The organism is Shouchella miscanthi (assembly GCF_007725405.1).
GTDB classification, from domain to species: Bacteria; Bacillota; Bacilli; order Bacillales; family Bacillaceae_D; genus Shouchella; species Shouchella hunanensis.
In genome coordinates, this window is record NZ_CP042163.1 from 1,835,177 (window position 1) to 1,892,447 (window position 57,271).

The window sequence follows — 57,271 nt, forward strand, 5'->3', positions numbered from 1 at the left end:
AAATTGATACATTGGTGTTCCTTCAATGTAACCGTCTGCGATTAATTGATTGGCTAGACGAATATGACCTGTATCAAACACTTCTAACTCTGGCTTTACACCACTCGCTTTAATCAGTAAGGCATGTTCACGTAGCCAAGATTCAGGGCCAAGATAGACTTGATCACCAAAGTTTAAACTACCACAGTCTAAGGTACATAATTCTGGAAGTAATTCGCCAACCGGTTCATGTCGTTCGAGAGGGGTTTGAATGTCTGTGCCTGGCCCTCCGCGAGTTGGATCCTCTAAATTAGGGACAAAATCACCGCCACCACCGGCAGTAATATTAATAATGACATCGGTATCAGCCTCTCTTATTCGTTGCACGGTTTCGCGGAAAAGAGCAACATCGTGGCTAAGCTTTCCTGTTTTAGGGTCACGAACATGAATATGAGCAATGGCAGCACCTGCTTTTGCAGATTCAATCGCAGATGCCGCGATTTCTTTCGGTGTAATCGGAACATGAGTGCTTTTTTTCGTTGTATCGCCAGCGCCTGTTAATGCTGCAGTAATAATACGTTTAGTTGTCATCGTTTTTCGCCTCCTTGGAGTGTGGGTGAATCGGTACATATTGGAAAATTTCACCAGTTTCAAAACAGTCAACAAGACGGTCAATCCAATTATAATAATTCGTCCAGTCATCTAGTTCTTTTTCCATCATTTGATGCTTTTTAAGGATATCGGCTGAAGCGTGCTGTTCTATGTCTTCTTCGATCGTACTTAATTTGTCCCGCAAGCGCCGTTCAAGCGCCATATTTCGTGTAATAACTTCTTTCCAACTAGTGGTGAAAAGAGAGATAAATGTTTGTACATAATCACTTTCCACATTGTAATACTCTTTACGGCTTCCTTTTACAAATTCCTTTTCAGCAATGTTTAATGAGATCATTTGACGCATCACTTGACTCATTCTGGTTTTGCTCATCCCTGTTTTTGCAGCTAATTCATCAAGCGTCATTGCCTGCCGATTCATGTAAATAATGCCGAGTAATCGACCAACGGTAGATGAAACGCCAAAGGTTTCCATGTTATTGGCAACACGATCAGAAATTAAATCTTCACACGCTTGCAGTTCATTAAGAAGCTCTTGATCTTTAGACTCTGACACAGCCTAACCTCCCTCTATCAAATCAGATACAACTGTACCATAGACAAACAAAAAGTTAAAAAGACAAGCAATGGAGCATTCGGGAGAAAAAACGAGTTATTGTAAGATAGACCACAGCGTAAACTTTGTACAATTTAAATTGCACAAAGTTTACGCTGTTTTTCTCTATTATGGGATTTTATTTTTCAATTGTACCTTGCCTATAATTTAGAAGCGCGCAAGTAGAGCGGAAATAGATGGAGGTATGGAACGTGTTAGAATTCAAAAACGTTGTTAAGAAATATAGCGATAATGGGAAACCTGCTGTAAAAAACATGAATTTAAAAGTAGAAAAAGGCGAGTTTGTTGTATTTATTGGGCCGAGTGGGTGCGGTAAAACCACGACAATGAAAATGATTAATCGGCTACAAGAGCCATCTGAAGGCAAGATCTTTTTAAATGGAAAGAATGTGCTAGATCAAGATCCGGTAAATCTGCGTCGTTCAATTGGATATGTCATTCAACAGATTGGTCTCATTCCTCATATGACAGTAGGCGAGAATATTTCCCTAGTTGGTTCTCTATTAAAATGGGATAAAAAACGTCAACAAGAGCGGGCAGAAGAGCTAATTAAAATCGTTGACTTGCCAGAAAGCTTTTTGCAGCGCTATCCCCATGAGCTTAGTGGAGGACAGCAGCAGCGAATTGGTGTTTTACGAGCGTTAGCTGTGGATCCTCCGCTCATTTTGATGGACGAGCCATTTGGCGCACTTGATCCTATTACAAGAGATGCACTACAAGATGAATTTAAAAAGCTACAGAAAGAAATGGATAAAACGATCGTTTTTGTTACCCACGATATGGACGAAGCGATTAAGCTCGCTGACAAAATTGTGATAATGAATCAAGGAGAAATTGTTCAAGTTGGAACACCGGACGACATTTTAAGAAATCCAGTGAATCAATTTGTTGAAGACTTTATTGGTAAAGATCGTTTACTACAGAGTCGACCCGATGTAACTAGAGTAGAACAAATTATTAATGAACATCCAGTTACGGTAACAGAAGATACAACACTGAAGGATGCCATTCAAAAAATGCGTGAGTCACGAGTTGATTCGGTATTAGTTGTTGACGGTTCCTACCGTTTAAAAGGCTATGTGGATATTGAGATGATTGACGCGAGCTTTAGAAAGAAAACATACGTATCAGAGGCAATGGAAAGTGACATCTATTCGGTGATGAAAGGTAGCTTACTGCGTGACACGATGCGGAGAATGCTACGCCGCGGGAGCAAATATGTACCGGTAGTAGCAGAAGACCAGACTTTAGTTGGCATTGTTACACGCGCTACACTAGCAGATATGGTCTATGACACGATTTGGGGTGAAGGTTCGAATTTAGACACATCACCAGATCACACTGAAACCGTACTTTAAGGGAGGCAGAAAAGAACATGATTGACGCAATCACATCCACCCTGTCTTCTTACGGTTGGGAATTACTTGAGAAAACAGGTGAACATCTTTATATTTCATTTTTCGCGATTCTATTAGGCGTTATGGCTGCAGTGCCAGCTGGAGTTTTGTTAACGCGAGTTCCTAAGGTAGCAGATCGAATCATTTCGTTTGTCGGGATTTTACAGACGATTCCTAGTTTGGCTATTTTAGCTTTCCTCATGCCTTTTCTTGGCGTCGGAACAGCACCTGCTATTGTCGCTTTATTTATATACTCTGTTTTGCCAATCTTACGGAATACGTATACTGGCGTGAAAGAGGTTGATTCAAAGCTAGTAGAGGCTGGAAGAGGGATGGGAATGAACAACTTGGAGCTAATACGGAAAATTGAACTTCCAATTGCTCTACCTGTCATTATGTCTGGAATCCGTTTTGCAACAGTTTATTTAATTGGTTGGGCAACGTTAGCGGCCTTTATTGGTGGTGGCGGATTAGGTGATTTAATTTTTGACGGCTTAAACCTTTACAAACCTGAACTTATTATTTTAGGAACGGTTCCTGCAACGATTTTAGCATTGCTTGCCAGCTGGGGACTGTCAGCTTTAGAAAAGAAATTAACACCAAAAGCATATCGAGAAAAAGAAACTGCTTGAAAGGAGAACGCAAGATGAAGAAGCATAGAATCTCTTTGTTCCTTGCCTCATTGCTTGTCTTTTCAGGTTGTTCCTTACCAGGATTAAGTGGACCTTCTGAAAATACGATACGCATTGGAACAATAAACACAGTGGAATCAGAAATATGGGGGCATGTTGTCTCACAGATGATTGAGCACTACACCGATTTAGAAACAGAATTGATTACAAACTTAGGATCATCCATTGTGCAACACCAAGCAATGCTACAAGAGGAAGTGGATATTACGGCAACACGCTATACAGGGACAGATATAGCTGGTGCGCTTAACATGCCAGATATTACAGATCCGGATGAAGCAATGGAAATTGTCCAAAGAGAATTCCAGGAACAATTTAACCAAACGTGGGGCGACTCCTATGGTTTTGAAAATAGCTATACTATTTCCATAACTGGTGATTTTGCAGAAGAGCATGGCATTGAGCATGTAGAAGATTTACGACCATTTGCAGCGGAAATGAATTTCGGTGTTGACAACTCATGGGTGAATCGTCAAGGAGATGGCTACCAAGCTTTTACCGAAACTCATTTTGAATTTGGGAATGTGTATCCAATGTCAGTAGGGCTCGTTTATGATGCAGCTGCATCAGGGAACATGGATGCCGTCCTTGCGTATTCTTCTGATGGACGAATTGCGGCTTACGATTTGGTGGTATTAGAAGATGATTTTTTCCCACCGTATGATGCATCCCCTGTTATTCGTAATGAAGTCATAGAGGAACATCCTGAATTAATGGCGATCTTGGACAAGTTAGCAAACATTGTGACAACGGAAGATATGCAGGAAATGAACTATTTAGCTGATGTTGAACTAATAGGCCCTGCAACGATTGCGAAGGATTTATTAGAGGAAAACAATTATTACGAAGACAAAGTGGTTGAAGAGGAGGGGGCGTAATGGCGTTTATTGATCAATTGGTTACGTATATTTCTCAAAATGGCTTTTATATTTGGGAGGAATTTTATCGTCACTTCTTAATGGCTGCTTATGGCGTTTTGTTTGCTGCGATAGTAGCAATACCAATCGGCATTCTGATTGCGAAGTATGGAAGGATTAGCGGCTGGGTGCTTTCGTTTGGTAGTATTATTCAAACGATACCAGTACTAGGCTTTATGGCTATTACAATGGTGGTCATGGGTCTTGGAACAACGACAGTGATTACAACCGTATTCTTTTATTCGTTGTTACCTATTATCCAAAATACGTATGTCGGGATTAGAGGGGTAGACAAAAGTGTTATTGAAGCCGCTTATGCATCTGGAATGACCAAATTTCAATTACTAGGAAAAGTGGAATTTCCTCTTGCTATCAGTGTCATTATGGCTGGAATTCGAACCGCACTTGTAATTGGCATTGGCATTGTAGCAGTCGGAACATTCGTAGGTGCAGGGGGGCTTGGAGCTATTATTGTTCGTGGAACAAATGCTACTGATGGAACAGCTATTATTCTTGCAGGCGCCATCCCGACAGCTGTAATGGCGATATTGGCCGACATTGTTTTAGGTTCAATTGAGCGACGCTTAAATCCTGCAAATCGATCATCCACATAAAAAAAAGAGAACGACCCAATTAGCGGGTGGTTCTCTTTTTCTCGTTAGATAGAAATAGGAATTTGGAAGGATATTCAAAAATATATTGATAATGAGAATCATTTTCATTATAATAGAGCTATATAGATCGCGCGAACAACCATGTGCGATCGCTATTTTTGAGATTAATTGAGAATGGATTTCAATTAATTATGAGAGGAAGGAAAGATTCATGCAGCATTCTGCAAAACGTATCGCTGAAAACGCCTCTTTACAAGCCTTTTTAAACAGTTACATAAAGGAAACGTTAAGTGGTGAGCTTTTGCCGGTTTCAATAAATGGTCAATCGCGGCACAAGACGAAACTACAAACGGAACAGATGCTAGAAATTAATCTTCCGCACCAGCACACTAGTTTACGGATTGAAATGTTGTATCGCTCTTTTGTAGGGCGCCACTCGTTTGGAATAATATTGAAGGGAAATCGCGAAACAGGGTGGCATCAAGAAGAACCACTATCTGTTTTAATCCTTCTTATACAAGAGCTTCATTTACAAGCACTTCATAATGGGGACGCTAAACGGTCTTGTTTTGATGAATGCCTTGTTCGCATGCTTGAAAGTTATCACTCCATGTGTACATATCTAGAAGAACGGCTAGCAACAGATGAAGCTATTCATGATCCAAGGCAAACGTTTATCGATGCGGAGCAGTCACTTTTATTTGGCCACTGGCTCCATCCAACGCCAAAAAGTCGACAAGGGATGGCTTACTGGCAACATGCTGCCTATGCACCTGAATTAAAAGGGCAGTTTCAGCTATATTACTTTTATGTGCATCATACGATTTTGCAACATGAGTCCATGTTAGACAAAAGTGTATGGGACATCGTATATGAAGAAACAGACTTGCAAATGATTGATGAAAAATGGTTTCCTTTTCCGATGCATCCGTTACAAGCGCAATTTTTATTAGAACAGCCTCATATTCGAAAAGCGATGGAAACAGGGCTTATTCAAGACAAAGGCCCTTGTGGTAAATGGTATACAGCTACTTCTTCATTGCGAACGGTATTTAATGAAGAAAGTAATTGGATGTTTAAGTTTTCTATACCAGTAAAGGTAACCAACTCCCTTAGAGTGAACAAGCGGCATGAACTACGGGCTGGTCTTATTGTTGGAAAAGTACTACAAAGAGCAAGATGGAAAAGTAAGACATGTCAATTCATTGATGATCCGGCTTACCTTACCGTTCGTCTGCCAGGAGTGAAAGAATCAGGATTTGAAACAATTGTTCGCTCTAATCCTTTTCAAAATGGTGGTAGGGGTGTTACGACGATTGCGGCGCTTGTTCAAGATCCTTTACCGGGAAGTGATTCAAAAGTAGCAACAATTATTAAAGAACTTGCCCAACAGGAGCGATCTTCTCTCCGCATGATAAGTGAGAAATGGTTTCGAACTTATGTGGAAAGTGCTATTGTTCCACTCATTTCGCTTTACGATGAACTTGGAATTGCCCTTGAAGCCCATCAGCAAAATAGTTTACTTGATGTACAAAATGGCTACCCAACAATGTATTATTACCGCGACAATCAAGGCTACTACTTAGCAGAATCATACAGACAAAAGTTAACTGCGCTAGTACCAGAATTGCAAAAAACAGAAGGGTTATTTTATGACGATGATGTTATTCAAAATCGATTTACGTATTACTTAATGATGAATCAAGCCTTTGCTGTTATCCACCGATTTGGCGCAGATGGCTTAATGTGTGAAAAGCAACTTTTAAAGGTGTTAAAAGAGGCATTGAAGCATTGTAGTCGGAAATGTTCTGGTGCTGGACGTTTATTTATTAACGATTTACTTGTAAAAACAGAGCTTGCTTTCAAAGCAAATTTACTTACTCGTTTTCATGATGTGGATGAATTGGCAGAAGAACTAGAACAAGCCGTCTATGTTAAAGTGCAGAATCCGTTTCAAGCAATGACGAGTCTGGAGGTGCAACATGCAAAAACCATCTAATCTACCAAGTAGGGCGGAACAACGTGTCATTCGGCAATGTTTTGAAGCCATTTTGTACGAGCATTTGTTACCTTATAACGAAATACCGTCACAAAACGGCTGGACGTTCTTTTTGATTAGAGGGGAAAAGCATGTTTACCGATGTCTTGGAAAACGTTCCGCCTTTGATCGAATAAGATTACACGGTATGCCGCTTATGTCTGTCCAAGCTGGCACTCAAACGTTTCCTAGAATAGAAGATATTGTAGAAGATGCAGCATTATCAGTTGAACAAAGCCAAGCCCTTTATGCAGAATTATCGCAAACAGTCTTATTATCAGAGTGGAATGAGCAAAACATAAGAATGGCTAAATCAAGACGATTGTTTACATATGAACAGTTGGAAGGGGCTATAGGAGAAGGTCATCCTTATCATCCTTGTTTTAAAGCAAGAACAGGATTTTCGCTTAAAGACCACCGAGCGTACGGAAATGAAGCAGGAGCGGATTTTTCACTTGTATGGTTAGGAGTCAAAAAGGAAGACGTGAACACGTATTATCCAGAAGAAGAGCATAGTTTTCTTCAGAAAGAATTCGGCTATGGCACATGGAAGAAAGTTGTAGTGGCCTTGTGTCAGTCAGGGGGGCAGTTATATGACTATCGTGTACTCCCAGTACATCCATGGCAATGGAATGCCATACAAAGCAACGAGTTGAAAGAAGCGATTGAAACAAAAGATGTTCTTTATCTTGGTACTTTTGGTGATCGTTATAATGCATCACAATCAATTCGGACGGTGATGAACAAAGACAACCCGCTTCAAGCACAGTTAAAATTGCCTTTGCGAATGATCAATACTTCTTCATTGCGAACGGTTCAGCCAGAAAGTGTTGCAGCTGCTCCAGATTTATCCCGATGGCTTCATGAAGTGGTGGAACAAGATCCTTATCTACATAAAAAACATGATGTTCGTTTGTTAAAAGAGTATGCTGGGGCTTCTTATGAGCCGAGTCGCTATCCATGGATAGCGGGGAATATCAATGTGATTTTTCGAGAATCGGTTCAAAGTCAGTTACAGAGAGGTGAGCGCGCTATCCCATTAAATGCACTTTCTCTGAAAGAAAAAGACGGTTCTTTATTTGTAGCTCTTTTCCTTAAGGATTTTGGGATAGAAGCTTGGGTAAAGCAATTTATTGAAGTAGCCGTTGTTCCTGTTGTTCACCTCTGTTTGGCACACGGCATTGCGGTAGAAGCTCATGGGCAAAACATGATTCTGATTCTCTCGGATACGAACTGGCCGATTGGCGTGCTCTTAAGAGACTTTCATGATAGTTTGGAATATTACGAACCTTATGTAAAAAAGAAAGAAGCGATACCTAATTTCCACGAAATCCATTCAATCTTTAAAGAAGGCGCAACTGACGACTATTATTGGATGTCTTCTCCAGAAGCGCTACGGGAACTTGTGGTCGATACATTATTTGTCTATCATCTAGCCGAATTGTCATGGCAGTTGGAGTGTGAGCTTGATTTTGAAGAGGAGACATTTTGGAACCTTGTTAATCAATCATTATCGCGCTATGTGCAGAGAGAAGATAAAGAGAATGAGCGAATCCACGCTCTACATCTTCATAAAGAAGTCATGACAACAGAATCACTTTTTAGAAAGAAGTGGACTGGGGAGAAAGAGAGCAGGCATTTAATTAAAAATGCGATTCAATTGGAGGGTATTTATGCTTATCATTAACGATCAATTTTACACTGCGAAAGACTTTGACCGTTTTACACAGCAGCTCAATGACCACCCCATTTGGCGAAAAGCGGATAGGTGGCGAATCGCCGTATGTCCAGAGGACTTAGGGAAGTGGGTAATGCTTCTCTATTATATAAAAGAAAAACAAGCGAGTATTGTACCGATCCATCCATCCACACCAGTTGAGGCAGCAAAAAGAATTGCTAATGAAGCGGGTTGTTTTTACTTGTTTTATCAGTCTTTTGAATCACCACTCACATTAAATCAAGCCGAATCAATTAGCGAACCGGGCATGATTCAATTCAGTTCAGGAACGACAGGCCAACCAAAACGAATTGTACGTAGCTGGGCTTCTATAGATGATGAATTACGTGCTTACCGTGACATGTGGCATTCAATTGACGTAAATACAGTCATTGTTGCCTGCCCTATAACGCATTCCTACGGTTTAATTAGTGGTGTAATGGCGGGGATTGATCAAGGAAAAACGGTTGTAGTGGTGACGGCACAGAATCCAAATTATGTCTTAAGCAAGACGAAAGATTACCCAAAACATGTGCTGTATGCCTCTCCGCCATTACTTCATTATTTAGCGAAGCGAACTGATGAAAAATTGCATGGAGTAATGACGTCAGGGACGCGGCTTCCTGATCAATGGTTTCAAGAAATAAAAAAAGCGAGCACGTTTGTAATGCAGCAATACGGCTGTTCAGAAGTAGGCTGTATTAGTATTGCGACATCCATAAGTGAACCGAACGATTTAGGGAAGCCTTTAACACATCATCATGTTAAAGCGGGTGTAATAACGAACCCAGCGGCTATATACGTTGAAAAAGCAGTAGAAGACTGTAATACAGGTGATCTTGGTTATTTCGGAAAAGACGGTCATTTGTACTTTGTTGAACGAGTAGACGATGTTATTAACGTAGCCGGAATCAACGTGTTACCGCACGAGGTTGAACAGGTATTACGCCAACATCAAGGCGTAGAAGACGTTGTTGTCTATAAAAGAAGAGATTCCTTATCAGGCGAACGGGTTTGTGCCCAAGTTGTAGGGACAGGTTTAGCCATAGGTGCTCTTCGAGAATGGTGTGCATCTTATCTTGCGGTCTATCAAATACCAAAAGAATTCGATTTTGTCGAAAAGATTCAAAAAGGAGCAAATGGAAAAGTGAATAGAAAACAGATTGGAGATGTTTACGTATGACGTATGAGCACGCTGTAACCATTCTTTACACGATTATTAAAGAAGATTTAGCTTTACAGACAATAGATGCATTTCATCACCACGCGAGGCTGAATGAAGATTTAGCCATTGATTCAGTCATGATCCTACACATTTTATTACAGCTCGAAACAGAATATGCTATCGCTATCCCCGATGAGTATATTGATCCGGCCATATTTGAGACGGTTGATCGCTTAGCTCAGTTTATTCAACGTCAGGAAGAGACAACAGCTATCCATGATTAAAGTGCATTGCTTTGTTAGTTGCGTGTGTGAAGTGTTAAAGAAAAATGGAATTGACCACCGTCCTTATTATTTTGGTGTATGGGATGCGGATTTTTTCCTAGATGAAAATGATCGCCTGACGTACCATGAAAAAAACGTTGATCACTCTTTCTTTAAAAACTGGTATGAAACCCTTTATGGCATTAGATTAAATGAATGGTATAAAAACACAGCTAGTAAAGAAGAAAATGTAGAGCACCTTGTTCATTTAATTGAGGAAAAAGATGACGATACACATGTCATTGTTATGCTTGATCTTGCGTTACTTCCTGAACGAGAAAACAAATTTCATCATGCGCCTTTTCCTCATTATGTCATGCTTGAAAAAACAAAGGATAAAGACGTATGGATGATGTATGATCCTGATTTTCGTTGGGAAGGGGAAATGGAAAAGGTTCAGATTCTCAATGCAGTGCGTTCCCCTGATGTGGGGGGAGGCTATCGGTTTAATGGCAACACAATTCAGCCCCCTTCAGATGACACGATAAAAGCGTATTTCCGAACCTGTATGAAAGAACGTGAAAACCCTTTAACAGAAACACTTCAATCACTCGTAGAAACGTTCTGGTCAGGAAGTCAGCGCCATCGACTTAATGAGCTTGGACTTGTAATGAAACAATTACCCGTTTTAGCTATTCGGAAATATGCTTATGAACATGCTTTTGCGTTCTTTTGGAAGGCACTCCAGTTTAGCGAAGATACGTTTGAGCAGTGGTGTGATGACATCGAGACGTTAGAGAAGGGCTTTAAAATCGTTCAGTATCAGGCGATGAAAGTGGCGAAAACGAAAAAAGAGGTGGACTATGAGCAATTGTGCGACCAACTTGAACGTCAAAATGAACGAGAACGGAAATTGAAAGAACAATTGGTTTTTTATTTTGACGAATGGCTTTTACAAAGAGAGCCACTTATTCTGCACGAAGGTTAAGGAGGAGTGAATGTGAACGTTTCTGTTTGTACCATTTCGTTTCGACATGGTTTGCAGTCCATTGAACACATTGCACAATGGGCTACAGGACAGGGCTTTGATGGGATTGAGCTTTGGGGTAACCATGCACGTCATTTGAAACCACATGCACATGTAAATGGGGAATGGCTAGAATCATATGGTTTAACAGTATCGATGTTAAGCGACTACTTACCGTTACATGACGAACGGGCAAAAAACCATATTGCCGCCAAAAATGTGCTTCAACTTGCCGATCGTTGGAACGCATCAAAAGTTCGAGTATTCGCTGGGGAATTAGGAAGTGAAATGATTCGAAAGGAGGAACGACTACACCTCATTAACCAACTTAGAGATGTGTGTAGGATGGCAGCAGAAAAAAATAAGTTAATACTTGTTGAAATTCATCCGCGAACCCTTTGTGATACGGTTTCTTCTACATTGCAGCTGCTGTCTGAAGTGGATCATCCTTCGCTAAGAGTGAATTTTGATGTGCTTCACGCTTGGGAAAGTGGCGCTAATCTTGACGAAGCATTTGTACAGCTCCAACCATTTGTTGAGCATCTTCATCTGAAAAACGTAGTCGATCGTGGGCATTTACACGTGTTCCATCCTGAAAACGTATTTAATGCTTCTGCATCAAGACAAGGAATGACAAGTTTGTTTACAGGACAAATTGATTATCACCAGTTCCTTTCAAACCATGATTTTAGCTCATTTCATGCTTCTCTTGAATGGTTTGGTCACCATCCGTTTGCCGTATTAAAAGAAGATAAGCAAAAACTAGTTGCCTACCAAAAACAAACGCTCTATCATTAATCAACCTATTCTTTCACTAATCATAGGAGCAAATTGAAACCATCTGTTTTTATCAATACGAACGGGTGGTTTTTATCTTTTCCAAATGCCAATGGCAGCTAGTGACAGAAAAACAAGGATAATCGCTCTTTCATGTATAGACTTGCATGAACTTGGCATAGTGTAGAAGATAGAGTGAATAAAGAGAGCGAGGGAATAGAATGAAAATTCTCTTTCATACAATGAAAGCGGTAATTTTGTTTGTTGCATGCACAGCGATCTTCTACTATGGTATTCTATGGGTGACGGATGAATTAAGTGATCTCCATCGTTATGACGTGCCAGAAGGAAATGCATTAAAAGCGTCATCCGTTGCCAGTGACGAAGATAGGAGTTTGCTGCAGCGGTTAACGTTGTTTTTACTAGATGGCGAATAAGAAGTAAGGAGTACAACATGGGTTTGCAAAATGATGTTAATCAATTTGTCCATTTTATTAAAGTTGAAAAAGGTTTATCGCCTAATACACTAGAATCGTATGGAAGAGATTTAAAGCAGTATGTCCACTATTTGCAAAAAGAGAATGTGGAGGCGTTTACAGATGTCACGCACCACACGATTCAATCGTTTTTGTACGAGCTAAAGCTACAAGATAAATCAGCTGCAACATTGGCACGAATTCTCACATCGGTTCGCTCACTGCATGGTTTCTTATATAGGGAACAATTTACTTCGAGTGACCCTTCTTCTTTAATTGAATCACCGAAAAAAGAAAAACGCTTACCTGACTTTTTAAGTGCAGATGAAGTCGAGCTCTTATTGCAACATCAAACGGTAGGGAGCGTCCCCTTAGAGCTTCGAAATACAGCGATGCTTGAATTGCTCTATGCTTCAGGTTTGCGTGTAACCGAATTAACGTCATTAGAATTGGATCACGTCCACTTAGCAATGGGCTTTTTACGGGTCATTGGGAAAGGGAATAAAGAACGAATTGTTCCCTTAGGGTCAAAAGCGTCAAAAGCGTTAACGGCGTACTTAGAAAGTGGAAGGCAACAATTGCTTAAAAAGCAGCGCCATGCCTACCTTTTTGTGAATCACTATGGGAAGCCTTTAACAAGACAAGGGTTTTGGAAAATCTTAAAACAGCGTGCGACACACGTAAATATAAAAAAAAGCTTTAGTCCACATACGTTGCGCCATTCTTTTGCTACGCATTTACTGGAAAATGGGGCTGATTTGCGTTCTGTTCAGGAAATGCTTGGGCACGCTGATATTTCTACAACACAGATTTACACCCACGTGACGAAGACGCGTATGAAAGATGTATACTTAAAACACCATCCGCGCGCATAAGCAGCATGTTCTTACAAAGATTGAGGAGGAAACAAACGTGACACAAGCATTTAAACGAGTCGTTGTTATTGTAATGGACTCTGTAGGAATTGGTGAAGCACCAGATGCAGAGGCATTTGGAGATAAAGGAACAAATACCCTTGGCTCCATTGCTAAACAGTATGACGCATTGCATATTCCAGAGCTAGAAAAACTAGGTATTGGGAAAATCGCACCACTTAAAGGAATTGAGGCCGTTGCGAATCCAAGTGCGAGCTACGGCATCATGCAAGAAGCGTCAGTAGGAAAAGATACGATGACGGGACATTGGGAAATTATGGGTCTTCGGATTGATGAGCCATTTCGCGTTTTTCCAGACGGATTCCCTGAGGACTTACTACAAGCTTTAGAGGAAAAAACAGGTCGTGGCATCATTGGTAATAAAGTAGCATCAGGTACAGAAATTCTTGATGAACTAGGAAGCGAGCACGTTAAAACAGGGAAATTAATTGTTTACACTTCTGCTGATTCGGTTCTACAAATCGCAGCCCATGAGGACATTGTTCCAGTGGACGAGCTTTATCGTATTTGTGAAATAGCACGTGAGCTGACCCTTGATCCAAAATATATGGTCGGACGCATTATTGCGCGTCCGTTTGTAGGCGATGCCTCTGGTTGGAAGCGAACGTCGAATCGTCATGACTATGCGTTAAAACCTTTTGGCAAGACGGTTATGAATGCGCTTGAAGATGCAGGTCTTGATTCGATTGCATTAGGGAAAATCTCTGACATTTATGATGGAGAAGGGGTAACGGCTTCCATTCGAACGGTTTCAAATGAAGATGGAATGAATAAATTGATTAAACAAATGGATGAAGCATTCACGGGTCTTTGCTTCTTGAATTTAGTTGATTTTGATGCACTGTTTGGTCATCGTCGTGATGTAGTAGGGTACGGTCAATCGTTAAATGAATTTGATGCACAACTTAAAGAGCTTTTGCCAAAGTTAAACGATGACGATTTATTAATAATCACGGCCGATCATGGAAACGACCCGACTCATACAGGCACAGATCATACAAGAGAGCTTGTCCCTCTACTTGCTTACGGTAAAACATTGGAACCGGTTCATTTAGGTCATCGTGAGACATTTGCGGATATTGGCGCAACCATTGCTGAGAATTTTAATGTAACGGCTCCAGAATACGGTAAAAGCTTTTTAAACGAGCTTACATCAAAGAATTTGTAATCACAGAGGAGGAAAAACAATGAGAATGGTTGACATTATTGAGAAAAAAAGAGACGGCTTAAGCTTAACAAAAGAAGAAATTCGCTGGTTTATTGGTGAATATACTGCAAATCGCATTCCGGATTATCAAGTATCGGCTTTGGCTATGGCCATTTATTTTCAAGATATGGACCAACATGAGCGTGCCGAACTTACGTTGGCTATGGCTGAATCAGGTGACCAAATAGATTTAACAGCAATTGATGGGATTAAAGTGGACAAGCATTCAACAGGTGGTGTTGGAGATAAGACAACGATAGCGCTCGTTCCATTAGTGGCAGCTGCTGGCGTACCTGTTGCAAAAATGTCAGGTCGAGGGCTAGGCCATACAGGAGGAACCATTGATAAATTAGAGGCAATTCCAGGATTCTCATGTGACATTGAGACGAAAGACTTTTTACATCAAGTTCAAACAAAAGGCTTAGCTGTTGCTGGACAAACAGGTAATTTAACACCAGCGGATAAACAACTATATGGCTTACGAGATGTGACTGGAACCGTTAACTCAATGGCGCTCATCGCAAGTTCCATTATGAGTAAAAAAATCGCTTCTGGTTCAGATGCCATTGTGCTCGATGTGAAAACAGGTTCTGGAGCATTTATGAAGTCTCTTGATGATTCAACAGGGCTTGCTAAAGCAATGGTTAATATCGGTGCAAACGTTGGACGGAAAACGATGGCGGTTATTTCAGACATGAATCAACCTTTAGGTGAAGGCGTTGGAAATGCTATTGAAATTCAAGAAGCGATCGACGTTTTAAAAGGAAAGGGACCCGAGGACGTTCTTGAGCTGTGTCTCGTCCTAGGTAGCCACATGGTTTTCTTGGCGGAAAAGGCTAGCAGTGTGGAAGAGGCACGCAAACAGCTAGAAGAAGTGATTGAAAATGGAAAAGCAATCGAAATGATGAAAGTCTTTATTGAAAGTCAGGGTGGAAACCCAGCTGTAATTGACGATGAAACGTTATTCCCACAAGCTCGCTATCAAATTGATGTTCCCGCAGTAGAAGCAGGCTATGTACACGAAATTGCCACAGACAAAATTGGCGTTGCTGCTATGCAATTAGGCGCAGGTCGAGCTACAAAAGAGGATCAAATCGACCTTGCTGTTGGGTTGAAGCTGAAGAAAAAAATTGGGGATCGCGTTGAAGTCGATGATACCCTCGTTACGCTCTATGCGAACCGAGAAGAAGTAGAAGACATCATAGCACTCGTCCAAAAGAGTTACCATATGCAAGAAGAAAAACCAGCATCAACAACGCTTATCTATAAGGAAATTTATCCGGAGAAAGCATAATAAAAAAAAGCCAGTTACTAATTCGGTAACTGGTCTTTTTTCTATCTTAATGAATAAACTCAATCAAACGAAATCTCGTAAGGTGTGTGGTCACCTTTATTCATAAGGCGAATGGTTTTTGGTTTTAATTCTAGCAAAATATATGAAGGGTCTGTGGCACTGTCAAAATAATGGGTAAGGGTGTCATGCCAAAATTCGTTTTTCGTTTCTTGATCGTCCCGAATAGTAGCTGTTCCTTGAAATTCGATAAATGCGTCATCATAGCCCTCACCTGTATAACCAAGGAGAACGTGTACATGCGGGTTTTCTTCGACTTCTTTAGCCTTATACGTGTCGATATCCGTTGGTGTATACAGCGTGAAGTCTTTGTGATAAAACGTCATGTAACGAGAATGGGGGCGATTTTCTTTCACGGTTGATAAAGAACCAATCTTATGATCTTCCATTACAGCTAACATTTGTTGTTTCACTTTCGATTTATCCATAAGTAACACTTCCTTTTTATGAGCTACACGTAGTATTCCTCACTGTAAAAAAATAAAACCACTTTTCATGTTTACTTCATAGATAAAACGTCTATACAGTCAGTGTACGAAGTTTTTATAGAGGAGTGTGTTTTCATTATGGCAGATATCGTTTATACATCACATGCAACTGCACAAGGTGGAAGAGAAGGTCAAGTGACTTCAGATGACCAATTTCTTGACTTGAACTTGGTTAAACCAGGTTCAAAGAAGGAAGGCACAAATCCAGAGCAGTTATTTGCGGCAGGTTATGCTTCCTGTTTTGATGGGGCATTGAATTTAATGGCAGCTAACGCAAAAAAAGAGATTGAGTCAAAAACAACGGCGCATGTGTCTCTTGTGAAAGACCCATCAGACAATGGATTCCAAATTGGAGCGGAATTAGTCGTCGAAATTAATGGTGTTTCACAAGAAGAAGCTGAAGAATTAGTAGAACAGGCACATCAATTTTGCCCGTATTCTAAAGCCACTAGAGGAAATATTCAAGTGAAGTTAACAGCGAAAGCACAATAATAAGGAGGGTGTACATTGTCACTAGCAAAACATTTGGAACGCTTTAAGCAAATTCAATGTGAGAACGGCTGTTTAACAATCTATTTGCAGACTGGTAAAACAAGCACGGATCAACAAAAAGGAGAATGGAAAATTCGCCTCAAGAATGGGCTAAAGAAGCTTGAAGAATATTTAGAGGTTAGTGATAATCAAACCGAGTTTCAGGCATTTAAAAAACTGAAAAAAGAGGCTGAGCAACAGATTTTGGCGTTATCAACCAATATGCCAAAAAGCCTTGTTTTCATTGGTTCGTCTAATGGTGATGTACACTTGCAGAAGTTACAAGTCCCAGTGGAGAATGAATTTCGGTGGGAAAAGCACCCTGTTATTGATCAACTTGAAACATTAGAAGAGAAGTATCCTTTATCAGGAATCGTCATGATTAAAAAAACCGATGTACATACGGTTGAAACGAGTCTTGGTGAAGTAATCGAAGAAAAGCAATATAGTTGGGATGTTGAGTCTGAGGATTGGAAAGAGTATGTTGGGGCAAGGCCGCAAGGTGAGACAGGAGCTGCACTACACCGTGAGCAGTATGCTGATCGATTTGATGCGAATCAACAGCGATGGTTTAAAAAAATTGCTCAAAAAATTGAAAAAGAATCAAAGCAAAAGCAATGGTCAACACTGCATTTAGTTGGTTCTCCTGATCAAACAAGTGAATTTGCTAAACAATTGTCAACCCACGATCCTAAAATATCAAAGCGTAACTTGGCTAAATTAAAATCACATGAGATTATAAAAGAGCTAAACGAAGAAGTCGTTTAAACTCGTTTAAGAAAGCGTCTCGAAACCCATTCGAGGCGCTTTTCATCGATTAAACTAGGCATCGATTTTGACAGGTGAAAAAGCACATCGCTATAATATGGAACATACATAGATGGCGAAAAGAAGGTTATGCAATGAGTGAGGAAAAAGAGGAACTGCCTCCATTTAATAAGAAACCATTAGTTGCTGTATTGTTAATTGGAGCGTTTGTGGCAATATTAAATCAAACTTTGTTAACAACAGCATTACCACATTTAATGTCTGATTTAGACATTAATGAAAATGCAGCACAGTGGGTAACTACGATTTTTATGCTAGTTAATGGGATTATGATCCCTATAACGGCTTTTTTAATTGAAAAATTTAAAGCTCGATCACTTTTTTTGACAGCGATGACGCTATTTGGTTTAGGAACACTGCTTTGTGCGATCTCGCCCAATTTCAGTATGTTACTTGTAGGTCGAATCATTCAAGCTTCAGGTGCAGGGATTATGATGCCCCTTATGCAAACTGTTTTTCTTCTCATTTTCCCGAAAGAGCGGCGTGGACAGGCGATGGGCATGGTTGGGCTTGTTATTTCATTTGCGCCTGCGATTGGACCTACCTTATCTGGTTGGCTAGTAGAATCGTATCACTGGAGTATTTTATTTTGGATTCTTATGCCAATTGTTGTCATTGATATTGTTGCGGCGATCTTTGTCATGCGAAACGTCACAACGTTGCGTCACCCTAAGCTAGATCTTCAGTCCATCATCCTTTCAACATTTGGTTTCGGTGGTTTATTATTTGCATTTTCAAATGCAGGGCAAGCAAGCTGGGGGAGCCCTCTTGTTTATGTGCCTTTACTGATAGGGATCGTCACACTTTATCTCTTTGTGACCCGTCAATTAAAGCTTAGTCACCCAATTTTAGAGTTTCGTGTGTTTACGTATCCAGTTTTTACATTAACAACGGTGATGGGGATGCTTGTATTTGTATCTCTCGTGGGACCGGCTACAATCTTGCCAATTTATATGCAAAACATGCAAGGCTATTCTGCCTTTGAGACGGGGTTAACCATTTTACCTGGAGCTGTGCTGATGGGAATGATGTCGCCAATAACGGGGAGAATTTTCGATAAATTTGGTGCAAGGACTTTGGCGATTATCGGCTTAACGTTCATTTTCTTGTCTTCGTTATTTTATACAAATTTAACGGTGGACACATCGTTAACGTATCTAACCATTGTCTACGCGGTGAGAATGTTCGGATTATCCCTTGTATTAATGCCAGTAACGACTGCAGGATTAAATGTATTACCAAGAGAACTTATTCCCCATGGAACTGCAATGAACAATACAATGAGGCAAGTGTCTGGGTCAATTGGAACGGCAATTCTCGTTTCTGTTATGACTGCGTCTGCTTCAGCTGGGCAAAGTGAATCTATGATACAAGGAGTAAACAATGCTTTTATTGTGGCAACGGTTATAGCGTTTGTTAGCTTTATAATGGCGTTTTTTATAAAGAAAACCCCTCAACATTAAGGTTATTCCTGAAAAGATGTTTTCTCCCCTTTTCATTCGGGTATTTAAACGAGTAGAACAGATAGAGAAGGAGAGATAGAGATGAAGGAATATACGGTGACGCCAAATAAAGATGCAACAACCTGGTTTGTAAAAGTAGAAGATGTTGCACCATTAGAAGAATATGATAAACAATCGAAAGCAATCGAAGCTGGCGAGAAGCTTGCACAAGAAAACCAGCCAAGCCGATTAATTATTTTCGATGAGTATCACAAGCAACAAGAAATTAAAACGTTTTAAACGAATCATTGAAGAAAGATGAGAAGTGAGAAATCACTACTCATCTTTTTTTGGGTTGACCTCCTTCCCTTGTGTATAGAAAAATCTGGAATGGAAAGACTAGCTGATAGCTTTTTACATAAAGGTTATGGAGGGAAATGTATGAAAAAAGGTCTACATTTACTAGTAGTTTGGTTATTATTAGCGCTATTTGCAACACAACCGCTTACGGCAAAGGCTGCGGAGGTAAAAAAATCGCCACTTGGAGAGAAAACCCTTTCTGCTATCGTAATAGAACGGGATACAGGGGAAGTTATTTTTGAGAAAAATAGCGATAAAGCGTTACCCCCAGCAAGTATGACAAAGATCATGACGATGTTACTCGTTATGGAAGCGATTGATGAAGGAAAGCTATCGTTTGATGAGCAAGTAACAGTGAGTGAATATGCGGCTTCAATGGGAGGTTCGCAAATTTTTCTTGAAGCTGGAGAACAAATGAGTGTAGATGATCTTTTAAAAGGAATTGCCGTTGCGTCTGGGAACGACGCAGCAGTAGCGATGGCAGAGCATATTGCTGGCTCTGAAGAAGGATTCGTCAAAATGATGAATGAAAAAGCGAGTGAACTGAATTTAGAACAGACATCGTTTAAAAACACGAACGGATTGCCAATTGAAAATCACTATTCATCAGCTCATGACTTGGCGATGATTGCGAAAGAGCTGTTAAAGTACGAAAAAATAACAGAGTACACAGGTATTTATGAAGACTATTTACGCAAAGGAACAGATAAAGAGTTTTGGCTTGTCAATACGAATAAATTGGTACGCTTTTATCCTGGTGTAGATGGATTAAAAACGGGTTTTACCCAAGAAGCAAAATATGGATTAACTGCGACTGCTGAAAAAGAGGGCATGCGTGTTATAACGGTTGTTATGGGATCACCGACATCAAAGGAACGAAATGCAGAAGTCACCTCATTACTAGATCATGCGTTTAACAACTACTCTACTGAAACACTTTACAAAAAGGGAGATGTGTTAGGTGAGGCAACAGTTGTAAAAGGATCGAAAAAAACATTAGAAGCGGTTACGGAAGATCAAGTATCCATCCTGTTAAAAAAAGGCGAGGATTCAAAAGAGCCTGTTGTGAATACGTCCTTTGACGAAACCATTGCTGCACCAATTCAAAAAGGTGATGTAGTCGGTAATTTAACTGTTGAAATAGACGGAAATACAGTTGTCTCGACAGATTTAGTCGCTTCAGACACAATTGATACGGCTTCATGGTGGCAATTGTTTAAACGAACCTTGTCTACTTTTGCAGGGAAATAAAGAATGATTAGAACTTTTCACTAACATGCACTACTTTTGTCAGTAACAAGGATTTCAAGAGATTCGTATGGAATGATAGCATGGAGTAAGTTTAGATGGAGGTGTTTTCATGACATTACAAATTCAAATGGAACAAAAACACAATGTGTTACTTGTAAGACTGGCAGGAGAATTAGATCATCATGCAGCAAAAACACTAAGAGCGGAGGTAGAAGCTCATCTACCGAACACAAAGCATATTTTGTTAAATCTTGAAGGGTTATCATTTATGGATAGTTCGGGTCTTGGTGTGATTTTAGGACGATATAAACAAATTACAGCGGCAGGAGGAGAAATGGTCGTTTGTGCAATTTCTCCAACAGTTGGACGTTTATTTGAGATGTCAGGGATGTTTAAGATCATTCGTTTTGAAGAAAGTGAAGATTTTGCTTTGCAAAAGTTAGGGGTGGCTTAAGCAATGGAAAATAAAATGGATCTTTCATTCAGTGCAAAAAGTGAAAATGAATCGTTTGCAAGAGTAACAGTAGGGGCTTTTTTAGCTCAACTTGATCCCACTATGGAAGAACTAACGGAGATTAAGACTGTTGTTTCAGAAGCTGTGACGAATGCGATCATCCATGGTTATGACAATGACGAAAGCGGCATGGTCTACATCTCAGCGGTATTGCGTGATAACGAAATTGAAATTGTCATTCGCGATGAAGGGAATGGCATTCTTGATATCGATGAAGCACGAGAGCCGTTGTTTACTTCAAAACCTGAACTTGAGCGCTCGGGAATGGGTTTTACCATAATGGAAAACTTCTGTCATGAGATGAAAGTCGTCTCTGAACCGTTATTAGGGACAACGGTGTATTTAAAAAAGCAATTAACAAAAACAAAGGCCATATGCAGATAAGGGGTCTTGCTAATGAGCGCTGAGCTAAAGAAAACAACAAAAAAGATGTTGACTGATCAAGAATTAAAAGACCTAATCGCGAAAAGTCAGCAAGGTGATACAGAAGCTCGCGATTTAATTGTTAACAAGAACACACGTCTCGTATGGTCGGTTGTCCAACGATTTATGAACCGAGGCTATGAAGCAGAAGATTTGTTTCAAATCGGCTGCATTGGCTTAATTAAATCAGTTGATAAGTTTGATTTATCTTATGATGTTAAATTTTCGACTTATGCGGTGCCAATGATAATTGGTGAGATTCAGCGGTTTTTAAGAGATGATGGCACCGTAAAAGTGAGTCGCTCCATTAAAGAATTGAGTAATAAGATTCGAAAAGCAAAGGATGATTTAACAAAAGAATACCGGCGCACACCGACAGTGAATGAAATTGCTGTACATTTAGGCGTTACGCCTGAAGAAGTCGTCTTTGCAGGAGATGCGAATCGGAGTTTAACGTCTATTCATGAAACGGTGTATGAAAATGATGGAGACCCGATTACGCTAATGGATCAAATTGCAGATACTAGCCAAGTGAAATGGTTTGATAAAATTGCATTAAAAGAGGCGATTCGAGATCTAGAAGAACGAGAACGTTTAATCGTTTATTTACGCTATTACAAAGACCAGACACAGTCAGAAGTAGCAGAGCGTTTAGGGATTTCTCAAGTTCAAGTATCACGTTTAGAAAAGAAAATTCTCGATCAAATGAAAGAAATTATGTCAGAAACATAGTCTTAGATTAGGGAAGACGAAGCATAAACGGAGCCAGACTTTTTACCGATGGGTAGGAAGTCTTTTTTTGTGCGAATTGAATGTTCGTCAATGCAGCATACTACTACCAAAGCGCAGTAACAGGAGGACGTATGTTAAAAAAAGAGGAAAAAGATAATTATAAAGAAAACATTCGCCTGTTTGCAGCAAAAACACGTTTTGTTAAACATGGGACACTCGCATTTTTAGGCGGCGGCTGCATAAGTGTAGTTGGTCAATTGATCTATGACGGGCTAAGGCACGTTTTTTCGCTAAATCCACAAATGGCCACGAGCTATATGATTGTCATTTTACTTACATTTTCGGCGTTTGGCACAGGTTTAGGAATCTACAAAAAAGGAGCGCAGTTGTTTGGAGCGGGATTGATTGTACCGATTACAGGGTTTGCTAATGCGATGACGGCAACAGCACTTGATCATCGCTCAGAAGGCTTTCTTTCAGGGATAGGCGTTCATTTATTTCGCATTGTTGGTCCAATCTTTATAGTTGGCATCACTGCTGCGTATCTCGTTAGCTTTTCGCGATTGTTCATTCATATGATCCTGAAATAAGGAGAGGCAGAATTATGGTAAATCAAAAGAGGGTCATTCAATTTAAGACGCCTGTATATGTAGAAGAACGAGGTACAGCTGTGGGTCCGAAAGAAGGGAGTGGCCCCCTCGGTCATGGATTTGACTATGTATTTCCTAACCTGTTATGTGGAGAGAAGGATTGGCAAACAGCGGAAAAAAAGTTGACGGAAAAAGCGATTACCTATTGTCTACATAAACAAAGGCTAAAAGACAATCACTTAGATTTATTTATCGCTGGCGATTTAACAAACCAGAGTACAGTGTCGAGCCAAATCGCTCGTAATTTACGTGTCCCCTATATTGGTAGCTATTCTGCTTGCGCAACAGCGATAGAAAATTGCATTGTCGCAGGTATGTGGATTAATGGTGGTGGAGCTCGACATGTATTGTGCGCTTCAAGTAGCCATATCGGTGGATGTGAGAAGCAGTTTCGCTTTCCAATAGAATTTGCTCAGCAAAAGCCAGATACGGCGCAGACGACTGTCACAGGTGCTGGCGCAATCATCCTTGGGAGACATCAATCAATGATTCAAATGACAGAAGGACTTCTCGGTAAAGTCATTGATTTAGGGATTAAGAACCCCTATGAGCTCGGTGCGGCTATGGCACCAGCTGCCGCGGATACACTGCTTACGTACTTGCATGAAACGGAACAAAAGCCATCTGACTTTGATCTTATTTTGACAGGTGATCTTGCGCGTTCTGGAAGTGAGGTTTTTAAGAAGCTACTACGTGAACATGATGTGATTGTAAGCGAAAACTACGACGATTGTGGCGTCATGATGTATGGAACGAATCAACAGGTGTTGGCAGGTGGTAGTGGTGCTGGTTGTTGCGCTACGGTCGTCTTTGGGCACGTTTTTAATGAGATGCTCGCCAATCGGTTAAAACGGGTGCTCGTTATCGCAACAGGCGCCTTGCATAGTGCAAACACGGTTCAACAACATAAAACGATTCCTTGTATTGCTCATGCAGTTGTGTTTGAAAGAAGGGGGAATTAAATGATTTATTTATGGGCGTTTTTAATTGGAGGGAGCATTTGCTTATTCGGACAATTTCTTTTAGACATTGTTAAGCTTACTTCCATTCAAATGTTAGTAACCCTAGTACTGATTGGCATTATATTGGATGGGTTTGGTTTATATGAACAGCTCATTGAATTTGCAGGCGCAGGAGCAACGGTTCCGATTACAGGCTTTGGCTATTCTCTTGTACATGGTGCCATGTTAAATGGAGAAAATGGCTTATTTTATATTAGCGATGGAGTCTTTGAACTTGCGTCCACTACCATTGTTTTTTCCATTCTCTTAAGCCTGATTGTAGCGGCTATTTTTAAGCCGAAAGGTGTGACGTGATGAAAAAAGTAATCTTTGTTACAGATGGTGATCTGGCTAGTAAAAAAGCACTTGAACACATTGCTCAAGACTTAAAATGTACCGTTCTTAGCGCATCTTATGGCAATCCAACGACTATTGAACCGGAAGCGTTAGTTGATCTTATTAACTTAGAAAAAGGCGATGTTCCAATTATTATCATGTTCGATGATTGCGGCATTCGCGATGTTGGTTTTGGTGAAACGGCCATGCACTATATCGTCAACCAAGAAGATATTGAGGTCATTGGTGCTGTAGCCGTTGCTTCGCAAACACATGCGAAAGAATGGACTCATGTGGATGTAAGCGTTGATCGATTTGGTCGTTTATCCGAATACGGTGTAGATAAAGAAGGGTTAATTGACATGGAAATTGGCAGGATTAATGGTGATACGGTTTCCATATTAGATGATTTGAACCTACCTTGTGTCGTAGGTGTCGGTGATATTGGGAAAATGGCACGCTTTGATGATGTTAAAAAAGGTGCGCCGGTTACAAAAAAAGCAATACAAATTATTTTAGAAAGGAGTGGTTATAGTGAACCCGTCTTCGAAACAGATGACATTTAGAAGAAGTATTGCAGAAAATGATCACATTATGAATGAGCGTTTAGGAATAGGCGAATCCTTCGATGTTGGTGTTAGAAAGCTAAATGTATTCGGTAAAGATGTCTATATTTATTATTTAACGGGCTTAGTCGATAACTTATATATTATTGATATCTTGCGTGAGCTTATGGATACCGAAAGTCGGATGCGGCGAGCTGAACATCCTTTTCAATCTGTTAAGAATCATTTAGCGCATATTCAAGTTGAAGAAACTGAGTCGATTGATCATGCCATTACACAAGTGTTATCAGGGTTAATTTGCGTTGTCGTCGATGGCGAAGCAAATAGTTTGATTGTTGATGTTCGATCGTATCCTGGTCGTGGACCTGAAGAACCAGATACAGAGCGTGTAGTACGTGGGTCACGAGACGGCTATACAGAGAACATCATCTTTAATACGGGCTTAACGAGGAGACGAATACGAGATGAACGATTACGCCAAGAAATTATGCAAGTGGGTGTGCGTTCTAAAACCGACATAGCCTTATGTTATATAGAAGGAATTGTTGATCCTAAGCTAGTAAACATTATTAAGAAAGAGCTTAAGGATATTAATATTGATGGACTAACGATGTCGGATAAAGTGGTGGAAGAATACATTGTTAAACAAGGCATTAATCCATTTCCACTCGTACGTTATACAGAGCGTCCAGACGTAGCTGCTACTCATATTCTAGAAGGACATATTGTTCTTATTATTGATACATCTCCGTCCGTTGTAATTACACCGGCAACACTGTTTCACCATGTGCAGCATGCTGAGGAGTACCGACAAGCTGCTGCAGTTGGTACATTTTTGCGATGGATGCGGTTTGTCGGCATTCTCTTTTCACTATTAATTGTCCCGTTTTGGCTATTGCTTGCAACTCATCAAGAATTACTGCCGCCAGCGTTGGATTTTGTCGGTGTAGAAGAAAATAACAATATCCCGATTGCGGTCCAAATTATTTTTGCAGAAGCTGGAATAGAATTGCTGCGAATGGCTGCCATACACACCCCGTCTCCATTAGCAACAGCACTTGGTCTCGTAGCCGCCCTTTTAATTGGAGAAATGGCGATTGATGTAGGTTATTTCACAACGGAAGTCATTCTTTATGTGGCACTTGGTTCGATTGGAATGTTTGCCACACCAAGTTACGAGTTAGGAGTGGCGCTAAGGATGAGCCGCTACCTTATCATTCTTGCAGTAGCACTTTTTGGGCCAGTAGGATTTGTTGTATCGTTGTTTTTACTACTGATTTCGCTTATTCGACTGTCTCCACTTGCAAAGCCTTATCTATGGCCGTTTTTACCATTTGATCCACCGGCTATGTATCAGATTCTTGTTCGTACATCTGTTCCAAGCGTTCGTTGGAGACCGAGTATTGTTCATCCTGTCGATAAAATTAAGCAATCACCAAAAAGTGAATAGTAGTCAAACGTTTTAACTTCTGATAAACTAGATAGCAATTGCGGAAAGTAGCTTTATGGCTTCGCCTGAAGCTGCTTTTCTTTTGTTATTAAAGGAGTGAGAGTGGCGTGTATTTGCATGGAACAATGGAAATCAATGCAAGTGGACATTTAGAGATTGGTGGTGTAGATACCGTTGAGCTAGCTAACGTTTATCGTACCCCTCTATTTGTTTACGATGTTGCACTTATAAAAGAGAGAATGAATGCATTTAAAGACGCGTTTGAAAAGAAACAAGTAGCTTACCAAGTAGCTTATGCTAGTAAAGCATTTAGCACAGTAGGGATGTATCAACTGGCCCATTCAGCTGGTTTAAGTATTGATGTGGTATCTGGCGGTGAGTTATTTACTGCACTAAAAGCAGGTGTGCCGGCATCTACAATCCATTTTCACGGTAACAACAAGAGCATTGATGAATTGAAGATGGCCTTAGATGAACAGATTGGTTGTATTGTTGTCGATAATTTCTACGAATTAAAAACGATTCAGGCTTTAGCGGAACAACGTGGACAAACGGTTCCTGTCTTATTGAGACTAACACCAAATGTTGAGGCTCATACCCATGAATATATTACAACAGGTCAAGAGGATTCTAAATTTGGCTTCGATCTTGCAAGTGGTCAAGCTACAAAAGCGATCGGCATTAGCTTAGAAGATGAACATATTCACTTATTAGGCGTTCACAGTCACATTGGCTCACAGATTTTTGAAACAGACGGTTTTGTACTTGCAATAGAAAAAGTATTTGAAAATCTTGCACGATGGAAACAAACATTTAATTATGAGCCGGCCGTGCTCAACTTCGGTGGTGGGTTTGGCATTCGTTATGTGGATGGAGATACGCCACTTCATCCAAGTGTGTATGTAGAGAAAATCGTTGATGAAACGATAAAGCATACAACATTATTAGAAATGGACATGCCTGAGATTTGGATTGAGCCAGGTCGTTCCATCGTTGGGGATGCAGGTACAACCCTTTATACAATTGGTTCACAAAAAGATATTCCAAATGTGCGCCGCTACCTTTCCGTCGATGGAGGGATGGGTGATAACTTGCGACCTGCTTTATACGAAGCAAAGTATGAAGGGATGCTAGCGAATCGTGCAAATGACAAGCCAGAGGATACGTTCTCTGTTGCTGGGAAATGCTGTGAAAGCGGCGATATGTTAATTTGGGATTTGCCTTTACCTGATGTTACAGCAAACGACATATTAGCGATTTCGTGCACAGGTGCGTATGGCTATTCAATGGCAAATAACTACAATCGTATTCCTCGCCCGGCTATTGTGTTTGTTGAAGACGGTGAAGCGCAGCTTGTTGTCAAACGAGAAACCTATGAAGACTTAGTGAAGCTTGATTTACCTTATCAGCAAAAAGCAGTCGCACCATTTGAGAATTAATGACAATGTGTGTACAATAGATGAAGTGCGGAAGCGCAATTACGAGTAGTGAGAGGACGGATAAAGATGAAAAAAGGTAGCATCACGTTTGAAAACGGCGAAAAAATCGTTATCGATTTCTTTGAAAACGAGGCACCAGGAACAGTTGAAAACTTTGAAACATTAGCGAAAAAAGGTTTTTACGACGGACTAACATTCCACCGCGTTATTCCTGGTTTCGTTGCACAAGGCGGCGACCCGAACGGAAACGGTACAGGAGGTCCTGGCTACACAATCAAATGTGAAACGGCTGGTAACCCACATAAGCACGTAGCGGGTACATTATCTATGGCACACGCTGGTAAAGATACAGGCGGTAGCCAATTCTTTATCGTACATGAGCCACAACCACATCTTGACGGCGTTCATACTGTATTCGGACAAGTCGTTGAAGGTCTTGACAGCGTTTATCGCATTAACCAAGGCGACGTTATGCAAGAAGTGAAAGTTTGGGAAGAATAGAATAAACAAAAAAGTATGCATGAGTGAAAAGCTCTGCATGCTTTTTTTTGCATAGGAAATCATGATTAATGAACTTTGTTCAATTATCAAGCCTCTAACGGTTATATTTGGGTTGAAAAAGGAGAATATTCCAAAGGAGGTAAGTAAGTTGTATAAAAATCTTTGTTTAGCAACGATTCTACATGATCCTCATTCCCTTTTGTATGATGCTATAGTTGAAAATGAAAAGAGATTACGGAAATGTAAATATGAAAATAAATACGTTGCGATTAGCAATGAAACGAACAAAGATATAGTTGATTTGCTGTTAGAATATAATTTCACAATTTATAGGGTTGAAAAGCGTGGGCCTGGTAACGCAAGGAGAGACTTGTTGAAACATCTCCCTTATGTTAAGAATCGTTTCTATCATTATTGTGATTTCGACAGGTTTTTAACATGGGTAAAGTATCATGGTGAGGACTTAAATGTACTAAATAGGTATGTTGAAACAAATGATCCCAATGGTTTGAGATTTACAAATTATAATAAAACGTCTGATGATCATTCTTTAGGTTCATGGATCTCAAGGCTAGAACTTACAACTTCTATTGCAAAAACCATTAAGGTATTAGGTAGGGACTGTAAATTTTAGTGTGTAATTTACATTAATTAAACAAGCGATATTTTGCCTTTTTACTATACAAGCGCAACAGATCTGGCAGTCGTCTTTGTTCGACGCAATTAAATGATTGATACAAAAAGTATGGTAAGAATCAAGAGGGGGGAGGTAAACAAACGTATTTTTAAAATCTAGTGAAAAAAGCTTATAACTAAAAAGGCCCATTCCATGTGCGTATGACTCGCGCAATGAAAGAGTCCCTTTTAACATCGTCAACTAGGTAGAGAGTGATTCTTGATCTAGCAATTCCAAAAACGCTTTTACTTGCGGGAGAGAAGCGTTTTTTTCGTTATAATACGTCCATGTATCTCGTCGAAGTTCGTTCCCATTCATATGTAAGCGTGTAAAACGACATGTTGTATCGTCAAGGTCTTTCGTAGCGATTTCCGGTAAAATACAAGCGCCAATACCATTTAACATTAGTTGTTTGCAAGTCTCAATTTGATCAACTTTAATGGTTTGCTTCGGTAAAGGGAATGGTTCAGTGAGAAACCATTTATCTAATGTTGCATGGAAAGTAGCGTCGCTTTGGAATTCAATTAAGGTGTTCGTATCTTCATAATGCTTGTTTGCAACATAGTAGAGGTTTTCAGAGAATAATTTCTGTTTAACATCTTCTCCTTCAAGCTCTCCTCGTAAGATGCTTACGTGTACATTGTGTCGTTGAGCATACATAGCAGTGGTGAAGCCGGTTTGTAGGTCAATTTTCACTTGAGGGTACTGCTCCATATAGTTCTTTAAGAGTAGAGGGAGATAGTATTGAGCGATAACAGATGATACAGCGAGTGAAAGGGTACCACGAACATGACCTGTTAACGTATTCATTCGATTCATAAATTCTTTTTCTTCTTGAATACGTGTTTTTGCAAAAAGAATCACTTCTTCTCCTACTGGTGTGGGGATGAGTGATTTATGAGTACGTATAAAAAGCGCTTCACCCCATTTTTCTTCAATCTGTTTAAGTCGTTGACTCAATGCTGGTTGTGACAAGTACAGCTGTTTGGCAGCGCCTCGAATCGTGCCGGCAGCATCTAAAGCAACAATTAATTCGTCATCGTCAAGTCTCATTGCAATCATCCTTTTTACGAATCTATCTTTACATTGTAATCGTTCTCAATCTCTATCACAAGGTTGAATAGACAGAATAAATCAACATTGGCACCGATTACGAAATTATGGTAATCTAAAAAAGAAGTGAATTCACAGTATATGCTCTTGTAGGAATATGCTGAAATTTGTAAGCGCTTTATCTTTAGTATGCATGTTTTACACTACGAGTAACGGAGGGATGAAATGGCAATTGAACAAAGCTACTACCCTGGTCTTGATGGCGTTATTGCAGCAGAAACAGATTTATCATTTCTTGATACAGAACAAGGAGAAATCGTGATTCACGGATACGATTTAATTGAACTATCAAAATCACATGGATACTTAGACATTGTCCACTTGCTTTTGCAAGGCACGCTGCCTACGTCAACAGAACGAACGGACTTGGCAAAGCGACTAAGTGATTCGTACGATGTACCAGAAGTGATTCTTGATGTGTTTAAGCTCTTACCAGCTTCAACTCACCCAATGGATGCATTGCGCACAGGTATTTCCGTATTAGCAAGCTATGATCACGACTTGTTAAACCGAGATCCAGAAGTAAATCGAGAAAGAGGGTATCAGCTACTTGCGAAGTTACCAACCATCGTCGCAAATAGCTATCGCGTCCTAGAAGGAAAAGACGTTATGCGTCCAAAAGAATCTCTTTCTTATAGCGCGAATTTCTTGTATATGATTACTGGAAAAGAACCGACGGAACTTGAAGAACGGGTTTTTGATCAGTCACTCGTTCTATATTCTGAACATGAAATGCCGAATTCGACATTTACCGCTCGAGTGATTGCTTCTACATTATCGGATATGTATGGTGCATTAACAGGAGCAGTCGCGTCTCTAAAAGGGCATCTTCATGGTGGGGCAAATGAAGCTGTCATGTATATGCTTCTTGATGCGAATACCCCAGAAGAATTCGAAACACTCCTTACGAACAAGTTGAAGCAAAAAGAGAAAATTATGGGCTTCGGTCATCGGGTTTACATGAAAAAAATGGACCCTCGGGCTCAAATTATGAAAGAAGCATTGGCTGAGTTATCCGCTGCAGCAGGAGACGACCGTCTTTTGCGGATGTGCGAAGCAGGAGAAGCATTGATAGCGAAGGAAAAAGGGCTTTATCCGAACCTTGATTACTATGCAGCACCGGTTTATTGGATGCTTGGTATTCCAATTGGCCTATATACACCTATTTTTCTTTCATCCAGAACAGTTGGCTTGAGTGCCCATGTAATTGAACAACATGAGAACAATAAATTATTCCGCCCAAGAGTAAAATATACTGGACCAAGACATACAATCAAATAATAGTGACTATGGAGGGTTACGCTTATGTTAAAAACAGATACAAGAAAAACAGATCAATTGCTAGAGGATATTGCAGATTATGTCCTAGATAAAGAAATTACAAGTGAGGAAGCGCTAACGACAGCTGCTCATGTTCTTATTGATACTTTAGGTTGTGGGGTATTGGCACTTCGCTATCCTGAATGTGTGAAAATGCTAGGACCAGTAGTGCCAGGTACAACCGTTCCAAATGGCGTTAAAGTACCAGGAACTTCACATGTATTAGACCCAATTCGTGGTGCCTTTAATATTGGTACGATGATTCGTTGGCTTGATTACAACGACACGTGGCTCGCTGCTGAGTGGGGACACCCTTCAGATAATTTAGGCGGTATTTTAGCAACAGCAGACTATATCAGTCGTACAAATATTGCTGAAGGTAAAGAACCATTAACCGTTCGAGATGTATTAGTTGCAATGGTAAAAGCCCATGAAATTCAAGGGGTGCTCGCCTTAGATAATAGCTTTAACCGTGTCGGCTTAGATCACGTTTTACTTGTTAAAGTGGCTTCTACTGCTGTTGTTGCAGGGATGTTAGGAGGCACAAGAGAGGAAATCATTAATGCTGTTTCTCATGCGTGGATTGATAATGCAGCATTGCGAACGTATCGTCATGCACCGAATACAGGCTCAAGAAAATCATGGGCAGCTGGTGATGCAACTAGCCGAGGTGTATTTCTTGCAATGACGGCACTAAAAGGAGAAATGGGGTACAAAACAGCACTAACAGCTCCAGGATGGGGTTTTCAAGATGTCCTGTTCAATAAACAAGAATTAACGTTAGCAAGAGACCTTGATGCATATGTAATGGAAAATATTTTGTTTAAAGTTTCGTATCCAGCAGAATTCCATGCTCAAACAGCTGCAGAATGTGCTGTTACTTTACACGAGTCCATTAAAGATCGTCTAGACGACATTGACCGAATTGAAGTGAGTACACATGAGTCAGCCATTCGGATCATTGATAAAAAGGGTCCTCTCTACAATCCAGCTGATCGTGATCATTGTTTACAGTACATTATTGCCATAGGGTTATTAAAAGGTGACATTGTTGCTGACGACTATGAAGAGGACATGGCGAATGATCCAAGAGTGGATGGGTTAAGAGATCTAATGGTTGTTAGTGAAAACAAGCAGTATTCAAAAGATTATTTAGATCCGAACAAGCGCTCAATCGCCAATGCCATTCAGATTTTCTTTAAAGATGGATCATCGACAGATCAAATTGCAGTGGAGTATCCACTTGGTCATCGTTTTAGAAGAGAAGAAGCGGTTCCAGCAATCCAACAAAAATTTACAGACAATCTAGCAACTCATTATGCTAGTAAGCAGCATCAAGCGATTTTAGACATGACGAATGATTACAAAGAGTTAGAAAAAGTCACAGTACCTGCATTTACAGATTTGTTTGCACAGGAATAAGAAAGGAGCGTGTGAAGATGCCTTGGATTGTTGATCAACCATTGTCACAAAAAGAACTGGCACAACAGTTTCTTGAGCAAGTAAAGGAAAAGGGAATTTTGCAAATTCCCGGAGCTCATGACGCCATGGCAGGTTTAATGGCGAAACAAGCAGGTTTTACAAGTCTCTACCTTTCAGGTGCTGCCTTTACAGCAAGTCTTGGATTACCAGATCTCGGAATTGTGAATTCAAAAGAAGTAGCAGATCGGGCTAAAGAAATTATTCGTGCCACAAATCTACCTATTTTAGTCGACATTGATACGGGGTTTGGTGGTGTTTTGAATGTAGCTCGTACAGCGGTTGAGATGGTCGAAGCCGGTGTTGCAGCAGTACAAATGGAAGATCAAGATTTGCCGAAAAAATGTGGTCATTTAAACGGCAAGAAGCTTGTCACTACAGAGGAAATGGTACAAAAGATTGCGGCACTTAAAAAAGCAGCACCGTCACTCTTGCTCGTTGCGCGAACCGATGCAAGAGGCGTGGAAGGACTGGATGAAGCCATTGACCGGGCCAAAGCTTATGTAGAGGCTGGAGCAGATGCTATTTTCCCAGAAGCGCTTCAAGGAGAGGAAGAGTTTAGAGCGTTTGCGAGTGCAATTGAAGCACCGCTCCTTGCTAATATGACCGAGTTTGGTAAAACACCGTATTACCAAGCCGTTGAATTTGAAGATATGGGCTATGAGATGGTGATTTATCCAGTGACGTCATTGCGAGTCGCAGCAAAAGCATATGAGCGTGTTTTTCAAGATATACTAGAAAACGGTACGCAAAAAGCGAGTCTCGAGCATATGCAGAAACGAAGTGAGCTTTATGAAACCATCTCTTATCAAGATTTTGAAGACTTAGATCAATCGGTAGCAAAAACAGTGCTATCAAAACATCAATAAAACGCATCATCATGCCTGTACTTTTATCAAAGTGCAGGCTCTTCTCTAAAGGAGGGCTAACAGTGAAAATAGGATTTATTGGTCTTGGAAATATGGGAAAACCGATGTCTCTTAATCTGCTAGAATCTGGTTATGACGTAATAGGGTATGATGTAAATGAAAGCGCTTTACAAACGCTTGAAAAGAATGGCGGAAAAGCCGCTTTGACTATTGACGATGTTGTTGATTACGCTGAATTAATTTTTACAAGCCTACCTTCTTCTGAAACATGTGAAGATGTATACTTAGGGGAAAATGGGTTGATACGCAAAGTACCTACTGGACTTGTATTAGTTGATACGAGCACCGTTTCACCAGAGCTTGAACGTCGAATTGGTGAAGAAGCAGAAAAGCGAGACGTGTCCTTTCTCGCAGCACCTGTTAGTGGGGGTGTCGTTGGTGCAGAGAATCGTACGTTAACGTTTATGGTTGGTGGCCCAAAAGCACTGCTAGAAAGTATTCACGCTCATTTGGCGATCCTTGGAAGCAATGTTTTTCACATAAGTGAACAATACGATAGTGGTACGAATGCAAAACTGATTAACAATTTATTAATTGGTTTCTATACAGCAGGAGTGGCAGAAGCGTTAAAACTAGCCGAAAAGAGTGGTCTGAACCTTGATTTTCTCTTTAATGTTCTGAATGTTTCGTATGGTCAAAGTCGTATTTATGAGCGAAACTATAAATCATTTATGGCGGACGACAATTACGAGCCTGGTTTTGCGTTAAAACTTTTAAATAAAGATTTGCGCTTTGCTATGGATTTAGCAAAAGAGCACGGTCTTGAGTTACCTATTAGTCAGGCACTTGTAGACTTATATGAGGATGCAGAAAAGTCCGGCCTTGGTGAGAAAGATATGTCGGTACTGTTTAAGCGTGTTGGAAATCAAACGATCACTTTTAAAGCAGAAGGGGTGTCAGAAGCATGACGACAACAGTGAAAACGGTAAAGAACTGGATTGATGGTAGCTGGGTAGAATCAAGAGCAACAACGCAAGAGACTGTACCGAATCCAGCGACAGGTGAGACCATTGCAACAGTACCACTTTCAACGGTAGAAGATGTTCATGATGCAGTGGTAGCGGCAAAACGTGCATATCAAGAGTGGAAGGTCGTTCCTGTTCCTGAACGAGCACGTTACATGTTCGTTTATTTAGAAAAATTAAAAGAACATCGAGAAGAATTAGCTCAACTTATAACGAAAGAAAATGGGAAGACAATTAAAGATGCACGTGGTGAAGTACAGCGGGGCATTGAATGTGTGGAACTTGCAACGTCTACACCGTCAATGATGATGGGGGATGCCCTTCCGAATATTGCAGGTGGAATTGACGGGTCGATTTGGCGTTATCCATTAGGGGTTGTAGCTGGAATTACGCCGTTTAATTTTCCAATGATGGTACCCTTATGGATGTTCCCATTAGCGATTGCTGCTGGTAATACGTTTGTTTTAAAAACGTCGGAACGAACGCCACTTTTAGCTGAGCGACTTGTTGAAATCATGCATGAAACGGGTTTACCAAATGGTGTTTTAAATTTAATTCATGGTGGAAAAGACGTCGTTAATGGTTTGCTTGAGCATCCAAATGTGGAAGCCGTTTCGTTTGTTGGTTCAGAACCTGTTGCAAGACACGTCTATCAAACAGGTACAGCAAATGGAAAGCGAGTCCAAGCGTTAGCAGGGGCAAAAAATCACGCTGTGGTTCTGGCGGATTGTGAAATGGAAAAAACTGTACAAGGTGTTATTGGCGCAGCATTTGCTTCGAGCGGCGAACGTTGCATGGCTTGCTCCGTTGTAGCGGTTGAAGAGTCGTGTGCTGACCAGTTTATGAGTGTATTAACACGTGAAACAGAAAAATTAACAGCTGGAAACGGTAGTAAGGATGAGCATTTTGTTGGTCCACTCATTCGTCAGAGTCATAAAGACCGAGTAGTCGGTTTCATTGAAAAAGGTGTAGAAGAAGGAGCAAACCTTGTTGTTGATGGGCGCGATCCAGTTGTTGAAGAGGATGGCTATTATCTTGGCGCAACGTTGTTTGACAACGTCACACCTGATATGACCATTTGGCAGGAAGAGCTCTTTGCGCCTGTTCTAAGTGTTGTTCGCGTAAAAGATTTAGACGAAGGCATTGCACTGACGAATCAATCTCGTTTCGCTAATGGTGCTGTTTTGTATACGTCAAGTGGGAGAGCGGCGCAGTATTTTAGGAATTCGATTGACGCTGGTATGATTGGCATCAATGTGAATGTACCTGCACCGATGGCGTTCTTTTCATTCGCTGGAAATAAAGCATCGTTTTTCGGAGACTTAGGGACCAATGGCAAAGACGGCATTCAGTTTTACACGCGGAAAAAAGTCGTAACGGAACGTTGGTTTAATTAACACAAAAAAAGAGTGGTCGATTTTCGACCACTCTTTTTTATTTAACAGCTGTTTTTAAATAATCTTCATAGGAATCTTTATCAATAATGCCATCACTCGTTAGCTCAATCACACGATTTGAGATCGTACGAATAAACTGTTGGTCATGAGAGCTAAAGATCATTGAACCTTTAAAGTTAATAAGTCCATTATTCAGTGCAGTAATGGATTCAAGGTCAAGGTGGTTCGTTGGCTCGTCTAATAATAAGACGTTAGCACCGCTTAACATCATTTTTGACAGCATACAACGGACTTTTTCTCCACCAGAAAGAACACTTGCATTCTTCAGTACTTCTTCACCAGAGAACAGCATCCGACCTAAGAAGCCCCGTAGGAATGATTCGCTGTCGTCTTCAGGTGAGAATTGGCGTAACCAGTCAACAAGATTGAGGTCACAGCCTTCAAAGAATTCTGCGTTATCTTTCGGGAAATACGATTGACTCGTTGTAATGCCCCACTTGAACGATCCGCTATCGGCTTCTAATTCCCCTGTCAAAATTTTAAATAGCGTTGTTTTCGCAAGGTCATTTGAACCAACTAAAGCAATTTTATCGTCTTTGCTCATGCGGAACGAAATATTGTTTAACACTTTTTCCCCATCAATTGTTTTCGTTAAACCTTCAACTAACAACAAATCATTCCCGATTTCACGATCAGGGGTGAAATGAATATATGGGTATTTACGAGATGAAGGTTTGATGTCATCAAGCGTAATTTTTTCTAGCTGTTTTTTACGAGAAGTGGCTTGCTTTGATTTCGACGCGTTCGCACTAAAGCGAGCTACGAAACTTTCAAGCTCTTTAATCTTCTCTTCTTTTTTCTTATTTTGGTCTTGCGCCATTTTTAACGCTAATTGACTAGATTCATACCAGAAATCATAGTTTCCAACGTAAAGCTGAATTTTTCCAAAGTCAAGGTCTGCAATGTGAGTACAAACATTATTTAAGAAATGACGATCGTGAGATACAACAATGACCGTATTTTCAAAATTAATTAAGAAGTCTTCTAGCCATTGAATGGCTTTTAAGTCAAGACCATTTGTTGGTTCGTCTAAAAGTAGAACGTCAGGTTGGCCAAACAACGCTTGTGCAAGCAACACTTTTACTTTCTCTGACTCAGATAGTTCGGCAAGTGTTTTATAATGAGCGTCTTCGCCAATTCCGAGCCCTTTTAAAAGAACAGCAGCATCCGATTCTGCTTCCCAACCGTTTAGTTCAGCAAATTCTCCTTCAAGTTCGGCTGCTTTCATGCCGTCTTCATCAGAAAAATCTTCTTTCATATAAATCGCGTCTTTTTCTTGCATCACTTGGTAGAGACGAGCGTGACCCATAATAACTGTTTGCAGTACTTGCTCATTTTCATATTCAAAGTGATTTTGTTTTAACACAGCCATACGGGATCCTGGTTTCATTGAAACATGACCTTGCTGCGAATCGATTTCTCCAGACAGGATTTTTAGAAAAGTCGATTTACCAGCACCATTTGCGCCAATTAATCCGTAACAGTTACCAGGGTTAAATTGTATATTTACGTCTTCAAATAGTTTACGTCCGCCAAACTGTAAACCGACGTTAGAAACAGTAATCATCGTGTAACCTCCTAAGAGTCGTAACAAATGTTCGATTTTTAATCCACTCTCTAGTTTACCTCCAAAGTGTAGAGGTGTAAACGGCAAAAGATAAATTCTTTCACTAAATTGGGTTTTTACTTGCTTACAACAAAAAAACGCTCGTCCGCATTCTGCGTTAACGAGCGTCTGTTTCATTAGCGAGCGTGCATATCGTTTGGATCTGCACCTCGACGTTGATTCCGGTCAAGCTGATTGACTGCGTTCATTTGGTCATCCGTAAGCTCAAAATCAAATACATTAAAATTCTCTTCAATCCGACTTGGTGTTACGGACTTCGGAATGACAATGGTTTCCCGTTGAAGGTGCCATCGTAATACTACCTGAGCTGGAGTTTTTTGATGTGCTTCCGCTATGTGCACGATTACGTCATCCTGCAATAGTTCTTGTCCCTGGTCAAGAGGGCTCCAGGCTTCCACATAAATATTATGCTTTTCACAAAAAGCTCTTAGCTCATTTTGAGCTAGGTACGGATGACACTCAACTTGGTTCAGAACTGGAGGAACATCACATTCATTTAATAAGCGCTCTAAATGCTCAATATGAAAATTACAGACACCGATGGCGCGAACACGACCATCTTTGTATAGTTTTTCTAATGCTTTGTACGTATCAATGTATTGATCAAAATCTGGTGTTGGCCAGTGGACTAAATACAAATCTACATAGTCAAGGCCGAGTTTATTCATGCTCGTTTCAAATGCAGCGAGGGTTTGGTCATACCCTTGATCGGAATTCCAAACTTTTGTTGTGATAAAGAGTTTTTCTCGGTCAATAGTCGACTCTGCAATGGCTTTGCCGACGCCTGTTTCGTTTTGATAAATCATCGCAGTATCAATTGATGTATAGCCAATTTCAAGTGCTTTTGAAACGGCTGGTTGTGCCTCTTCATCTTTCACTTTCCATACACCAAATCCAAGTTGCGGCATTTCGACGCCATTGTTTAATGTAACCATTTTCATTTTTATCACTCCTTTTTCAACTTGATTATACGCTATATGGACGTGTATGGAAAAGCAGAAGGTTTTAACAAAGTGAAAATCGTTTATACAAAGGATAGAATGGATGGAGGTGTGTCAAATGAAAAAGATCATGATGACACTTGGAGGAAGTTTTCTCTTAGTGGCATGCAATACAGTAGACGATGAAGAAATGACTGACATAACAGGTGATGCCTCAGATGATGACGGTGTGAGTGAAACCGTTGTAGAAGTTGAAGAGACGGCAATGGCAGAAAATCTTCAAAGTCCATGGGCCATCGTGAAGGATGAAGATCGCTTCTTTATTCCTAAACGAGAGGGGACCATTTATCGAATAGACGAAAATGAAGAGATTACGGAAGAAACCGTACAATTAAATGAAGATGTTATTCAGGAAGCGGAGTCTGGTTTGCTTGGTATGGTGTTAGATCCTGATTTTACCTCGAATGGCTACGCGTACGCGTATCATTCTTATGAAGGCGCTGACACAGCGATTGAGAACCGAATTGTACGACTGGAATGGAATGAAGCTGATAATGAGTGGACAGAAAATGCGGTCTTGTTAGAAGGGATTCCTGGTGCGCCAACACATAATGGGGGTAGGCTAGCGATTGGACCCGATGGGTATTTATATGCAACAACAGGTGATGCGGAAGAAGTCGATTTGGCACAGGACCAAGAGAGCTTGGCAGGGTCTATTTTACGTATGGAATTAGATGGTGCTATTCCTGAAGACAATCCATTCGATGGTTCACTTGTGTATTCATACGGTCATCGAAATCCGCAAGGGCTAACATGGTTACATGATGGGACGATGTATAGTTCAGAACACGGAGCATCTGGTCATGATGAAATCAACGTTATTGAAGCCGGCAATAATTACGGTTGGCCTGTGATTGAAGGCGATGAAGAAGAGGAAGGGATGGAGACACCTATTATTCATTCAGGTCAAGATACGTGGGCACCTTCAGGCATCACGACTTATGATGATGTGATTTATATGGCAGGTCTAAGAGGGGAAGCTGTTTATTTGTTTAACCCTGACGAACCAAGTGAATTGACAGAATATGTATCAGATTATGGGCGTGTTCGAGATGTTGTTATTGAAGGAAATGATCTTTACTTTATAACGAATAATACTGACGGTAGAGGAAATCCAGAAAGTGAAGATGATCGTCTCATTCACATGGAATTAAATTAATCGATTGGCTTAAATCGTTTTGAGCGCATATGTTACACTATAAATGAGAAGAATAAATGAGGTGATAACGTGGAAGAGTTAAAATCAGTTCAGGATTGGGATAAATTTCAAGGAAAAGCAACTGAACAAACTGTATTAGTCTTTAAACATAGCACACAGTGCCCTATCAGTGCAGAGGCATTTGAAGAATTTCAAGCGTTCACAAGCGAAAACCCAACTTTTGAAACCGCATATGTGAAAGTGATCGAATCGCGACCTGTTTCGAACCAAATTGCAGAGGATTTAAACACGACTCATAAATCTCCCCAGCTTTTTGTGTTAAAGAATGGCCAAGTTCATTGGACTGAATCCCACTGGAACATTAAGAATAAGGCGATTGCAGAACAAGTCTGACGGAAAACGAACGATTTTGCGCTTGCGCTATCGTTCGTTTTTTTGTTTTGCTTGTTGGTCTTGCTTAAAAATGCAGCGATATGTAAATAAAACAAGTAGTATAACGAGAATGGACGCGCTACGCTGTATGATTTCAAACCAAGTCAATGTCATCACCTCATATGGTTACTATTTACAACGTTTCTACTGTTTATACGTGAATTGCCTAAAAAAGAAGTTTCCCCTTTAGCGAAAAAGCAACTAGTGCATTACTCTATTTTTATAGTCTTCAGGCAAACAAACAAGAATGTCGTGCAGGCATTGCATAACGTAGAAGCATGGAGGTGATTCTGTGAATCTAGCAGTTTATGCGTTAAGCTTGTTTGTATCAATCTTAGTCGGTTTAACAAGCGTATTTGGAGCAGTATTTTCGCTGCTTTCTGGACTTGGAAGTGCTTATTTTTTATCGTGGCTAGGTGTAGCTGCTTTTTCTTTTCTAGTGATTTACGTCATTCAATTGAGTGCGCGTGTAGCAGCCATTGAAGCAAGGCTTGAAGAAGAGGAAGAGGAGTAAAGACTAATAAGTTGTAACTTATATACTAAATGGGCGGTATCCCTATAAAAGATCTACAAGTTTACCGCCTATTTAGCTTTACTTATGTATTTTATAGAGGATGTCTAAACAGTCCTTTTTAAATCGAAATATAAAAAACTAGTAAGTCTATTAATAAAATTACCTATTTAATTCGTTCATATGTATATCGCGTCTCATTAACTCTTGTTCTAGGATAGCAAGAAAATCTTCTTCTAGTTGATTTTGCTTTGCTTTCTTATACGCCTCTAGTAGTACTGAATCAGACAATTGTTCAATCATTCGTAACGCTCCTTCTACATATAAATCGTTTCTATAACGTTCCCGTACCCATATTAAAATAGATATAAACAAAAAAAATACGACAAAAACCTAGCTTACTTAAAAACTAGGTTAGTCACCGTACCATTGAATTTTGCCGTTTTTTTCCTCTTTATTAAGCGTAATATAGAAAGAATGCTTTTGATAGAAATGAGTAAGCCGGTCGACGTGACCCCAATCGCGCTGAACAATACGTCCCTGAATATCGCAATTCTCTTTCCATGCTATCTCTTTAAGATAGTTCATACAAATCGACCCGTAGCCTCTACAAGGTTCTCCTTTTATGTCGTCAATAAAAAGCGTGTTTGCTTCTTTGTATTCCGCTTCTAGAACGAAATCCCACTTTCCATCATATGGCTGACTACAATCATTGATCATCACTTGAAAAGAATCATTGTGATAAGATTTTGAGACAATGACCCATTCTTCTTCATCCACTTGCTCAATTCCAATAACTTCCTTCTTTTCTTCTTTTGCTATTTCTTTTACATGTTGTTGCATACGAATTAATTGAATATCTCGTTTATCTGCCTTTGGTAGAGTAGAAACGGACATCTAAACACTCCTTCTCGTCCTTAGGAAATCCGTCATCCATTATAGAAGAATCGAAAGTGGTTTGCAATGGAAATGAATTGAAGAAAAACTCAATGCCGAACACGGGGTGTGGCATTGAGTTTAAGCGTTTTATGGAAGACTGACTTGAGGACGCTCTAATGAAGAAATGGCTGGTAGCGACTCAATGTCGCACTTAATGGCTGAAAGCTCTTTTGATAGCAGTGTCATGTCTTTCCCTGCTGCTAGCTTTTTCTTTACACGATTGAAGCGGGGATCAAGATCATCTAGTTGGTGAAACAACAGATCAAGCGTGGTGTATGCTTGGATAAGCGGTAAAGCGGTTTTCTCACCTACACCGGGGCAACCAGGTATATTATCACTTGGATCACCAAGCAAGGCTTTAACATCAACCCATTGTTCAGGTTCAACTGCATACGTTTGGGTAAATCGTTCGTAATTCATCACAATATCTTGTTTTTTGGCGGCAATGATTTGAGATACTTGTTTATTTATCAATTGAAACAAGTCTTTATCATTCGAATAAATGTAAGCAGGCGCTTCGGGTGCTTCTTCTCCCCATTTTTTGCTAATACTCCCCATTAGATCATCTGCTTCGTAGGGTGAAAGTGTTAGTTGGGCAATTGATAGGGACTCAAGCTCTTTCTTTACCAATTCATATTGCTGAATTAACGGTTCTGGTAATTCATTTCTTGTTTGTTTGTAAGGTGGGTATAGCTGACGCCTAAAGGTATCTTCTCGCGGTATATCCCACGTTACAACACAATGAGAAGCATTGTATTGACTGAGTAATGAATGTACCTTTCTTAGAAAGACATTCAACCCATTAACAGGAATACCGTTTTCGTTTTTTTCTAATGATTCGACAGGACGATTATAACTTGTCGCAAAATAGGCTCGGCTTAGTAAATTAAACCCATCTATAATGAGTAAGCACTTATCTGTCATGAAGAATGCTCCGCTTTAAGTGGGTAGGTCCAGAATCGCTCAATGGTTAAACGTTCTACCGCCTCTTTATTTCCTTCGTGATAGGCCTTTTCTAAACTTGGCAACGTCCAAGCGAGCTGTGAAGCATGGGCTCGCAATGTATCAAGCTTTATTTGAGCGTAGGGACGGACGTCATTTAAAATATCCGGTTTTCCAATCGCTTCCTCATGTCCATTTGAAAAGGCAATGGCATGAAACGTCGGCCGGTCTTTTTCAGGCAACGATTCTAACGCCTCAACAACCGCTTCCCCAGTGGCATCGTGGTCAGGATGAACTGCATAGCCAGGATAAAACGAAATAATAAGGGATGGCTTTAATTCAGTGATTAAGTCTAGAATATCTTGTTTGACTTTACCGGGTGCTTCGAATTCAATCGTTTTGTCACGATAGCCGAGCATTCTTAAATCGGAAATGCCCATCTCTATCGCGGCTTGTTGCAATTCTTGTTTACGAATGTCAGGCAATGATTCTCTTGTTGTAAAAGGTGGATTTCCTAAATTGCGTCCCATTTCTCCTAAAGTAAGACATGCATAGGTGACAGGGATGTCATGTCGAATGTAGTTGACAATTGTTCCAGATACGCCGAATGCTTCATCATCAGGATGAGGAAAAACGACGAGTACATGGCTTTGTTTGTTCATATTAGTTCACTCCTAATGAATTTTAGCGAAAAGGGGTTTTCGATAGCTCCATGGCAATAGCTAATTTCCCGTCTGGTCCATGACCAGCAAGTAAAAGTCTGCCTTCTTCATCAAGCTCAAAATGAGTCAAACCCTCTCCATAAACCCAACCAATATCGAGTTTTAAGCCGACACGATAGGGGCCATCACCGGCAATTTTTCCGTTTTCGTACGTGATTTTCGCATTCCGAATATACGCGGTTGCTGAAAAGAAAGATTCATCAAAGTGAGAAGCATAAGCACCATTTGTTGTTTCTAGGTGTAAGTAAACCTCTTGTGTTGCAAATTCGTTTATATGCAGTTGGACGGTTTCTTTATTTATTCGTTCCATAAGTAGCCTCCATAGTAAAGTAACAGCGACATGCTATCGTTCATTATAATAGCAACAGTCTTTTGCTTCAATGAAGGTGACTTAAAAGCCGTTAAATAAATGTTATAAAAAGAATTTCATGTTGAGAAATGGTATACTATTCGTAACGTATGCGTTGTAGGAGGCATGAAGAACATGTTGGAAGAGGTTGCTAAGCAAGCGGAACTATTAGTGAAAGTTTTAGACTATACACGAGTAGGCATTTTAATTACAGATCCAGATCTTAAAGACAATCCAATTGTCTATGTAAGTGAGGGTTTTACGAAAATGACAGGTTATGAAGTCGAAGAAGTCTTAGGGACAAACTGTCGTTTCTTGCAAGGTGAGGAAACAGATCGTAATAAGATTGATTTACTTCGAGAGGCGATAAAAGAAAGAAAACCAGTCTTGATTGAAATAGCCAATTATACGAAAGACGGAACGTTATTTTGGAATGAACTAACGATTGACCCTGTTTATATAGAAGACCAAGACAAGCTTTATTTTGTAGGTGTGCAAAGGGATATTACGGAACAAGTCATGGCAAAGAAAGAATATGAGCGTTCCGTACAACGCATTCAATCCATTTCAACGCCGATTGTTCCTTTATTGGATGGATTAGCAGTACTGCCTCTTATCGGAGAGATGAATAAAGAGCGGTTTGATCTTATGTTTGATACGGTCACACAAGAAACCGTGCGTTTAGGTATAAAAAAGCTTGTCATTGATTTATCTGGCCTAACGCACTATGATGCATTTGTTGTAGAAGGGATTTTTCAGTTAAGAGATGTTCTAAAGCTTATTGGAGCTGAACTTGTTTTATGTGGTATGGCACCTGGGCTTGCCATTCAATCGGTTCTCAAGGGAGGAAACCAATTGGAAACAATTCAAACAGCTAGTTCGGTTAAGCAAATTTTAAAAGAAGCGTTTGAGCGATTTGAGTAACGACTCACATAACTATGAGGAAGAGCCACCGTTAAGTGACTTCTTAGAGGATGAACCTAAGAAAGAAAAGAAAGGAAGAAGACGTTTTTTTCGAATAATTGCTATGGTAGTAGCTTTAGCATTATTTGTTCAGACGGTATCCTTTTTATTTGAGCATTATTCTTTAAACGCATGGCACTATATACGGGAAAGCGAATCATTGTTTAATGATGAGGCAATTGAAGCTTGGCAAAGCAGTGTCGTCGTCGTTGAAACAAACACTGGACACGGGACCGGTTTCTTTGTGAGTGAGGAGGGTGACGTGTTAACCAATCATCACGTTAGTGACGAGCAAGGTCCCTTGTGGATTGTAACAGCCGACGGAAAAAGATATGAAGCGGAATCGATAAAACACGACATTGAAAAGGACCTTGCTCTACTGCGTGTAGACGCTGAAAATCAATTGTTTCAACCGTTAAAGCTCGCTGAACCAACTTCCTTTTTACATGAAAATGTTATTGTTATTGGTCATCCTCAAACCCACTCCTTTATTGCAAATGAAGGGGAAGTGTCTGAAGAAGTAGGAGATTACCAACGATTGTCGATTACAAACGATGTGTATCCTGGACACAGCGGCTCGCCAGTCCTTTCTCAAGAAGGAGAAGTCATTGGCATTATATATGCCCGCTCGCTAGAGGAGAGAACCCGTGGAGAGGGACTTGCTGTTCCAATCCAACAAGTCCAAGCGTTCCTTTATCATTGAAATGTAACGTCAGTTCCTTTATTTTCAGCAATGTCTTTTGCGCGTTGAACAGCTTCTTTTTTCGTCTTATACACGTGGCTAGGTTTTTGTGCACCTTCCGCTTGAACGGCCCAGCCATCGTCTCTTTTTTTAACAAGCTGATTGCGTTCATTTAACGTTGGAGAGGATTGTTTTTCCCTGTTTTTTGATGGTTTCATTTGACCATGTTTGTAAAACTGATCAACATCCTCCTTAGGTGTATCCTCGTACCAGCTTTTTGCCTGCGAAATCGCAATTGGAATCGCATCTTTTTCTTCATAACCGTCATCTAGCATGGCATTCCCAATTTCGATCGCTTTTTTCTTTATTGGTGCTTTCATCTGTTTTAAAGCAGGTGGGTATTGTTTCATGTCCCAAGGCATCTTGCTTCACACTCCTTTTTAATGTTCATAGCCGAGGATGGATTAGGTAAAACATGATTCTATCATTTTTTTCATTTAACATTAGTTGAAAGTCAACAGAATGTAGTTGCGAATAAAGTAGAAAAGGAGTGGCACAGGAGTGGATTTATTAAAAACGTCGTCAGCAAATGAAAGAGAGGAACGATTGCTGAAGCACATAAAACCGTTTAATAAAATAGGGGCACAACATGATCGAAAGCAAACGGTACCTATTGAAAACATACAAGTTTTGCGAGACTGCGGCTATGCTGCTTTAGCAGTGGAGAAGGAATTTGGTGGCTTGGAAGTACCGCTTTCGGAATGGCTTCGCCTACAAGAGCTTATCGCTAGAGAAGATGGTCCGACTGCTTTGAGCATTGGCTGGCATATGGGAACCATGTATCAAGAAGCGCAAGAGAAAAACTGGCCTAAAATCCATCGTCAGCACGTGCTTAAAGCTGTTGTAAACAATGGCCTTTTACTAAATACCGCAGCCACTGAAAAAGCTACAGGAAGTCCAACGAGAGGTGGCGTTTTTCAAACATCAGCTAAAAAAACGTCTGAAGGCTGGCTGATTAACGGAGAAAAAACGTTCTACACTCTTGCCGAACATCTTGATTATTACCTTGTGCTTGCGACAATTGAAGAAGATGGATCAACAGGCGTATTTCTAATAAAAAAAGGCACAGAGGGCGTAACGATCAACCCAACTTGGGATATGGTTGCAATGGGCTCAACAGGAAGTCATGACCTTGTATTGGATCAAGTCATATTACAAGAAGATGCGCTTTTAAAAGTCCAAGTACGAAAGGAACTGCCTCAAGCGTGGCTTTTGCACATTCCCGCATGTTACTTAGGAATTGGTTACGCAGCAATTCAAGAAGCCGCTACGTACGCCCGTACGTATGCACCAAATAGTATAGGAAAACCGATTGCGACGATTCCGACTGTTCGCCAACGACTAGGCGAAGCGATGCTGCTTTATCAGCAAAGTCAAAGCATTCTCTATGGTGTTTCAAAACAATGGGATGAAGCATCTATAGACGAACGTAAAACAATGCATTTGTCGTTTATGATGACAAAGCATAGTGTTGTCCAACATGCAATTAACATGGTGGATCTTTCAATGAAAGTAGTGGGGGCACAAAGTCTAGCACATGCTTCACCTTTATCAAGGTATTATCGCAATGTTCGTGCTGGGTTACACAATCCACCAATGGACGATCAAACGGTTGAGTTTGCCGCAAAGACAGTATTAAACGAATAAAAGGAGAATTTAACATGTATGTGGTTCATTCTACTTTCAAAGCACCAGAGGATAAGGCAGAAGAAGTTATAGCTATCTATCGCAATCGTTCTAAAAAAGTTGATTCCGCCAATGGGTTTGTTTCCTTCCGTCTGTTACAGCATCATAAGCGACCGGGTGAGTTAACTGTAGAGCTACAATTTGAAACGAAAGAAGATTATCTTGAATGGGTACGGAGTCAAGAGTTTAAAGATATCCATGATTTGGAGAAGAAATACCCAGATCAAGAGCTAGCGAATATTGTACCAACAGTTCGCCAGTTCGAGGTGATTATCAATGAATGAACGCCTGCCTCATTATTATGAACCGATCGTCCAATCGATTGCTCAATCCATTTATCATGATTTTCCAAGCTTAGTTGAGCGATACGGCGAGAAGGGCTGGAAGCATACGATTGAAGACAATGAACACCATTTTCGCCATTTAGAAGCAGCGTATGCAATTCGTGATTCACAAGTGTTTGTTGATTATGCCATATGGTTAAATGGTATTTTAACGAAACACGGCATGACAACATATTTACTCATTGATAATTTTGAACGAATTCCAGCTGCCATTGAAAAACAACTTGGTCAAGATAAGGAACAACAGTTCACTCACTATATTTCAGCCGCCATTCAAGCCTTAAAAGCGACTGATGAATATGTGAAGAGAGAACGTGTTCCTTTCCGTGAAAAAAATAACGAATAGTAAGTCAGTAAGCAAAGCAATAAATGGGATCCATGACGAGTCTGTAAAAATAAGGTTGTTCTTTACAAAGAGCGTACTCATAAAGAGTATGCTTTTTTTGGTTTTTAGAGATAGAATAGTTAGAAAAATTAAACATATAAAAGTTGACTGAATAATCACGCCGAAGTATAATCCACTATAAGTAATGTATCTATTTTTAATTAACAAAAAAGTTAACTATAAGGAGAGTGCACATGGGAACGAAAAAAAAAGCAAACATGACAATTGATCCTTCATTTGTTATTGGGGAGATTGATCCGAGAATCTATGGATCCTTTATTGAACACTTAGGTCGAGCTGTATACGGAGGTGTCTATGAACCTGATCATGCTTCTGCAACAAAAGAAGGTTTCCGTCAAGATGTATTGGATTTAGTCAAAGAACTACACGTACCAATTGTTAGATATCCGGGTGGAAATATGGTTTCCGGCTACAATTGGGAGGACGGTGTTGGACCGCTTGAAAATCGGCCAAAAAAGCTTGAGCTTGCTTGGCGTGTGCTTGAGCCGAATTATGTTGGGACGAACGAATTTGCCACTTGGGCAAAACAGGCAAATGCCGAAGTTATGATGGCTGTGAACCTTGGTACGCGGGGCGTCGATGCTGCTCGTAATTTGCTCGAATATTGCAATCATCCTGAAGGAAGTTATTACAGTGATCTTCGCGCAAGTCATGGATATAAGCAACCACATCGTATTAAGACGTGGTGCTTGGGAAATGAAATGGATGGACCTTGGCAAATTGGGCATAAAACAGCAGAGGAGTACGGTAGACTTGCAAATGAAACAGCAAAAGCAATGAGGCTTGTTGACCCGTCGATTGAATTAGTTGCTTGTGGCAGTTCAAATATTGATATGCCGACATTTCCTGAATGGGAGGCAACGACCCTTGAACATACGTACGAAGAAGTTGACTATATTTCTTTGCATCAATATTACGGCAATACATCGAATGATTCAGCAAGTTATTTAGCGAAAACACTTGAGATGGATCGATTTATAGAAACCGTTATTGCTACATGTGATTATATAAAAGCAAAGAAGCGCAGCAAAAAAACGATGTATCTTAGCTTTGATGAATGGAATGTTTGGTATCACTCGCGAGAAGCAGATAGTAAAATGGAACCTTGGTCAATCGCTCCGCCACAGTTGGAAGATGTCTACAACTTTGAAGATGCACTTTTAGTGGGATCGATGTTAATGAGCTTTTTAAAGCGGGCGGATCGAGTCAAAATGGCTTGCTTAGCACAGCTTGTTAATGTCATAGCGCCGATTATGACAGAAAACGGCGGACCGGCATGGCGTCAAACCATTTTTTATCCATACATGCATGTGTCTGTATTTGGAAGAGGCGTGTCGCTGCAGCCAGTTGTACAGACTCCTCATTACGATACAAAAGCGTACACAGATGTGCCGCAGCTTGATACAGCAGTTGTCTATAACGAAGAGAGCGAGCAACTAACCATTTTTGGCTTAAATCGCCATCTAGATGATTCTTTAACGGTGACGATTGATGTTCGTGGATTTGAATCGTATCAGATTAAAGAGCATATTGTTCTTGAAAACAAGGATTTGAAAGCGGTTAATACGAAGAGGAATGAACAAGTTAAGCCGCATTCAAATGGAGATGCAAAAGTTGGAGACGGTAAAGTAACTGCTCATTTTTCTGCGGCTTCGTGGCATGTCATACGTCTAGAAAAAAGATCATAATTAGCAGCTCGTTCGCATTTCTTTATTTGTAAGCGCTATCTTTTTTTAAATGATGAAGAAAAGAGGTCGTTTCAATGAAGCATTCCAAGTACTGGATCGTTGCGGCATGTGCGGTTGCGCTGTTGAGCGGTTGTACACGCTCAGCTGACACAATGGCAGATGGAAGAATAAAGCTCGATTATTGGGTGTTCCTGTCAGGCGGGGATTTGTCCTACATGGAAGCGATTGTTGACGAGTATAACAGCAGTCAAGATGAAGTATATGTTGACATCATTTTGCAGGATTGGGATGACTATTACACCAAGATTGTTACGAGCGTAGCAGCTGATCGTGGACCGGATATTGGCATTTCCCATGCGGCTTCCTTGCCACAGTTAATGAATCAAGGACTGTTGCAGCCGGTTGAGGAGATGATGACGGGAGCTGGGTTAGATTTTAATCGGTTCCCTGAGAATATTCGTGATGCCGTCGAAGTAGAGGATGAGCTCTATGCTGTTCCAATTGATACACACCCATTTATTCTCTATATCAATACAGATTTAGCAGAAGAAGCGGGTTTGCTGAATGAGCAAGGACTGCCTGAGATCGAGTTGACTCCAACGGGATTATCGGATTATTTTGCGGCAGCGAAAGAAGCGCTCCCTGATAAGACCCCATTAGCCATTTCAACAGGAGGTGTCGATACGTATCGGTGGTGGTGGACCGTCTACTTCCAAATGGGTGGAACTCCAATCTTCTCAGATGATTTGCGTGAACCTGAAATTACATTAGATCGAGACATAGCAATTCAAGCTGCGGAATACATTCATAATTTCTTCGGAGATGTTATCCCGATGCATATTGGTGATTTTTATGAAACCTTTCAGGCTGGAAACGCCGTTGGGATGATGACGGGTGTATGGGCAACGGGCATCTGGGAAGCTGCTGATCTAAATTTTACGGCCATGCCAATTCCTCAATCATTTGATGTTGAAGCTGCCCAAGGTGACGCACATACATTGATTGTTCCGATTAAAGAAGAACAATCTTCTGAGCGAAAACAAGCGATTGCTGAATTTATTTCGTTCGTTAGCGATGAAGGGGCTGAGTGGGCGAAGGCAGGTCATATACCCGCTCGAACCGATGTGGTAGAGTCATCTGAATTCCAAGACCAGCCGTTTCGCGCAGATTATGCGGAGGTCGCATCAAAGGTCGTGTTTACAAACAAAACGATTTATCAAAATCCAGCTGAAACAGACATGATTCGTGCGCTAGATGAGATTATGAGCAATCGCCTAACGCCAGAAGCTGGAATTGATCAAATGTTGAAGGCTCTTGCTGTAACGACAAGACAATAAGCTGTGGCAAGTACCCGCTGAGGAGGGCATGAAATGAAAAAGTTAACGTGGAAAGACGATCTCCGTCCCGTTCCGTTTTTGCTTGCTTTCTTTGTTGCTTATGTGCTTTTTACGATTTACCCAATCTTTAAAGGGATGCAGATGAGCTTCTTTAATTGGACGTTAATTGAACAGCAAGAGTTTATTGGGCTGACCCATTACATCAATGTGTTAAGTGATCCGAATTTCTGGGAAGCATTTGGCAACACCTCATTATTCGTTCTGTTGTCAACGCCGACAATGGTCATTCTTGCTTTAGGGCTAGCGCTAATGGCGAATTTAAATACGCGCCTGCAAACGTTTTTTCGGGGCTCCTTCTTTATCCCAAGCATTTTGAGTGTATCGGTTATCTCGTTTGTCGCGATCTTCATGCTTCAGCCATACACCGGCGTTGTGAATAATCTCTTACAGGCCGTCGGTCTTGATGCAGAACCGTTTTGGCTAGCGACCCCTTCACTTGCTTGGGTGAGTATTATCGCAGTCACGCTCTGGTGGACGGTCGGTTTTAATATGATTTTATTTTTAACGGCGCTCCAAGGAATTCCTGATGAACTATATGAAGCTGCTGAAGTTGACGGGGCAACAAGGCAGCAGATGTTTTGGCAGATCACACTGCCACAGCTTCTCCCAATTGGTCGCTTAATCTTACTGCTCCAAGTCCTTGCTTCGTTTAAAGTTTTTGCACAAATTCTTTTAATTACTGATGGAGGGCCCGGGACAACAACACGGCCAATCATCTTGTACATCTATGAAATGGGCTTCCAACGTTATGATTTAGGTTACGCTGCAGCGATGTCTTATCTATTGTTTATGGTGTTGTTGGTGCTGTCTGTTATTCAATTGCGCTTAGGCGGAAAAGAGGGGAGAATGCTATGAGCCAGTCTGTGCTGACAACAAAACGCGATCCGTTTCGCTGGTTAAAGGTGTCTATTGCTTTTCTGTCTGCGCTTGCCTTTTTATTCCCCATCGTCTGGATGTTTTTTGTGTCAATGAAGCCAGAGGGAACGGCAGCAAGCTCAGCCATCGATTGGTTTTTGCCGCCCTATACATTTAGCAACTACGTCAACATCATTGCCGGGAGCGACGTGTTTTTATGGATTTGGAATAGCTTCTTTGTTGGCGCGGTGACGACTTTGCTGACGCTTGTATTAACATCAATGGCGGCATTCGCTTTTTCGAAAATGCGCTTTCGCTATCGAAAAGCACTTTACCTATTCTTTCTTGCTGGGTTAATGGTGCCGGGAGAAGCAATGATCATCCCCCTTTATGAAATAGTCGGATCAATGGGTTTGCTTGATACGTATGCGGGCTTAATTCTTCCTGGTATTGCTGCTCCTCTTGGTGTCATTATCTTAAAGAGCTTCTTTGATGGAGTTCCAAATGAGCTAATTGAAAGTGCTAGGCTAGATGGCTGTAGCGATTTCCGCCTGTATTGGAGTATTGTATTACCCCTTGCAAAAGCTGCGGTGGCGGCGGTAGGAATTTTAACCTTTATCGGTTCATGGAACAATTTTCTCTGGCCATATTTAGCGATTATTTCTGAGGCTCTTTATACGCTGCCAGTCGGTATACCGATGTTTAACTCAAATTATTCAGAAACGTATATATTGCCGATGACTGTAAACGCCATTGCATCACTACCTGTCATTATTGCATTCCTCTTTTTTGAGAAGCAGATTGTAAAAGGGGTAAGTTTCTCGGGAATAAAAGGGTGAAATCAAAGGGAAAGGGTGATGATTTTTGGAGGCTGCTGGTTTAAGAGGAATTGCCTTGCGTATTTGCGACTGGATCGTGCGCTTAGCTTATGTAAATGGTCTTTGGCTTGGTTTTTCCTTACTAGGCGGCGTGGTTTTAGGTTTTTTTCCAGCGCTGCGAGCAATGTTTGTGGTAATGAGGAAATGGTGCATGGATGAAGATGATTTTTCACTTGTTCCTTTGTTCTTCATAGAGTGGAAGCGCTTTTTTTGGCAGGCGAACAAACTTGGCTACACGGTTTTAAGCATAGGAGCTGTTCTTGTTCTCGATTATATGATCGTGATGCAGCTTGCGTTTACTGGTTCTCAAGCAGTAGCGGCATTTCTTATTTTGTGCCTGATTGTGTACGGATTAATGCTGCTGTTTATCGGTCCTGCTTTCGTCCATTACCCTAAGCAATCCCTCTATCCATTTTTGAAAAATGTCATGCTGTACGCCATCGCTTCGCTGTCTTATGCGCTTATAATGGGACTTTTTTTAAGCATAAGTTTGATTTTATTCTTACTGGTTCCACCGGCTGCAGTGTGCTTTGGTGGAAGTCTATTCGCTTGGATTACAACACATGTTAGCTTGCGCGCATTTGAACGTACAAATCAAATAATCGATTCAACGAGAGAGGCTGAAACGATATGACAAACAGTGTCAGAGCTACCATTGATTTAGAGAAAGCTGGATCTAAGATTAATTCAGCCATTTACGGGCATTTTGCTGAACATTTGGGGAGATGTATATACGAAGGGATCTGGGTTGGTGAAGACTCCCTCATTCCGAATAAAAAGGGACTCCGAACGGATGTATTAACAGCGTTGAAAGAGCTGCAAATCCCGGTTTTACGCTGGCCAGGAGGGTGTTTTGCCGATGAGTATCATTGGAAAGATGGCATTGGCCCCCGTGAAAAAAGAAGGAAAATGGTTAATACCCATTGGGGCGGAACGGTGGAAACGAATCAATTTGGCACGCATGAATTTATGTTGTTATGCGAAGAGATTGGAGCAGCCCCGTATATTAATGGAAATGTGGGTAGCGGCGAAGTGCTTGAGATGCAGGAATGGGTGGAATATTTAACTGCTTCAGAGGGAAGTCCGCTGGCAGACCAGCGGGCGAAAAACGGCCGAGCTGAACCGTGGGACCTTCCTTACTTCGGTGTCGGTAATGAAAGCTGGGGTTGTGGTGGTCATATGCGCCCAGAGTATTATGCTGATTTATACAGACGTTATCAAACCTATGTGCGAAAATACGGCGACAAACCCATTTATAAAATTGCCTGTGGTGCAAATGTCGATGATTACAACTGGACGGAGGTTTTAATGAAACAAGCGGCAGCGTTTATGGACGGACTGACTTTACATTATTATACGGTGCCTAGTACATGGCAAAACAAAGGGGCTGCCACAGGGTTCAGTGAACAGGAATGGGATGAGACGATTCAGAAAGCACTGCATATGGACGAATTAATTACAAAACATAGCGCGATAATGGACGAATACGACCCAGAAAAACGTGTTGGTTTAATCGTAGACGAGTGGGGCACTTGGTACGATGTGGAACCTGGAACAAATCCGGGCTTCTTGTTCCAACAAAACAGTATCCGCGATGCGCTTGTTGCAGGTGTGACCTTGAATATTTTTAATCACCATGCAGACCGTGTGCACATGGCTAATTTAGCACAAACAATAAACGTGCTTCAGTCGATTGTTTTGACAGAAGGCGACAAGATGCTTAAAACGCCTACTTACCATGTGTTTGATCTTTATAAAGTCCACCAAGGTGGGAGAGTCTTACCTATTGAGCTAATCGGGGAAGGATTACATCTATCGGCATCTTCTGATCCCTTGGGCAAGACACATATTAGTGTCTGTAATCTCTCCCAATGGGAACCTGTGTCCCTAGAACTAGCCATTAACGGAGAGGCTGATTCAGTTCAGTGGCAAGCAACGATTTTAACCGGTGACAGACGAGATGCTCATAATACGTTTGAGCAGCCTAATCGAGTCAGTCCTAAACCGTTTACAGACTTTAAGATGGAAAATAATCAGCTTATTGCAGCAATGCCACCCATGTCAGTTGCCGTCTTTTCACTTGTATGAGCTGCCATAGATGCCCAGAAAAACTGGGTAAAAGCGAGATCCAGCAGCAAATTGCTGAGCAATTGGCACTTGAAACCAATTTAGTGAGTGAGGAAGTAGCTGTAAGTCGATTAGCCATCTGTGAAAGCTGTGAGCAGTTGATTGACGATAATACATGTGGGTTATGCGGATGTTACATTCATTTTCGAGCAAGGTTGGCAGCAAAAAATTGTCCTGCAAATAAGAGCTGGTAATGGGCTAGGGTTGTTGCGTCTAGCTCCATTCATTATACTTAGACTAATGAGCAGATAGTAGAAAATGGGTGGAGAAATGGAACTAGAATTAGATTTAACAGAACATTCGCTTCCTGTCTATGAAGCGTTAGCAAGCCGAATACGCTTAAATGTATTGCGTCTGCTAGCAGAACGGGCACTGAATATTCGTGAGCTCGCTGAATCACAGCAAGTGAGCAGTGCTATCATGACGAAACATGTGCAAAAACTAGAAAAAGCAGGATTGATTCAAACCGAGCAAGTGCGCGGAAGAGCTGGCATGCAGAAGGTATGCAAACTACGGGTGAAACAAGCAGGAATTCTATTCCCAGAAGGCGCTACCTCTGTCCGTTCTTATCATGAAAGCCATGTATCCGTTGGCCATTTCACTGATTTTCAAGTAGAACCAACGTGTGGACTAGCGACTGGCGAAGCAATTATTGGGGAGTTTGATGAGCCAAGGTATTTCCTTGACCCCATGAGGGTAAATGCAAAAATCTTGTGGTTTTATAAAGGGTTTGTTGAATACAAGCTATCTAACTTTATGCATGCTGGAGAGAAACCAAAAGAATTACAAATCTCATTAGAATTGTCATCAGAAGCGCCTTTTACGAATGAAAACTGGCCGTCTGATATTTCATTTTATTTAAATGAGACAAATCTCGGTCAATGGAGAAGCCCTGGAGATTTTGGCGACCAACCAGGTAAATATACACCCGCATGGTGGCCGCGGACAATTAATCAATATGGCCTATTAAAGGTCATCCGAATTACCGAAGCAGGGACCTTTATTGATGGCAAACAGCTGTCAATCGTGACAATTGATGATGTGGCTATTCGCAACAAAGTATGGACATTTAAAGTGGCGGTAGAGGACGGCGGGAAAATTGGTGGCGTCACTTTATTTGGTTCCTCATTTGGCAACTACAATCAAGACATGGTTTTCCGTTTGTATTATGAGTAATGAGTTGCAGCGGAGGCGCTTTGCCTCCGCTTAAACTGAAAGGAGCACAAATGAGTTTCTATGATAATGACCTAAGAAGCGAACCTTATTATCCAGTTGTTAAATTCTATTACTACAAAGAGTGGAGTCAATTCGAAATGAAGCCTCACGCACATGAAGCAATTGAATTGATGCATGTGCTATCAGGCAGTTGTAAAGTAGAAACAAAGACCGATAGCTACCAGCTTAAAAAAGGACAAATCATTTTCTTAGATGCGAACACAAGTCATCGGCTCAGTGTTCAAGAAAAATGCAGAATGTTCAACATTGAGATATCCTTTCAACAGGGTAGAACAGCTTTTCCTCCGTTTTGCGAGGTTTATAAAGAAAATGAAGCTTTGCGTTTAATGATCGATAATAAGAAACCACATATGCTTCTACACGATTCTGATGATACGTATCAATGCTTACGAAGACTTATTATGGAAGTAGATAAAAAAAGCCAACAAACCGATTTTATGGTGCAACTATTGATATGTGAGTATATTATACGTGTTGCGGGTTTGGCAGAAATTAATTACACAGAAACAGATCAACAATACACGAGTAGGGTCATTTCTTATATCCATCAGAACTATGATAGGGAAGTGAGTGTAGCAGAGATTGCGGATGCGGTTCATCTACACCCTGGATATTTACAGCGCGTCTTTAAAGTATCAACAGGCACATCGATTCATGAATTCCTCGTCTCCTATCGAATGAAGAAAGCAAAAGCAATGCTGGCGGAAACAGACATCAGCATTACGGATATTCCCCATTATATTGGCATGAATTCTCAACAGTATTTCAGTACAACGTTTAAGAAATATGAGCAATGTACGCCTAGTGCATATCGAAAAGCGCATCAATATAACGAAAAATTGAGAAGAAAAAGTGAGGATATTAAACATTCAATTGAAAGATAAGTTCGATTATTGAAAGCGCTTTTATATGGTCGGATGTATGATAAAACCACTTAAACCATCAAATCAATAGTAGCCTGAGGTGTTGAAAATAGACACTCATTAGGAAAATGAGGTGAGGATTCCAAATGCTTAAAGACATTGAAGGCATC

General features: G+C 40.7%; 65 protein-coding genes (2 of these 65 cut by a window edge). 53 read left to right on the forward strand and 12 right to left on the reverse strand.

Annotated elements, in window-relative coordinates; translation table 11 throughout:
- A protein-coding gene (locus FPV17_RS09325; protein ID WP_144558811.1) for a beta-keto acid cleavage family enzyme crosses the window boundary here: on the reverse strand, positions 1 to 570 show its 5' portion. It extends 315 nt beyond the left edge of the window; the window shows 570 of its 885 coding nt (coding positions 1-570); it begins with the start codon at positions 568 to 570; the stop codon falls past the left edge of the window.
- Positions 560 to 1,066, reverse strand: coding sequence for a GbsR/MarR family transcriptional regulator (locus FPV17_RS09330; RefSeq protein ID WP_412766078.1), 507 nt, complete (start codon positions 1,064 to 1,066; stop codon positions 560 to 562). The genes FPV17_RS09325 and FPV17_RS09330 overlap by 11 nt, the downstream gene beginning before the upstream one ends.
- Before the next feature lie 332 nt (positions 1,067 to 1,398).
- Between FPV17_RS09330 and FPV17_RS09335 the strand changes: the two genes are divergently transcribed.
- The 14 genes from FPV17_RS09335 to FPV17_RS09400 all read left to right on the forward strand — a co-directional run bounded on the left by FPV17_RS09335 (position 1,399) and on the right by FPV17_RS09400 (position 15,726).
- Complete coding sequence (locus FPV17_RS09335) at positions 1,399 to 2,565, forward strand: betaine/proline/choline family ABC transporter ATP-binding protein (protein ID WP_144558812.1); 1,167 nt, start codon at positions 1,399 to 1,401, stop codon at positions 2,563 to 2,565.
- 20 nt (positions 2,566 to 2,585) lie between these two features.
- Complete coding sequence (locus FPV17_RS09340; RefSeq protein ID WP_060705129.1) at positions 2,586 to 3,236, forward strand: ABC transporter permease; 651 nt, start codon at positions 2,586 to 2,588, stop codon at positions 3,234 to 3,236.
- Between the two features lie 14 nt (positions 3,237 to 3,250).
- Complete coding sequence (locus FPV17_RS09345; RefSeq protein ID WP_035394075.1) at positions 3,251 to 4,174, forward strand: osmoprotectant ABC transporter substrate-binding protein; 924 nt, start codon at positions 3,251 to 3,253, stop codon at positions 4,172 to 4,174.
- Positions 4,174 to 4,827 (forward strand): ABC transporter permease, encoded by a 654-nt coding sequence (locus FPV17_RS09350; RefSeq protein ID WP_144558814.1) that lies wholly within the window; start codon positions 4,174 to 4,176, stop codon positions 4,825 to 4,827. The genes FPV17_RS09345 and FPV17_RS09350 overlap by 1 nt, the downstream gene beginning before the upstream one ends.
- A gap of 211 nt (positions 4,828 to 5,038) precedes the next feature.
- Positions 5,039 to 6,826, forward strand: a complete 1,788-nt coding sequence (locus tag FPV17_RS09355) for an IucA/IucC family protein (protein WP_144558815.1) — start codon at positions 5,039 to 5,041, stop codon at positions 6,824 to 6,826.
- Complete coding sequence (locus FPV17_RS09360) at positions 6,810 to 8,552, forward strand: IucA/IucC family protein (RefSeq protein WP_144558816.1); 1,743 nt, start codon at positions 6,810 to 6,812, stop codon at positions 8,550 to 8,552. Before FPV17_RS09355 ends, FPV17_RS09360 begins: the two co-directional genes overlap by 17 nt.
- Entirely contained in the window at positions 8,539 to 9,765 is a 1,227-nt protein-coding gene (locus FPV17_RS09365) for an AMP-binding protein (protein ID WP_186370769.1), read from the forward strand. The genes FPV17_RS09360 and FPV17_RS09365 overlap by 14 nt, the downstream gene beginning before the upstream one ends.
- On the forward strand, positions 9,762 to 10,031 hold the full coding sequence (locus FPV17_RS09370) for a phosphopantetheine-binding protein (protein WP_035394067.1): 270 nt from the start codon (positions 9,762 to 9,764) through the stop codon (positions 10,029 to 10,031). The genes FPV17_RS09365 and FPV17_RS09370 overlap by 4 nt, the downstream gene beginning before the upstream one ends.
- On the forward strand, positions 10,024 to 10,998 hold the full coding sequence (locus tag FPV17_RS09375) for a DUF6005 family protein (RefSeq protein WP_144558818.1): 975 nt from the start codon (positions 10,024 to 10,026) through the stop codon (positions 10,996 to 10,998). Before FPV17_RS09370 ends, FPV17_RS09375 begins: the two co-directional genes overlap by 8 nt.
- 12 nt (positions 10,999 to 11,010) lie before the next feature.
- Complete coding sequence (locus FPV17_RS09380) at positions 11,011 to 11,835, forward strand: sugar phosphate isomerase/epimerase family protein (protein WP_186370770.1); 825 nt, start codon at positions 11,011 to 11,013, stop codon at positions 11,833 to 11,835.
- A 200-nt stretch (positions 11,836 to 12,035) separates the two neighbouring features.
- Positions 12,036 to 12,251, forward strand: coding sequence for a DUF4227 family protein (locus FPV17_RS09385; RefSeq protein WP_035394064.1), 216 nt, complete (start codon positions 12,036 to 12,038; stop codon positions 12,249 to 12,251).
- Between the two features lie 23 nt (positions 12,252 to 12,274).
- Positions 12,275 to 13,165, forward strand: coding sequence for a site-specific tyrosine recombinase XerD (gene xerD, locus FPV17_RS09390; protein WP_144560452.1), 891 nt, complete (start codon positions 12,275 to 12,277; stop codon positions 13,163 to 13,165).
- Positions 13,166 to 13,202: 37 nt separating this feature from the next.
- Complete coding sequence (deoB, locus tag FPV17_RS09395) at positions 13,203 to 14,393, forward strand: phosphopentomutase (RefSeq protein ID WP_035394062.1); 1,191 nt, start codon at positions 13,203 to 13,205, stop codon at positions 14,391 to 14,393.
- Positions 14,394 to 14,412: 19 nt separating this feature from the next.
- On the forward strand, positions 14,413 to 15,726 hold the full coding sequence (locus FPV17_RS09400; RefSeq protein WP_144558820.1) for a pyrimidine-nucleoside phosphorylase: 1,314 nt from the start codon (positions 14,413 to 14,415) through the stop codon (positions 15,724 to 15,726).
- Positions 15,727 to 15,785: 59 nt separating this feature from the next.
- Here FPV17_RS09400 and FPV17_RS09405 read toward each other — a convergent pair whose 3' ends face one another.
- Positions 15,786 to 16,211, reverse strand: a complete 426-nt coding sequence (locus FPV17_RS09405) for a pyridoxamine 5'-phosphate oxidase family protein (protein WP_035394060.1) — start codon at positions 16,209 to 16,211, stop codon at positions 15,786 to 15,788.
- Positions 16,212 to 16,349: 138 nt separating this feature from the next.
- Between FPV17_RS09405 and FPV17_RS09410 the strand changes: the two genes are divergently transcribed.
- From FPV17_RS09410 to FPV17_RS09485, 16 genes are all read left to right on the forward strand, one after another.
- Positions 16,350 to 16,763 (forward strand): organic hydroperoxide resistance protein, encoded by a 414-nt coding sequence (locus FPV17_RS09410; protein ID WP_035394057.1) that lies wholly within the window; start codon positions 16,350 to 16,352, stop codon positions 16,761 to 16,763.
- Between the two features lie 15 nt (positions 16,764 to 16,778).
- On the forward strand, positions 16,779 to 17,570 hold the full coding sequence (locus FPV17_RS09415) for a VLRF1 family aeRF1-type release factor (protein WP_186370771.1): 792 nt from the start codon (positions 16,779 to 16,781) through the stop codon (positions 17,568 to 17,570).
- Positions 17,571 to 17,704: 134 nt separating this feature from the next.
- Entirely contained in the window at positions 17,705 to 19,093 is a 1,389-nt protein-coding gene (locus tag FPV17_RS09420) for an MDR family MFS transporter (RefSeq protein WP_144558821.1), read from the forward strand.
- Between the two features lie 81 nt (positions 19,094 to 19,174).
- Complete coding sequence (locus FPV17_RS09425) at positions 19,175 to 19,372, forward strand: DUF2188 domain-containing protein (RefSeq protein WP_035394053.1); 198 nt, start codon at positions 19,175 to 19,177, stop codon at positions 19,370 to 19,372.
- 141 nt (positions 19,373 to 19,513) lie between these two features.
- A complete protein-coding gene (locus tag FPV17_RS09430; RefSeq protein ID WP_144558822.1) occupies positions 19,514 to 20,683 on the forward strand; it encodes a D-alanyl-D-alanine carboxypeptidase family protein in 1,170 nt (389 codons plus the stop codon).
- A 109-nt stretch (positions 20,684 to 20,792) separates the two neighbouring features.
- The gene (spoIIAA, locus tag FPV17_RS09435; RefSeq protein ID WP_144558823.1) at positions 20,793 to 21,137 is read left to right on the forward strand and encodes an anti-sigma F factor antagonist; all 345 of its coding nucleotides are present in this window, start codon (positions 20,793 to 20,795) and stop codon (positions 21,135 to 21,137) included.
- A gap of 3 nt (positions 21,138 to 21,140) precedes the next feature.
- Complete coding sequence (gene spoIIAB, locus FPV17_RS09440) at positions 21,141 to 21,581, forward strand: anti-sigma F factor (protein ID WP_035394048.1); 441 nt, start codon at positions 21,141 to 21,143, stop codon at positions 21,579 to 21,581.
- A gap of 12 nt (positions 21,582 to 21,593) precedes the next feature.
- The gene (gene sigF, locus FPV17_RS09445) at positions 21,594 to 22,352 is read left to right on the forward strand and encodes an RNA polymerase sporulation sigma factor SigF (RefSeq protein ID WP_035394045.1); all 759 of its coding nucleotides are present in this window, start codon (positions 21,594 to 21,596) and stop codon (positions 22,350 to 22,352) included.
- 131 nt (positions 22,353 to 22,483) lie between these two features.
- Complete coding sequence (locus FPV17_RS09450; protein WP_144558824.1) at positions 22,484 to 22,942, forward strand: SpoVA/SpoVAEb family sporulation membrane protein; 459 nt, start codon at positions 22,484 to 22,486, stop codon at positions 22,940 to 22,942.
- A gap of 14 nt (positions 22,943 to 22,956) precedes the next feature.
- The gene (gene spoVAD / locus FPV17_RS09455) at positions 22,957 to 23,964 is read left to right on the forward strand and encodes a stage V sporulation protein AD (RefSeq protein WP_144558825.1); all 1,008 of its coding nucleotides are present in this window, start codon (positions 22,957 to 22,959) and stop codon (positions 23,962 to 23,964) included.
- Entirely contained in the window at positions 23,965 to 24,318 is a 354-nt protein-coding gene (gene spoVAE / locus FPV17_RS09460) for a stage V sporulation protein AE (protein WP_035394043.1), read from the forward strand.
- On the forward strand, positions 24,318 to 24,905 hold the full coding sequence (gene spoVAEA, locus FPV17_RS09465) for a stage V sporulation protein SpoVABEA (protein WP_035394042.1): 588 nt from the start codon (positions 24,318 to 24,320) through the stop codon (positions 24,903 to 24,905). Before spoVAE ends, spoVAEA begins: the two co-directional genes overlap by 1 nt.
- Entirely contained in the window at positions 24,895 to 26,355 is a 1,461-nt protein-coding gene (locus tag FPV17_RS09470) for a spore germination protein (RefSeq protein ID WP_144560454.1), read from the forward strand. Before spoVAEA ends, FPV17_RS09470 begins: the two co-directional genes overlap by 11 nt.
- Positions 26,356 to 26,462: 107 nt before the next feature.
- Positions 26,463 to 27,794 (forward strand): diaminopimelate decarboxylase, encoded by a 1,332-nt coding sequence (gene lysA, locus FPV17_RS09475; RefSeq protein ID WP_035394039.1) that lies wholly within the window; start codon positions 26,463 to 26,465, stop codon positions 27,792 to 27,794.
- Between the two features lie 66 nt (positions 27,795 to 27,860).
- Positions 27,861 to 28,295, forward strand: coding sequence for a peptidylprolyl isomerase (locus FPV17_RS09480; protein WP_035394036.1), 435 nt, complete (start codon positions 27,861 to 27,863; stop codon positions 28,293 to 28,295).
- Positions 28,296 to 28,443: 148 nt separating this feature from the next.
- Positions 28,444 to 28,929, forward strand: coding sequence for a hypothetical protein (locus FPV17_RS09485; RefSeq protein WP_144558826.1), 486 nt, complete (start codon positions 28,444 to 28,446; stop codon positions 28,927 to 28,929).
- Positions 28,930 to 29,172: 243 nt separating this feature from the next.
- On the opposite strand, the gene FPV17_RS09490 is transcribed toward FPV17_RS09485, so the two are convergent.
- Positions 29,173 to 30,024: a LysR family transcriptional regulator gene (locus tag FPV17_RS09490; protein WP_186370772.1), complete on the reverse strand. Its 852-nt coding sequence runs from the start codon at positions 30,022 to 30,024 to the stop codon at positions 29,173 to 29,175.
- Positions 30,025 to 30,249: 225 nt separating this feature from the next.
- On the opposite strand from FPV17_RS09490, the gene mmgD reads away from it, so the two are divergent.
- The 5 genes from mmgD to FPV17_RS09515 all read left to right on the forward strand — a co-directional run bounded on the left by mmgD (position 30,250) and on the right by FPV17_RS09515 (position 36,174).
- On the forward strand, positions 30,250 to 31,365 hold the full coding sequence (gene mmgD, locus FPV17_RS09495) for a citrate synthase (protein ID WP_144558828.1): 1,116 nt from the start codon (positions 30,250 to 30,252) through the stop codon (positions 31,363 to 31,365).
- Positions 31,366 to 31,389: 24 nt separating this feature from the next.
- A complete protein-coding gene (locus tag FPV17_RS09500; RefSeq protein WP_144558829.1) occupies positions 31,390 to 32,826 on the forward strand; it encodes a bifunctional 2-methylcitrate dehydratase/aconitate hydratase in 1,437 nt (478 codons plus the stop codon).
- 17 nt (positions 32,827 to 32,843) lie between these two features.
- Positions 32,844 to 33,752 (forward strand): methylisocitrate lyase, encoded by a 909-nt coding sequence (gene prpB, locus FPV17_RS09505; protein ID WP_144558830.1) that lies wholly within the window; start codon positions 32,844 to 32,846, stop codon positions 33,750 to 33,752.
- A gap of 62 nt (positions 33,753 to 33,814) precedes the next feature.
- Positions 33,815 to 34,720 (forward strand): NAD(P)-dependent oxidoreductase, encoded by a 906-nt coding sequence (locus tag FPV17_RS09510; protein ID WP_281284338.1) that lies wholly within the window; start codon positions 33,815 to 33,817, stop codon positions 34,718 to 34,720.
- Positions 34,717 to 36,174, forward strand: a complete 1,458-nt coding sequence (locus FPV17_RS09515; protein WP_144558832.1) for a CoA-acylating methylmalonate-semialdehyde dehydrogenase — start codon at positions 34,717 to 34,719, stop codon at positions 36,172 to 36,174. Before FPV17_RS09510 ends, FPV17_RS09515 begins: the two co-directional genes overlap by 4 nt.
- Before the next feature lie 37 nt (positions 36,175 to 36,211).
- Here FPV17_RS09515 and FPV17_RS09520 read toward each other — a convergent pair whose 3' ends face one another.
- On the reverse strand, positions 36,212 to 37,801 hold the full coding sequence (locus FPV17_RS09520) for an ABC-F family ATP-binding cassette domain-containing protein (RefSeq protein WP_144558833.1): 1,590 nt from the start codon (positions 37,799 to 37,801) through the stop codon (positions 36,212 to 36,214).
- Positions 37,802 to 37,977: 176 nt separating this feature from the next.
- Positions 37,978 to 38,802: an aldo/keto reductase gene (locus FPV17_RS09525; protein WP_144558834.1), complete on the reverse strand. Its 825-nt coding sequence runs from the start codon at positions 38,800 to 38,802 to the stop codon at positions 37,978 to 37,980.
- Positions 38,803 to 38,920: 118 nt separating this feature from the next.
- Here FPV17_RS09525 and FPV17_RS09530 point away from each other — a divergent pair, with 118 nt between their 5' ends.
- The 3 genes from FPV17_RS09530 (at position 38,921) to FPV17_RS09540 (ending at position 40,967) form a co-directional block, all read left to right on the forward strand.
- The gene (locus tag FPV17_RS09530) at positions 38,921 to 40,021 is read left to right on the forward strand and encodes a PQQ-dependent sugar dehydrogenase (RefSeq protein ID WP_060705037.1); all 1,101 of its coding nucleotides are present in this window, start codon (positions 38,921 to 38,923) and stop codon (positions 40,019 to 40,021) included.
- 69 nt (positions 40,022 to 40,090) lie between these two features.
- A complete protein-coding gene (ytxJ, locus tag FPV17_RS09535; protein ID WP_035394031.1) occupies positions 40,091 to 40,414 on the forward strand; it encodes a bacillithiol system redox-active protein YtxJ in 324 nt (107 codons plus the stop codon).
- 331 nt (positions 40,415 to 40,745) lie between these two features.
- Positions 40,746 to 40,967, forward strand: coding sequence for a hypothetical protein (locus FPV17_RS09540; RefSeq protein WP_144558835.1), 222 nt, complete (start codon positions 40,746 to 40,748; stop codon positions 40,965 to 40,967).
- Positions 40,968 to 41,126: 159 nt separating this feature from the next.
- Here FPV17_RS09540 and sda read toward each other — a convergent pair whose 3' ends face one another.
- The 5 genes from sda to FPV17_RS09565 form a co-directional block, all read right to left on the reverse strand.
- Positions 41,127 to 41,267: a sporulation histidine kinase inhibitor Sda gene (sda, locus tag FPV17_RS09545; protein ID WP_081762064.1), complete on the reverse strand. Its 141-nt coding sequence runs from the start codon at positions 41,265 to 41,267 to the stop codon at positions 41,127 to 41,129.
- Positions 41,268 to 41,378: 111 nt separating this feature from the next.
- On the reverse strand, positions 41,379 to 41,861 hold the full coding sequence (locus FPV17_RS09550) for a hypothetical protein (RefSeq protein WP_035394027.1): 483 nt from the start codon (positions 41,859 to 41,861) through the stop codon (positions 41,379 to 41,381).
- Positions 41,862 to 41,990: 129 nt separating this feature from the next.
- Positions 41,991 to 42,827 (reverse strand): 5'-3' exonuclease, encoded by an 837-nt coding sequence (locus FPV17_RS09555; protein ID WP_144558836.1) that lies wholly within the window; start codon positions 42,825 to 42,827, stop codon positions 41,991 to 41,993.
- Positions 42,824 to 43,507, reverse strand: a complete 684-nt coding sequence (gene bshB2, locus FPV17_RS09560; RefSeq protein ID WP_060705034.1) for a bacillithiol biosynthesis deacetylase BshB2 — start codon at positions 43,505 to 43,507, stop codon at positions 42,824 to 42,826. Before bshB2 ends, FPV17_RS09555 begins: the two co-directional genes overlap by 4 nt.
- 22 nt (positions 43,508 to 43,529) lie before the next feature.
- Positions 43,530 to 43,877, reverse strand: coding sequence for a YojF family protein (locus tag FPV17_RS09565; RefSeq protein WP_144558837.1), 348 nt, complete (start codon positions 43,875 to 43,877; stop codon positions 43,530 to 43,532).
- 165 nt (positions 43,878 to 44,042) lie between these two features.
- Between FPV17_RS09565 and ytvA the strand changes: the two genes are divergently transcribed.
- Entirely contained in the window at positions 44,043 to 44,840 is a 798-nt protein-coding gene (gene ytvA, locus FPV17_RS09570; protein ID WP_144558838.1) for a YtvA family blue-light photoreceptor, read from the forward strand.
- Complete coding sequence (locus FPV17_RS09575; protein WP_144558839.1) at positions 44,833 to 45,582, forward strand: S1 family peptidase; 750 nt, start codon at positions 44,833 to 44,835, stop codon at positions 45,580 to 45,582. Before ytvA ends, FPV17_RS09575 begins: the two co-directional genes overlap by 8 nt.
- Here the strand turns inward: FPV17_RS09575 and FPV17_RS09580 are convergent.
- Positions 45,576 to 45,983 (reverse strand): DUF2188 domain-containing protein, encoded by a 408-nt coding sequence (locus FPV17_RS09580; RefSeq protein WP_144558840.1) that lies wholly within the window; start codon positions 45,981 to 45,983, stop codon positions 45,576 to 45,578. The genes FPV17_RS09575 and FPV17_RS09580 overlap by 7 nt on opposite strands.
- A 139-nt stretch (positions 45,984 to 46,122) precedes the next feature.
- On the opposite strand from FPV17_RS09580, the gene FPV17_RS09585 reads away from it, so the two are divergent.
- From FPV17_RS09585 to FPV17_RS09645, 13 genes are all read left to right on the forward strand, one after another.
- The gene (locus tag FPV17_RS09585) at positions 46,123 to 47,268 is read left to right on the forward strand and encodes an acyl-CoA dehydrogenase family protein (RefSeq protein WP_144558841.1); all 1,146 of its coding nucleotides are present in this window, start codon (positions 46,123 to 46,125) and stop codon (positions 47,266 to 47,268) included.
- A gap of 14 nt (positions 47,269 to 47,282) precedes the next feature.
- Positions 47,283 to 47,591 carry an antibiotic biosynthesis monooxygenase family protein gene (locus FPV17_RS09590; RefSeq protein ID WP_144558842.1) on the forward strand — a complete coding sequence of 103 codons (309 nt, stop codon included), beginning with the start codon at positions 47,283 to 47,285 and terminating at the stop codon, positions 47,589 to 47,591.
- Positions 47,584 to 47,997 (forward strand): hypothetical protein, encoded by a 414-nt coding sequence (locus tag FPV17_RS09595; protein ID WP_246117162.1) that lies wholly within the window; start codon positions 47,584 to 47,586, stop codon positions 47,995 to 47,997. Before FPV17_RS09590 ends, FPV17_RS09595 begins: the two co-directional genes overlap by 8 nt.
- A gap of 233 nt (positions 47,998 to 48,230) precedes the next feature.
- Positions 48,231 to 49,745, forward strand: a complete 1,515-nt coding sequence (arfA, locus tag FPV17_RS09600; protein ID WP_144558843.1) for an arabinosylfuranosidase ArfA — start codon at positions 48,231 to 48,233, stop codon at positions 49,743 to 49,745.
- 74 nt (positions 49,746 to 49,819) lie between these two features.
- Complete coding sequence (locus FPV17_RS09605) at positions 49,820 to 51,082, forward strand: extracellular solute-binding protein (RefSeq protein WP_144558844.1); 1,263 nt, start codon at positions 49,820 to 49,822, stop codon at positions 51,080 to 51,082.
- Positions 51,083 to 51,115: 33 nt separating this feature from the next.
- Positions 51,116 to 51,997: a carbohydrate ABC transporter permease gene (locus FPV17_RS09610; protein ID WP_144558845.1), complete on the forward strand. Its 882-nt coding sequence runs from the start codon at positions 51,116 to 51,118 to the stop codon at positions 51,995 to 51,997.
- Complete coding sequence (locus FPV17_RS09615) at positions 51,994 to 52,836, forward strand: carbohydrate ABC transporter permease (protein ID WP_035394021.1); 843 nt, start codon at positions 51,994 to 51,996, stop codon at positions 52,834 to 52,836. The genes FPV17_RS09610 and FPV17_RS09615 overlap by 4 nt, the downstream gene beginning before the upstream one ends.
- A 25-nt stretch (positions 52,837 to 52,861) precedes the next feature.
- Positions 52,862 to 53,509, forward strand: a complete 648-nt coding sequence (locus FPV17_RS09620) for a YesL family protein (protein WP_144558846.1) — start codon at positions 52,862 to 52,864, stop codon at positions 53,507 to 53,509.
- Positions 53,506 to 54,963 (forward strand): alpha-N-arabinofuranosidase, encoded by a 1,458-nt coding sequence (locus tag FPV17_RS09625; RefSeq protein WP_144558847.1) that lies wholly within the window; start codon positions 53,506 to 53,508, stop codon positions 54,961 to 54,963. Before FPV17_RS09620 ends, FPV17_RS09625 begins: the two co-directional genes overlap by 4 nt.
- The gene (locus tag FPV17_RS22220) at positions 54,960 to 55,196 is read left to right on the forward strand and encodes a DUF6171 family protein (protein ID WP_144558848.1); all 237 of its coding nucleotides are present in this window, start codon (positions 54,960 to 54,962) and stop codon (positions 55,194 to 55,196) included. The genes FPV17_RS09625 and FPV17_RS22220 overlap by 4 nt, the downstream gene beginning before the upstream one ends.
- A 76-nt stretch (positions 55,197 to 55,272) precedes the next feature.
- Complete coding sequence (locus FPV17_RS09635) at positions 55,273 to 56,178, forward strand: ArsR/SmtB family transcription factor (RefSeq protein WP_035394167.1); 906 nt, start codon at positions 55,273 to 55,275, stop codon at positions 56,176 to 56,178.
- A 50-nt stretch (positions 56,179 to 56,228) separates the two neighbouring features.
- On the forward strand, positions 56,229 to 57,122 hold the full coding sequence (locus FPV17_RS09640; protein ID WP_186370773.1) for a helix-turn-helix domain-containing protein: 894 nt from the start codon (positions 56,229 to 56,231) through the stop codon (positions 57,120 to 57,122).
- A 125-nt stretch (positions 57,123 to 57,247) separates the two neighbouring features.
- On the forward strand, positions 57,248 to 57,271 hold the beginning of the coding sequence (locus FPV17_RS09645) for an HAD hydrolase-like protein (protein ID WP_144558850.1). It continues 342 nt past the right edge of the window; only the first 24 of its 366 coding nucleotides appear in the window; it begins with the start codon at positions 57,248 to 57,250; its stop codon lies beyond the right edge, outside the window.

Bases quoted from the DNA above. Each gene is read 5' to 3' on its own strand.
- FPV17_RS09330 (WP_412766078.1), bottom strand. From the start codon at position 1,066: ATGGAAACCTTTGGCGTTTCATCTACCGTTGGTCGATTACTCGGCATT.
- FPV17_RS09345 (WP_035394075.1), top strand. From the start codon at position 3,251: ATGAAGAAGCATAGAATCTCTTTGTTCCTTGCCTCATTGCTTGTCTTT.
- FPV17_RS09350 (WP_144558814.1), top strand. From the start codon at position 4,174: ATGGCGTTTATTGATCAATTGGTTACGTATATTTCTCAAAATGGCTTT.
- FPV17_RS09355 (WP_144558815.1), top strand. From the start codon at position 5,039: ATGCAGCATTCTGCAAAACGTATCGCTGAAAACGCCTCTTTACAAGCC.
- FPV17_RS09360 (WP_144558816.1), top strand. From the start codon at position 6,810: ATGCAAAAACCATCTAATCTACCAAGTAGGGCGGAACAACGTGTCATT.
- FPV17_RS09365 (WP_186370769.1), top strand. From the start codon at position 8,539: ATGCTTATCATTAACGATCAATTTTACACTGCGAAAGACTTTGACCGT.
- FPV17_RS09370 (WP_035394067.1), top strand. From the start codon at position 9,762: ATGACGTATGAGCACGCTGTAACCATTCTTTACACGATTATTAAAGAA.
- FPV17_RS09375 (WP_144558818.1), top strand. From the start codon at position 10,024: ATGATTAAAGTGCATTGCTTTGTTAGTTGCGTGTGTGAAGTGTTAAAG.
- FPV17_RS09385 (WP_035394064.1), top strand. From the start codon at position 12,036: ATGAAAATTCTCTTTCATACAATGAAAGCGGTAATTTTGTTTGTTGCA.
- FPV17_RS09400 (WP_144558820.1), top strand. From the start codon at position 14,413: ATGAGAATGGTTGACATTATTGAGAAAAAAAGAGACGGCTTAAGCTTA.
- FPV17_RS09405 (WP_035394060.1), bottom strand. From the start codon at position 16,211: ATGGATAAATCGAAAGTGAAACAACAAATGTTAGCTGTAATGGAAGAT.
- FPV17_RS09410 (WP_035394057.1), top strand. From the start codon at position 16,350: ATGGCAGATATCGTTTATACATCACATGCAACTGCACAAGGTGGAAGA.
- FPV17_RS09420 (WP_144558821.1), top strand. From the start codon at position 17,705: ATGAGTGAGGAAAAAGAGGAACTGCCTCCATTTAATAAGAAACCATTA.
- FPV17_RS09425 (WP_035394053.1), top strand. From the start codon at position 19,175: ATGAAGGAATATACGGTGACGCCAAATAAAGATGCAACAACCTGGTTT.
- FPV17_RS09430 (WP_144558822.1), top strand. From the start codon at position 19,514: ATGAAAAAAGGTCTACATTTACTAGTAGTTTGGTTATTATTAGCGCTA.
- spoIIAA (WP_144558823.1), top strand. From the start codon at position 20,793: ATGACATTACAAATTCAAATGGAACAAAAACACAATGTGTTACTTGTA.
- spoIIAB (WP_035394048.1), top strand. From the start codon at position 21,141: ATGGAAAATAAAATGGATCTTTCATTCAGTGCAAAAAGTGAAAATGAA.
- sigF (WP_035394045.1), top strand. From the start codon at position 21,594: ATGAGCGCTGAGCTAAAGAAAACAACAAAAAAGATGTTGACTGATCAA.
- FPV17_RS09450 (WP_144558824.1), top strand. From the start codon at position 22,484: ATGTTAAAAAAAGAGGAAAAAGATAATTATAAAGAAAACATTCGCCTG.
- spoVAD (WP_144558825.1), top strand. From the start codon at position 22,957: ATGGTAAATCAAAAGAGGGTCATTCAATTTAAGACGCCTGTATATGTA.
- spoVAE (WP_035394043.1), top strand. From the start codon at position 23,965: ATGATTTATTTATGGGCGTTTTTAATTGGAGGGAGCATTTGCTTATTC.
- spoVAEA (WP_035394042.1), top strand. From the start codon at position 24,318: ATGAAAAAAGTAATCTTTGTTACAGATGGTGATCTGGCTAGTAAAAAA.
- FPV17_RS09470 (WP_144560454.1), top strand. From the start codon at position 24,895: ATGACATTTAGAAGAAGTATTGCAGAAAATGATCACATTATGAATGAG.
- FPV17_RS09480 (WP_035394036.1), top strand. From the start codon at position 27,861: ATGAAAAAAGGTAGCATCACGTTTGAAAACGGCGAAAAAATCGTTATC.
- FPV17_RS09490 (WP_186370772.1), bottom strand. From the start codon at position 30,024: ATGAGACTTGACGATGACGAATTAATTGTTGCTTTAGATGCTGCCGGC.
- mmgD (WP_144558828.1), top strand. From the start codon at position 30,250: ATGGCAATTGAACAAAGCTACTACCCTGGTCTTGATGGCGTTATTGCA.
- FPV17_RS09500 (WP_144558829.1), top strand. From the start codon at position 31,390: ATGTTAAAAACAGATACAAGAAAAACAGATCAATTGCTAGAGGATATT.
- prpB (WP_144558830.1), top strand. From the start codon at position 32,844: ATGCCTTGGATTGTTGATCAACCATTGTCACAAAAAGAACTGGCACAA.
- FPV17_RS09515 (WP_144558832.1), top strand. From the start codon at position 34,717: ATGACGACAACAGTGAAAACGGTAAAGAACTGGATTGATGGTAGCTGG.
- FPV17_RS09520 (WP_144558833.1), bottom strand. From the start codon at position 37,801: ATGATTACTGTTTCTAACGTCGGTTTACAGTTTGGCGGACGTAAACTA.
- FPV17_RS09525 (WP_144558834.1), bottom strand. From the start codon at position 38,802: ATGAAAATGGTTACATTAAACAATGGCGTCGAAATGCCGCAACTTGGA.
- FPV17_RS09530 (WP_060705037.1), top strand. From the start codon at position 38,921: ATGAAAAAGATCATGATGACACTTGGAGGAAGTTTTCTCTTAGTGGCA.
- sda (WP_081762064.1), bottom strand. From the start codon at position 41,267: ATGATTGAACAATTGTCTGATTCAGTACTACTAGAGGCGTATAAGAAA.
- FPV17_RS09550 (WP_035394027.1), bottom strand. From the start codon at position 41,861: ATGTCCGTTTCTACTCTACCAAAGGCAGATAAACGAGATATTCAATTA.
- FPV17_RS09555 (WP_144558836.1), bottom strand. From the start codon at position 42,827: ATGACAGATAAGTGCTTACTCATTATAGATGGGTTTAATTTACTAAGC.
- bshB2 (WP_060705034.1), bottom strand. From the start codon at position 43,507: ATGAACAAACAAAGCCATGTACTCGTCGTTTTTCCTCATCCTGATGAT.
- FPV17_RS09565 (WP_144558837.1), bottom strand. From the start codon at position 43,877: ATGGAACGAATAAATAAAGAAACCGTCCAACTGCATATAAACGAATTT.
- ytvA (WP_144558838.1), top strand. From the start codon at position 44,043: ATGAAGAACATGTTGGAAGAGGTTGCTAAGCAAGCGGAACTATTAGTG.
- FPV17_RS09580 (WP_144558840.1), bottom strand. From the start codon at position 45,983: ATGCCTTGGGACATGAAACAATACCCACCTGCTTTAAAACAGATGAAA.
- FPV17_RS09590 (WP_144558842.1), top strand. From the start codon at position 47,283: ATGTATGTGGTTCATTCTACTTTCAAAGCACCAGAGGATAAGGCAGAA.
- FPV17_RS09595 (WP_246117162.1), top strand. From the start codon at position 47,584: ATGAATGAACGCCTGCCTCATTATTATGAACCGATCGTCCAATCGATT.
- arfA (WP_144558843.1), top strand. From the start codon at position 48,231: ATGGGAACGAAAAAAAAAGCAAACATGACAATTGATCCTTCATTTGTT.
- FPV17_RS09605 (WP_144558844.1), top strand. From the start codon at position 49,820: ATGAAGCATTCCAAGTACTGGATCGTTGCGGCATGTGCGGTTGCGCTG.
- FPV17_RS09610 (WP_144558845.1), top strand. From the start codon at position 51,116: ATGAAAAAGTTAACGTGGAAAGACGATCTCCGTCCCGTTCCGTTTTTG.
- FPV17_RS09615 (WP_035394021.1), top strand. From the start codon at position 51,994: ATGAGCCAGTCTGTGCTGACAACAAAACGCGATCCGTTTCGCTGGTTA.
- FPV17_RS09625 (WP_144558847.1), top strand. From the start codon at position 53,506: ATGACAAACAGTGTCAGAGCTACCATTGATTTAGAGAAAGCTGGATCT.
- FPV17_RS22220 (WP_144558848.1), top strand. From the start codon at position 54,960: ATGAGCTGCCATAGATGCCCAGAAAAACTGGGTAAAAGCGAGATCCAG.
- FPV17_RS09635 (WP_035394167.1), top strand. From the start codon at position 55,273: ATGGAACTAGAATTAGATTTAACAGAACATTCGCTTCCTGTCTATGAA.
- FPV17_RS09640 (WP_186370773.1), top strand. From the start codon at position 56,229: ATGAGTTTCTATGATAATGACCTAAGAAGCGAACCTTATTATCCAGTT.